General features: G+C 71.2%; 42 protein-coding genes. 18 read left to right on the forward strand and 24 right to left on the reverse strand.

The annotated features are described in order from the left end of the window. Positions 1-307: 307 nt before the first annotated feature. On the forward strand, positions 308-580 hold the full coding sequence (locus ACGFZS_RS11295; protein ID WP_359220055.1) for a hypothetical protein: 273 nt from the start codon (positions 308-310) through the stop codon (positions 578-580). Positions 581-616: 36 nt separating this feature from the next. Here ACGFZS_RS11295 and ACGFZS_RS11300 read toward each other — a convergent pair whose 3' ends face one another. After that, positions 617-1363: a ferritin-like fold-containing protein gene (locus ACGFZS_RS11300; RefSeq protein WP_359220052.1), complete on the reverse strand. Its 747-nt coding sequence runs from the start codon at positions 1361-1363 to the stop codon at positions 617-619. A gap of 552 nt (positions 1364-1915) precedes the next feature. On the opposite strand from ACGFZS_RS11300, the gene ACGFZS_RS11305 reads away from it, so the two are divergent. Both ACGFZS_RS11305 and ACGFZS_RS11310 read left to right on the forward strand, forming a co-directional pair. Then, on the forward strand, positions 1916-4558 hold the full coding sequence (locus tag ACGFZS_RS11305) for a DEAD/DEAH box helicase (protein ID WP_393794885.1): 2643 nt from the start codon (positions 1916-1918) through the stop codon (positions 4556-4558). A gap of 143 nt (positions 4559-4701) precedes the next feature. Then, positions 4702-5604 (forward strand): alpha/beta fold hydrolase, encoded by a 903-nt coding sequence (locus ACGFZS_RS11310; RefSeq protein ID WP_393794886.1) that lies wholly within the window; start codon positions 4702-4704, stop codon positions 5602-5604. Between the two features lie 13 nt (positions 5605-5617). Here the strand turns inward: ACGFZS_RS11310 and ACGFZS_RS11315 are convergent, their stop codons facing one another. Continuing rightward, positions 5618-6511 carry an NYN domain-containing protein gene (locus tag ACGFZS_RS11315; protein ID WP_393542601.1) on the reverse strand — a complete coding sequence of 298 codons (894 nt, stop codon included), beginning with the start codon at positions 6509-6511 and terminating at the stop codon, positions 5618-5620. Positions 6512-6681: 170 nt separating this feature from the next. Here ACGFZS_RS11315 and ACGFZS_RS11320 point away from each other — a divergent pair, with 170 nt between their 5' ends. Then, on the forward strand, positions 6682-6834 hold the full coding sequence (locus ACGFZS_RS11320; protein WP_351704745.1) for a hypothetical protein: 153 nt from the start codon (positions 6682-6684) through the stop codon (positions 6832-6834). Between the two features lie 111 nt (positions 6835-6945). Here ACGFZS_RS11320 and ACGFZS_RS11325 read toward each other — a convergent pair whose 3' ends face one another. From ACGFZS_RS11325 to ACGFZS_RS11335, 3 genes are all read right to left on the reverse strand, one after another. Further along, the gene (locus ACGFZS_RS11325; RefSeq protein WP_393794887.1) at positions 6946-7551 is read right to left on the reverse strand and encodes a MarC family protein; all 606 of its coding nucleotides are present in this window, start codon (positions 7549-7551) and stop codon (positions 6946-6948) included. A gap of 54 nt (positions 7552-7605) precedes the next feature. After that, on the reverse strand, positions 7606-8463 hold the full coding sequence (locus ACGFZS_RS11330) for a PHP domain-containing protein (protein ID WP_393794888.1): 858 nt from the start codon (positions 8461-8463) through the stop codon (positions 7606-7608). A gap of 125 nt (positions 8464-8588) precedes the next feature. Then, a complete protein-coding gene (locus ACGFZS_RS11335; RefSeq protein WP_189267666.1) occupies positions 8589-9230 on the reverse strand; it encodes a DUF6758 family protein in 642 nt (213 codons plus the stop codon). Positions 9231-9397: 167 nt separating this feature from the next. Here ACGFZS_RS11335 and ACGFZS_RS11340 point away from each other — a divergent pair, with 167 nt between their 5' ends. Further along, positions 9398-10624, forward strand: coding sequence for an MFS transporter (locus tag ACGFZS_RS11340; protein WP_393794889.1), 1227 nt, complete (start codon positions 9398-9400; stop codon positions 10622-10624). Positions 10625-10692: 68 nt separating this feature from the next. On the opposite strand, the gene ACGFZS_RS11345 is transcribed toward ACGFZS_RS11340, so the two are convergent. Next, a complete protein-coding gene (locus ACGFZS_RS11345; protein WP_393794890.1) occupies positions 10693-11289 on the reverse strand; it encodes a suppressor of fused domain protein in 597 nt (198 codons plus the stop codon). A gap of 484 nt (positions 11290-11773) precedes the next feature. Here ACGFZS_RS11345 and ACGFZS_RS11350 point away from each other — a divergent pair, with 484 nt between their 5' ends. Continuing rightward, a complete protein-coding gene (locus ACGFZS_RS11350; protein WP_393794891.1) occupies positions 11774-12904 on the forward strand; it encodes a magnesium and cobalt transport protein CorA in 1131 nt (376 codons plus the stop codon). Between the two features lie 10 nt (positions 12905-12914). Next, a complete protein-coding gene (locus ACGFZS_RS11355) occupies positions 12915-13427 on the forward strand; it encodes a hypothetical protein (protein ID WP_393794892.1) in 513 nt (170 codons plus the stop codon). A 248-nt stretch (positions 13428-13675) separates the two neighbouring features. Here the strand turns inward: ACGFZS_RS11355 and ACGFZS_RS11360 are convergent, their stop codons facing one another. After that, entirely contained in the window at positions 13676-14401 is a 726-nt protein-coding gene (locus tag ACGFZS_RS11360) for a hypothetical protein (protein ID WP_393794893.1), read from the reverse strand. Positions 14402-14600: 199 nt separating this feature from the next. On the opposite strand from ACGFZS_RS11360, the gene ACGFZS_RS11365 reads away from it, so the two are divergent. The 3 genes from ACGFZS_RS11365 to ACGFZS_RS11375 are packed head-to-tail and all read left to right on the forward strand — an operon-like array spanning position 14601 to position 17683. After that, positions 14601-15920, forward strand: coding sequence for a magnesium transporter MgtE N-terminal domain-containing protein (locus ACGFZS_RS11365; protein ID WP_393794894.1), 1320 nt, complete (start codon positions 14601-14603; stop codon positions 15918-15920). Next, entirely contained in the window at positions 15910-16506 is a 597-nt protein-coding gene (locus ACGFZS_RS11370) for a DUF1003 domain-containing protein (RefSeq protein ID WP_365686723.1), read from the forward strand. Before ACGFZS_RS11365 ends, ACGFZS_RS11370 begins: the two co-directional genes overlap by 11 nt. Positions 16507-16549: 43 nt before the next feature. Then, positions 16550-17683, forward strand: coding sequence for an Mrp/NBP35 family ATP-binding protein (locus ACGFZS_RS11375; RefSeq protein WP_393662649.1), 1134 nt, complete (start codon positions 16550-16552; stop codon positions 17681-17683). A gap of 61 nt (positions 17684-17744) precedes the next feature. Here the strand turns inward: ACGFZS_RS11375 and ACGFZS_RS11380 are convergent, their stop codons facing one another. Continuing rightward, positions 17745-18128 carry a hypothetical protein gene (locus ACGFZS_RS11380; protein WP_393794895.1) on the reverse strand — a complete coding sequence of 128 codons (384 nt, stop codon included), beginning with the start codon at positions 18126-18128 and terminating at the stop codon, positions 17745-17747. A 172-nt stretch (positions 18129-18300) separates the two neighbouring features. Between ACGFZS_RS11380 and ACGFZS_RS11385 the strand changes: the two genes are divergently transcribed. Further along, positions 18301-20874 carry a DUF6185 family protein gene (locus tag ACGFZS_RS11385; protein ID WP_393794896.1) on the forward strand — a complete coding sequence of 858 codons (2574 nt, stop codon included), beginning with the start codon at positions 18301-18303 and terminating at the stop codon, positions 20872-20874. Between the two features lie 67 nt (positions 20875-20941). Here ACGFZS_RS11385 and ACGFZS_RS11390 read toward each other — a convergent pair whose 3' ends face one another. The 5 genes from ACGFZS_RS11390 to sigE all read right to left on the reverse strand — a co-directional run bounded on the left by ACGFZS_RS11390 (position 20942) and on the right by sigE (position 25853). Then, on the reverse strand, positions 20942-21613 hold the full coding sequence (locus ACGFZS_RS11390; protein ID WP_393794897.1) for a hypothetical protein: 672 nt from the start codon (positions 21611-21613) through the stop codon (positions 20942-20944). 237 nt (positions 21614-21850) lie between these two features. Next, positions 21851-22285: a sec-independent translocase gene (locus tag ACGFZS_RS11395; RefSeq protein WP_393794898.1), complete on the reverse strand. Its 435-nt coding sequence runs from the start codon at positions 22283-22285 to the stop codon at positions 21851-21853. A gap of 201 nt (positions 22286-22486) precedes the next feature. Beyond that, positions 22487-24013, reverse strand: coding sequence for a S1C family serine protease (locus ACGFZS_RS11400; RefSeq protein WP_393794899.1), 1527 nt, complete (start codon positions 24011-24013; stop codon positions 22487-22489). A 155-nt stretch (positions 24014-24168) separates the two neighbouring features. Then, positions 24169-25140, reverse strand: a complete 972-nt coding sequence (locus ACGFZS_RS11405; protein ID WP_393794900.1) for a zf-HC2 domain-containing protein — start codon at positions 25138-25140, stop codon at positions 24169-24171. After that, the gene (sigE, locus tag ACGFZS_RS11410) at positions 25137-25853 is read right to left on the reverse strand and encodes an RNA polymerase sigma factor SigE (protein ID WP_355722805.1); all 717 of its coding nucleotides are present in this window, start codon (positions 25851-25853) and stop codon (positions 25137-25139) included. Before sigE ends, ACGFZS_RS11405 begins: the two co-directional genes overlap by 4 nt. 250 nt (positions 25854-26103) lie before the next feature. Between sigE and ACGFZS_RS11415 the strand changes: the two genes are divergently transcribed. After that, positions 26104-26787: an O-methyltransferase gene (locus ACGFZS_RS11415; protein ID WP_359226459.1), complete on the forward strand. Its 684-nt coding sequence runs from the start codon at positions 26104-26106 to the stop codon at positions 26785-26787. 111 nt (positions 26788-26898) lie between these two features. Here the strand turns inward: ACGFZS_RS11415 and ACGFZS_RS11420 are convergent, their stop codons facing one another. Beyond that, on the reverse strand, positions 26899-27066 hold the full coding sequence (locus tag ACGFZS_RS11420) for a DUF3117 domain-containing protein (RefSeq protein WP_069751535.1): 168 nt from the start codon (positions 27064-27066) through the stop codon (positions 26899-26901). A 379-nt stretch (positions 27067-27445) separates the two neighbouring features. On the opposite strand from ACGFZS_RS11420, the gene ACGFZS_RS11425 reads away from it, so the two are divergent. After that, the gene (locus ACGFZS_RS11425) at positions 27446-28249 is read left to right on the forward strand and encodes an enoyl-CoA hydratase-related protein (RefSeq protein ID WP_355722802.1); all 804 of its coding nucleotides are present in this window, start codon (positions 27446-27448) and stop codon (positions 28247-28249) included. Between the two features lie 81 nt (positions 28250-28330). Here ACGFZS_RS11425 and ACGFZS_RS11430 read toward each other — a convergent pair whose 3' ends face one another. After that, on the reverse strand, positions 28331-28918 hold the full coding sequence (locus ACGFZS_RS11430; RefSeq protein ID WP_393794901.1) for a DNA-3-methyladenine glycosylase I: 588 nt from the start codon (positions 28916-28918) through the stop codon (positions 28331-28333). Continuing rightward, positions 28915-29283 (reverse strand): DivIVA domain-containing protein, encoded by a 369-nt coding sequence (locus tag ACGFZS_RS11435; protein WP_393794902.1) that lies wholly within the window; start codon positions 29281-29283, stop codon positions 28915-28917. The genes ACGFZS_RS11430 and ACGFZS_RS11435 overlap by 4 nt, the downstream gene beginning before the upstream one ends. A 122-nt stretch (positions 29284-29405) precedes the next feature. Here ACGFZS_RS11435 and folP point away from each other — a divergent pair, with 122 nt between their 5' ends. Continuing rightward, entirely contained in the window at positions 29406-30266 is an 861-nt protein-coding gene (folP, locus tag ACGFZS_RS11440; RefSeq protein WP_393794903.1) for a dihydropteroate synthase, read from the forward strand. 43 nt (positions 30267-30309) lie between these two features. On the opposite strand, the gene ACGFZS_RS11445 is transcribed toward folP, so the two are convergent. Further along, positions 30310-31068 carry a TIGR00730 family Rossman fold protein gene (locus tag ACGFZS_RS11445; RefSeq protein ID WP_355722791.1) on the reverse strand — a complete coding sequence of 253 codons (759 nt, stop codon included), beginning with the start codon at positions 31066-31068 and terminating at the stop codon, positions 30310-30312. A gap of 104 nt (positions 31069-31172) precedes the next feature. Continuing rightward, complete coding sequence (dapE, locus tag ACGFZS_RS11450) at positions 31173-32252, reverse strand: succinyl-diaminopimelate desuccinylase (protein ID WP_393794904.1); 1080 nt, start codon at positions 32250-32252, stop codon at positions 31173-31175. Between the two features lie 93 nt (positions 32253-32345). Between dapE and ACGFZS_RS11455 the strand changes: the two genes are divergently transcribed. After that, a complete protein-coding gene (locus ACGFZS_RS11455; RefSeq protein WP_393794905.1) occupies positions 32346-33353 on the forward strand; it encodes a heavy metal transporter in 1008 nt (335 codons plus the stop codon). Between the two features lie 271 nt (positions 33354-33624). Then, positions 33625-34062, forward strand: a complete 438-nt coding sequence (locus tag ACGFZS_RS11460) for an ATP-binding protein (protein WP_393794906.1) — start codon at positions 33625-33627, stop codon at positions 34060-34062. Positions 34063-34230: 168 nt separating this feature from the next. Here ACGFZS_RS11460 and ACGFZS_RS11465 read toward each other — a convergent pair whose 3' ends face one another. Together ACGFZS_RS11465 and fdxA are read right to left on the reverse strand one after the other, a co-directional pair. Further along, positions 34231-35325, reverse strand: coding sequence for a bifunctional succinyldiaminopimelate transaminase/glutamate-prephenate aminotransferase (locus ACGFZS_RS11465; protein ID WP_393794907.1), 1095 nt, complete (start codon positions 35323-35325; stop codon positions 34231-34233). 129 nt (positions 35326-35454) lie between these two features. Beyond that, the gene (gene fdxA, locus ACGFZS_RS11470; protein ID WP_079659886.1) at positions 35455-35775 is read right to left on the reverse strand and encodes a ferredoxin; all 321 of its coding nucleotides are present in this window, start codon (positions 35773-35775) and stop codon (positions 35455-35457) included. 140 nt (positions 35776-35915) lie between these two features. On the opposite strand from fdxA, the gene ACGFZS_RS11475 reads away from it, so the two are divergent. Continuing rightward, positions 35916-36926, forward strand: a complete 1011-nt coding sequence (locus ACGFZS_RS11475) for a GNAT family N-acetyltransferase (RefSeq protein WP_393794908.1) — start codon at positions 35916-35918, stop codon at positions 36924-36926. Between the two features lie 50 nt (positions 36927-36976). After that, positions 36977-37840 (forward strand): transglutaminase-like domain-containing protein, encoded by an 864-nt coding sequence (locus ACGFZS_RS11480; RefSeq protein WP_393794909.1) that lies wholly within the window; start codon positions 36977-36979, stop codon positions 37838-37840. Between the two features lie 253 nt (positions 37841-38093). Here the strand turns inward: ACGFZS_RS11480 and ACGFZS_RS11485 are convergent, their stop codons facing one another. The 4 genes from ACGFZS_RS11485 to ACGFZS_RS11500 are packed head-to-tail and all read right to left on the reverse strand — an operon-like array spanning position 38094 to position 41594. Beyond that, positions 38094-38708: a response regulator transcription factor gene (locus tag ACGFZS_RS11485; RefSeq protein ID WP_359226437.1), complete on the reverse strand. Its 615-nt coding sequence runs from the start codon at positions 38706-38708 to the stop codon at positions 38094-38096. Beyond that, entirely contained in the window at positions 38705-39904 is a 1200-nt protein-coding gene (locus ACGFZS_RS11490; protein ID WP_393795453.1) for a sensor histidine kinase, read from the reverse strand. The genes ACGFZS_RS11485 and ACGFZS_RS11490 overlap by 4 nt, the downstream gene beginning before the upstream one ends. A 5-nt stretch (positions 39905-39909) precedes the next feature. Continuing rightward, entirely contained in the window at positions 39910-40650 is a 741-nt protein-coding gene (locus ACGFZS_RS11495) for an ABC transporter permease (RefSeq protein ID WP_393794910.1), read from the reverse strand. Continuing rightward, positions 40647-41594, reverse strand: a complete 948-nt coding sequence (locus tag ACGFZS_RS11500) for an ABC transporter ATP-binding protein (protein WP_393794911.1) — start codon at positions 41592-41594, stop codon at positions 40647-40649. Before ACGFZS_RS11500 ends, ACGFZS_RS11495 begins: the two co-directional genes overlap by 4 nt. Positions 41595-41769 lie beyond the last annotated feature (175 nt).

Genomic DNA, 41769 nt, shown 5'->3' on the forward strand with positions numbered 1-41769 from the left:
TGTGGGCCGGCCCCCCGGCGGCGGGGCCCCCTAACGTGCTGGGGGGGCCGCGCCGGGCCCGGGGGGGGGGGGCCCGGGGGGCCCCCCCCCCGGGGGGGGGGGGGGGGGGGCGCCCGGGGCCCCCCCCGGCCCCTCTGCCATGTCCGCGCGCTCGCCTGCCCGTAATCCCCCTGTCGGCGCACCGCTGTGTCGCCCCTCCACATTCGGCGCACAAGTCGCCCACAGAGGAGGATTGCATTCCGCAGGTCACGGGTATGACCGGCTACGACCGTGAAGCACGGGCCGGCCGTGGGAGGGACCCCTCGTGATGCTCCTGGAAGTCCTTGGATCCGCACTGCTCGGCGTGGTCCTGTCATGGGCCGCGAGCAGCCGTCTGGCCCACCGACTCCCGGCCCGCCCCCTGGTGTTCTGCACGGGCGTCGCGGGAGCCCTGTTCGGCGACTTCGTCACCCACAGCGCGCTCGGCCCCGGCACGGTCCTCGTGAGCCTGCTGGGCGCGGCGATCGTCTCGGCCGCCTCGCTCTCCCTGCTCCTGCGCCCGGCCGGCCGGCACCTGCGCCGACGATCGATCCCGGCGTAGCCGTCGTACGCCGGGACCTGACGCGCCCTCAGGCCGTCACGCGGCCAGCCCCAGCGCGGCCATCCGCTTGGTGTGCGCCTCGGTGATGCGCGAGAACATCCGCCCCACCTCGGCGAGATCGAACCCGTCGGCCACCCCGCCCACCAACATGGTCGACAGCGCGTCCCGGTCGGCGACGACGCGCTGCGACTGCGACAGCGCCTCCCCCATCAACCGCCGCGCCCACAGCGCGAGGCGGCCGCCAACCCGCGGGTCGGCGTCGATGGCGGCCCGTACCTTCTCCACCGCGAACCCGGCGTGCCCCGTGTCGTCGAGGACGGCCAGCACCAGCTCTCGCGTGTCGGAGTCGAGCCGCGCCGCGACCTCCCGGTAGAAGTCACTGGCGATCGAGTCGCCGACGTATGCCTTGACCAGGCCCTCCAGCCAGTCCGACGGCGCCGTCTGCCGGTGGAAGCCGTCGAGGGCCGCGACGAACGGCTCCATCGCCTGCGTCGCGTCCGAACCGATCTCCGTCAGCCGGTCGCGCAGCCGCTCGAAGTGGTGGAACTCCGCGGACGCCATCTTGGCCAGCTCGGCCTTGTCCACCAGCGTGGGCGCCAGCTTGGCGTCCTCGGCGAGCCGCTCGAACGCCGCGAGCTCGCCGTACGCGAGCGCGCCGAGCAGGTCCACGACCGCGGCCCGGTACTGCGGATCGGCGGCGGCCTGGGCCCAGTCCTGGGCGGCGACACCGGTCGGTTCGGCGGAGGCGTTCTCAGGCTTGTCAGAGCTCGTCATGAAGCGCACAATAGCTCGCCCGCCGCCTCAGGGAAGTCCCGGGGAAGCCCCGAGGAAACCCGGGCAGGCCCCGGAGAAGTCCCAGGGAAGGCCCTGGTCATCCACTGTGACTACCACGACGTGACCAAATCGGCCATCACATGTGCACGATTCCGGGGTATGGTGGTAATGCGCCTGCTGGTACGCCGACGTATTCGGACGTACCTCGACAGGCCGCACGTATGAGGATGCCCGGTCGGTGGCCCGATCGGCTCCGACCCGACAGCCCTCCCGGCTCGTACGGCACTGTGCGTACGACGACCGGAGGGACACACCCTCAGCGGTACGAGCGCTAGAGCGTCGGCAGAGGTCCCGTGCACTACGGCGTGCCCCCCACGGCCCGCCCGTAAGGCAGCCGACGTCCCCGGCACGGTCCGTCAAAGACCCCCGCGCTCGCCTCGCGCCGCGCCACACAGAAGAGGCAAAACCCTGACTACGACGTTTCGTGAACTCGGAATCCTTCCCGAGACCGCCGAGGCCCTGGAAGCCGTCGGCATCATCAACCCCTTCCCCATCCAGGAGATGACGCTCCCGGTCGCCCTGTCCGGCACCGACGTCATCGGCCAGGCCAAGACCGGCACGGGCAAGACCCTCGGCTTCGGTCTGCCGCTCCTTGAGCGCGTGACCGTCCCCGCCGACGTCGAGGCCGGCCGCGCCGCCCCCGAGGCCCTCACCAACGCCCCGCAGGCGCTCGTCGTCGTCCCCACGCGCGAGCTCTGCACCCAGGTCACCAACGACCTCCTGACGGCCGGCAAGGTCCGCAACGTACGCGTTCTCGCCATCTACGGCGGCCGCGCCTACGAGCCGCAGGTCGAGGCCCTGAAGAAGGGCGTCGACGTGGTCGTCGGCACCCCGGGCCGCCTCCTGGACCTCGCGGGCCAGCGCAAGCTCGACCTCAAGCACATCAAGTCGCTCGTCCTCGACGAGGCCGACGAGATGCTCGACCTGGGCTTCCTGCCCGACGTCGAGAAGATCATCGCCATGCTTCCGGCCAAGCGCCAGACCATGCTGTTCTCGGCCACCATGCCGGGCGCGGTCATCGGCCTCGCGCGCCGGTACATGAGCCAGCCCACCCACATCCGCGCCACCGCGCCGGACGACGAGGGCGCGACCGTCGCGAACATCGCGCAGTTCGTCTACCGCGCGCACTCCATGGACAAGCCGGAGATGATCGCGCGCATACTGCAGGCCGACGGCCGCGGGCTCGCGATGATCTTCTGCCGCACCAAGCGCACCGCCGCCGACATCGCCGAGCAGCTTGAGCGCCGCGGCTTCGCCTCCGGCGCCGTCCACGGCGACCTCGGCCAGGGCGCCCGCGAGCAGGCGCTGCGCGCGTTCCGCAACGGCAAGGTGGACGTCCTCGTCTGCACCGACGTCGCCGCGCGCGGTATCGACGTCGAGGGCGTCACCCACGTCATCAACTACCAGTCCCCCGAGGACGAGAAGACGTACCTGCACCGGGTCGGCCGGACCGGCCGCGCGGGCGCCTCGGGTACGGCGATCACGTTCGTCGACTGGGACGACATCCCGCGCTGGCAGCTCATCAACAAGGCGCTGGACCTCAAGTTCCCCGACCCGGTGGAGACGTACTCCACCTCCCCGCACTTCTTCGAGGACCTCAAGATCCCCGCGGGCACCAAGGGTGTCCTGCCGCGCGCGGAGCGCACCCGCGCCGGCCTCGACGCGGAGGAGCTGGAGGACCTGGGCGAGACCGGTGGCCGTGGTGGCCGCGGTCGCGGTGGCCGGGGCGGCCGTAACGAGGCCCCGCGCTCCGAGGAGCGCGAGCGCCCGGCCCGCACCCCGCGCCGCCGTCGCCGTACGCGTGGCGGTTCGACACTGGAATCGGCCGACGGTACGACGTCCACGGCGCCGGCCGCCGAGTCCGCCTCCCCCGCCGCCGATGCCGTCGCCGCGTCGGAGCCCGCGGCCGGCCGGACCCCGCGCCGCCGTCGCCGTACGCGCGCCGGGGCGTCGCAGGAGCCGGTGGCGGCCGCCGCCCCGGTGGCGGTGACGCCGGAGGCCGTCGTCGAGACGGTCGAGGCCGTGGTGGAGCCCGCCGAGCCGGAGAAGCCGCGCCGCCGCCGCACCCGCAGGTCCGCGGAGAGCGCGCCGGTGGCGGAGGCGACGCCGGTGACCGAGGCACCGGTCGCCGAGGAGGCACCGGCGGCCCCTGCCCGTCGTCGTACCCGCAAGGTGGCCGAGGTCGCGGAGGCCGCCCCGGTGGCAGCCGTCGAGGCGGTCGAGACCGTCGTCGCGGAACTCGCGGAACTCGCGGAGCCGAAGCCGCGCCGCACCCGCAAGACGGTGACCGCCGCCGAGACCGCCGTGGACACGGCCGAGGCCGTCGAGGCCAAGCCGCGCCGCCGCACCCGGAAGACCGCCGAGGCCGCCGAGACCGTGGCCGAGGTCGCGGAGGCCGCGCAGGAAGCCGTCGAGGCCCCGGTGGCGCCGGTCCGCCGTCGCACCCGCAAGGCCGCCGCGCCGGCCGAGCCGGTGGCGACCGCGCCGGAGCCGGAGGCCACCGAGGAGCCCAAACCGCGTCGCACGCGCAAGACGGCGGCCGCCGCCGAAGCCGCGGTGGACACGGTCGAGGCCGTCGAGGCCAAGCCCCGTCGCACCCGGAAGACGGCAGCCGCCGCCCCGGAGACCGCCGAGGCCGAAGCCGCGCCCAAGCCGCGCCGCACCCGCAAGACCGCAGAGGCAGCCGAGGCAGCCGTCGACACCGCCGAAGGCGCCGAGGCCAAGCCCCGCCGGACCCGCAAGACGGCAGCCGCGGCCGAGACCGCGGTGGACACGGTCGAGGCCGTCGAGGCCAAGCCCCGTCGCACCCGGAAGACGGCAGCCGCCGCCCCGGAGACCGCCGAGGCCGAAGCCGCGCCCAAGCCGCGCCGCACCCGCAAGACCGCCGAGGCCGCCGAGGCAGCCGTCGACACCGCCGAAGGCGCCGAGGCCAAGCCCCGCCGCACCCGCAAGACGGCAGCCGCCGCCCCCGCGGAGATTCCGGCGCAGGCCAGCGCGGAGCCGGAGGCCAAGCCGAGGCGTCGTACGACGCGCAAGGCCGCCGAGGCCACCGAGTCCGTCGCGACGGCGGCCGACGCCGACGCGGAGGCGAAGCCGAAGGTCCGCCGGACCCGGAAGGCCGCCGCCGCGGCTCCCGAGGCCTGATCGCGTCACGCGCCACGACGGCCCGGCCCACCTCGTGTGGGCCGGGCCGTCGGCGTTCGCGCCCCCAGGGCCACGGGGCCCCGGGCCACGGGGTTCACCCACCGTCCTCCGGGCCGTCGCCGGCCTCCGGATAACCTCTCCCCATGAGCAGGCCTCGTACTTTTGTCCCGCCCGCCGGTGCCCGCGCCTACGCGCTCGCCACCGCGCGAGGCGAGTTCGCCGTCTTCGACGCGCCCGTCGCCGCCGGGGCCGAGCCCAAGGGGATCGCGCTGCTGCTGCCCGGATTCACCGGCAGCAAGGAGGACTTCAGTCCGCTGCTCGGGGCACTGGGCGCGCGCGGGTACCGGACCGTCGCCGTGGACGGGCGCGGGCAGTTCGAGTCGGACGGTCCGGAGACCGACGAATCGGCGTACGCCCAGGAGGAGTTGGCGCGGGATGTGCTCGCGCAGGCGGCGGCGGTCGGCGACGGCCGGCCGGTGCATCTGCTGGGCCACTCCCTCGGCGGCCAGATCGCGCGCGCGGCCGTGCTGCTCGACCACACGCCGTTCGGCTCGCTGACCCTGATGGCCTCGGGCCCGGCGCAGATCTCGACCTCCCAGCAGCAGCGGGTGAAGCTGTTGCGGGACGCGCTCGCCGTGATGTCGATGGCCGAGGTGTGGGACGCCATGCAGGCCATGGAGGCGCCGGAGGCTCCCGAGGAGCTGGACGAGGACCTGGCGCGGGACCTGGAGGACGCCGAGGATCTGCGGCGCCGCTGGCTGGGCAACAAGCCGGCCCAGCTCATCGCCACCGGCCGCCAGTTGTGCGCCGAGCCGGACCGCGTCGCCGAACTCGCCGCCGTACCGCTGCCGTTCCACGTCCTGTCGGGCGCGCGGGACGACACCTGGCCGGTGCCCCTGCTGGACGAGATGGCGCTACGGCTGGGGGCGCGCAGGACGGTCGTCGAGGGGGCGGAGCACTCCCCCAACACCGAGCGGCCGGCTCCCACCGCCGAGGCGCTCGCCGCCTTCTGGGACGACACGGACACGGACACGGCCAAGGACTAGGGGCACTAGGGGGCTAGTACTGCGTCTGGAGGTGCTCCCAGAAGCCGTCCCGCAGGGCGCGGCGCAGGTCGGCCTGGCCGCGCAGGGAGTACTGGAGCATGCCCTCGGCCTCGACGAGGAGGTCCTGGTCGACGGAGCCGGGCAGGTAGGGATGGCCGGGCAGCAGCTCCATGAGGGCCTCACGGCCGCGCGCGGAGAGCCACTTCGCGGCGATCTGCGCGCCGACGAAGCGGACGTTCTCGCGGGTGGGTCTGGTCGCCCCCGCCTCGTAGGCGGGGGCGGTGCGTCTGGAGACGTACGGCTTGAAGAACTCCAGGTCCAGGGTGCGCTGGCTGTCGACCTCCCAGAGCAGCGGCTCGGCCTGGTTTCGGCCCTCGGGGGCCTCGATGCCCCACAGGTGGACGCGGGCGCCGTAGCCCTGGGCGGCCTCGACCGCGGAGACCAGGTCCTCGTCGCCGCCGAGCAGGGCCGCGTCGCTGATGGCGCGGTGCCGGGCGAGTGACTCCAGGTCGGTGCGGATCAGGGAGTCGACGCCCTTCTGCTGGTTGTTGGCGTTGAGGTTGCCGAGGCGGACCTTGACGTCGGGCAGCTCGGCGATGGCCTGCTGCTCGGCGGTGTGGATGCGGCGGCGGGCGCCGTCGTACCAGTAGACGCGCAGCAGCCGGCTGTCCGCGAAGATCTGGCGGGCCTTGTCGATGAGTGCCTCGATGAGTCCCTCGGCGTCGAGGTCGAAGGCGCGGCGGTCCTCCGTCCCGGCGACGAGCCGGCCCGTGGCCGCGTAGAGGTAGCCCGCGTCCACGAAGATGGCGTGCGTCGAGGGCGTCTTGGCCACTTCGGCGAGCATGCGGGTGAGCAGCTCGTTCGTGCGGTCGATACGGGCCTGGAGGGTGGCGAGGTCGTCGTTCATCGCCTCCATTGTCCCGGCGGTCACGCTGCGAACACAACCGGTCCCGGTCAGTCTCCTCAACGACTCTTACCGGTCGGTAATTAGGCGTTCGAAAAATTTCTTTAGCGTAGGGAATGTTTGTAACACGCAAGTCGTTGACTCAGACGGAACACAGACGAAGGGAGAGGCAGATGCGCTTCGAGATCAGGCGACTGGACGAAGTCGACGGCACCACCGTGGACTGCACCGTCGTGGACGCCGCCTCCGTCAACAGGATCGTGCAGCAGGCCGCCGCCATCGGGCAGCGCCTGTGGATCCGACCGGCCGAGAACCAGGCTTCGTAACGAGCGACGCCCCACCCACACACCGACGCGCGGAACACCGCACAGTCTTCGGAACCCCCGTACGGCATCGACGCCGTGCGGGGGTTCCGCGTTCCGCCGCGGCCGCCGGGCTCACGCCCCCTTGATCACCTGGGTGACGCCGTTGATGATCTGCTGGACGGCGATCGCGGAGAGCATCATGCCGGCCAGCCGGGTCACCAGGACCACGCCGCCGTCCTTGATGAGCCGGATGATCAGCAGCGAGTAGCGCATCACCAGCCACAGCACGACATGGATGGCGAGGATCGCGGTCCACACGGACACCTGTGTGGCGAAGCTGTCGGCCTTCTGCACGGCGAGGATCACCGACACGATCGCGCCGGGACCGGCCAGCAGCGGCATGCCCAGCGGCACCAGGGCCACATTGACGTCCTTGGTCTGCTTCGGCTCGTCGTTCTTGCCGGTGAGCAGGTCCAGGGCGATCAGCAGGAGCAGCAGTCCGCCCGCGATCATCAGCGCGGGCACCGAGACATGCAGGTAGTCGAGGATCTGGTGCCCCAGCAGCCCGAAGACGGTGATCACACCGCCCGCCACGCACACGGCCTGGAAGGCCATCCGCCGCTGCACCTTGCCGGGCCGGCCGGAGGTGAGGGCGAGGAAGATCGGGGTGATCCCGGGGGGATCCATGATGACAAAAAGGGTCAGGAAGAGAGAGCCGAAGACGGCGACGTCGAACATGGGTGTGCTGCAAGCCTTGCGGGAGAAAGGGACGTGGGGTGCGAGGGCCGAGCCTCAGGCTCCGCCGGTCCCCGGCACCGGGAACGCCCCGGTCGCGCGGCGCGTGATCTCGCCGTACACCTCGGGGTGGGTGGTGTACTCGCCCAGCGTCACCGTCTTGCGGCTGCCGTGGTAGTCGGACGACCCCGTGACCAGCAGCCCCAGCTCCGCGGCGAGCCCCCGCAGCCGTACGCGGGTGTCCTCGTCGTGGTCCATGTGGTCGACCTCGATGCCGTCGAGACCGGCCGCGGCCAGCTCGGCGATCGCGGACTCCGGCACGGTGCGGCCGCGCTTGGCGGCCGCCGGGTGCGCGAACACGCACACCCCGCCGGCCCCCTTGACCAGCCGGATCGCCTCGAAGGGGTCGGTCTCGTGCTTCTCCACGAAGGCCCGGCCGCCGTCGGCCAGCCACTCCTCGGTGAAGGCGTCGCTCACGGTCGGCACGACACCGAGCTCGACGAGCGCCGAGGCGACGTGCGGCCGCCCCACGGAACCGTCGCCGGCGATCCGCTTCACCTGCTCCCAGGTGACCGGCACGCCCAGCGCGTTCAGCTTGGCGATCATGCCCTGCGCGCGCGGCACCCGGTCGTCCCGGACCAGCTCGCGCTCGGCGAGCAGATCGGGCTCCTCGGGGTCGAAGAGGTAGGCCAGCATGTGCATGGAGACGCCGTCGATACGACAGGACAGCTCGGCCCCGGTCACCAGGGTGAGCCCGGCGGGCAGCGCGGCGATGGCCTCGGCGTACCCGCGGGTGGTGTCGTGATCGGTCAGCGCGACCACGTCAAGACCGGCAGCGGCGGCGTTGCGCACCAGCTCGGCCGGGGTGTCCGTACCGTCGGAGGCGGTGGAGTGGCAGTGCAGATCGATGCGCACGACGCGGACTCCAGCGGGACGGCACGGGTAGGGACACGTCAAGGATAGCCGTCGGCAGAGGGTGCCCTGTCACACCCGGGAGCGGGGAGCACCCCGTACAGCCGACGCACAGGAGAACGCGCCCCTCACGGCTCCAGCAAGCGCGGCGACAACGCCCCGCAGGGCACCAGGTCCACCTCCGCGCCCGCGTCCCGCAGATCCGTCAGCACCAGTTCGTCGTACATCAGCAGCCCGGTCTGCTCGGGCCAGACCACCGCCCACAGCCACAGCCCACGGGCCTCGCCGGCGAAGACGGCCCGGTCGTCCGGCGCCCCGGAGACATGCCACAGCGGTGTGGGCCGCCCGGCGGCCAGCACCTTCGCCTGCGGCGGCTTCTCCACGCTCATGTACGGTCCCGGATCCGGTCCGTCGATCCCGGCGTACCGCGCCCCGAGTCCGACCCCCAGTTCCTCGGCGACCAGGATCATCTCCCCTATCCCGCCGAGCGGCGCGGGTCCGGAGCAGGCGACGGCGGTGGCACGGCCGCCGCTGCGGTCGTCACCGGCGCACGCCACCCCCGTGAACAGCCAGCCGACCGGCAGCGGCCAGGGCATCCACACCGGGACCTGCGTGCGGTGCACCACCACACCGAGGGCCTCGACGCTGGGCGGGATCACGGGCTGCACCGGATGCACGGTCCCGTGCACATCGCACTGCCAGGTATCGGCGAAGAGTCCGGGAGCCCTGACCCGGCCACCACACTTCGGGCAACTGGGTTCGCCCCTCATAGGGCCCCACGGTCCTACCCCGGATCCCCCACGTCAAGGACGATCACCCGTCCGGACGGACCCGCTCACCGGGCGCAACTAGATGCATCTTGCATTAATTAGCCGCCCTAACTTACTATGTGTATACGCCAACCAAATCGGCACGCAGCGAGAAGCGGAGGAAGCGCATGGACGACCCATTCGACGCCGGAGCGGGCAGCATCCTGCGACAGCCGAAGGCCGTGTGGGCGACGGCCGGTGCGTCCGTCGTCGCCTTCATGGGCATCGGACTCGTCGACCCGATCCTGCCCTCCATAGCCAAGGGCCTGGACGCCACGACCAGCCAGGTCTCCCTGCTCTTCACCTCGTACTTCCTGATCACCGCCGTGGCGATGCTGCTCACCGGCTTCGTCTCCAGCCGGATCGGCGGCCGCCGGACCCTGCTGCTCGGCCTCGCCCTCGTGGTCGTCTTCGCCGGACTCGCCGGCACCTCCGACACGGTCGGCCAGCTGGTCGGCTTCCGGGCCGGCTGGGGCCTGGGCAACGCCCTGTTCGTGTCGACGGCCCTCGCGGTCATCGTCGGCGCGGCGGCCGGCGGCAGCGCCTCCGCGATCCTGCTCTACGAGTCCGCGCTCGGCCTCGGCATGGCCTGCGGCCCCCTGCTCGGCGCGGTGCTCGGCAACCTCAGCTGGCGCTACCCCTTCTTCGGCACCGCCACCCTGATGGCGGTCGGCTTCCTGTGCATCACCGCGTTCCTGAAGGAACAGCCGAAGCCCGCCCGCAAGACGTCGATCCTGGACCCGCTCCGGGCGCTGGGCCACGGCGGCCTCGCCTCCGCCGCCGTCTCCGCGTTCTTCTACAACTACACGTTCTTCACCGTGCTGGCCTTCACCCCGTTCGTGCTGAACATGACCCCGTACCGGTCGGGCGCGGTCTTCTTCGCCTGGGGCGTCCTGCTGGCGGTCTTCTCCGTGCTCGTGGCCCCGCGCATGCAGCGGCGCTTCGGCTCGCTCAAGGTGCTGGGCGGCTCGCTCGTGCTGCTCGCCGCCGACGTCCTCGTCCTCGGCTACGGCGGCCACAGCGCCGCGATCGTCTGCACGATCCTGTCCGGCGCGTTCATCGGCGTGAACAACACCGTCTACACCGAGCTGGCCCTCGGCGTGTCGGACGCGCCGCGCCCGGTGGCGAGCGCGGGCTACAACTTCGTCCGCTGGTTCGCCGCCGCGGCCGCTCCCTACTTCGCGCCGAAGATCGAGGAGTGGAGCGACATCCACATCCCGTTCGTGGTGGCGGCGGCCACCGCCGTCCTGGGCGCGGTCGTGGTGTTCGTACGACGGAACGCCCTCGCGCACGATGCCGAGGAACTGGAACCCCGGCACGCCACGGAGGACGGTGTCACGGTCTTCGCCAACTGACGTCGGCCGGCGCTTTGCCAACTGACGTCTTCGGGGCGGCGCTTGGTGAGCTTGCTCACCCCGCCCCGTCAGTCCAGCGGGACGGACTTCCGGTTCGGGTGCCGGAGGTCCGTCCCGCCGGCGAGCCAGCGCTCCTGGAGGGCCTGCGCGCCGTGCACCCGCTTCCAGGCGGCCTCGTTCGGCGTCATCGGCAGCAGCGGCAGGAACCGTACGGGATCGAGCGGCTCGTCCAGCTCCAGATCCTCGACGAGACCACCCGGCTCGCCGACCAGGACCGAGGTGAAGGGCGCCCCCGGCCACAGCGGCTCACCGACGTCGAGCGACGCGCCCGGCGCCACGACCAGGCCCTCGACCTGCGGAGACGCGGCCAGGACGGCGAGCGCGCGGAGCACCTTGTCGGTCTCGGCGAGCCCGGCGCGGACCGAGAGGACCAGCTCGGCACGGGGTCCCTTGACGGGGTCCGCGACCATCGCGGTGGGGTCCGTCATGGGGTGCGCGGACATGCCGAGCGTGGCGTAGCGGACGACGTCCTCGCCCTGGAGATCCTCGTGGAAACGGAGCACCTCGATGGGGTCCGTACCCAGGAAAGTGACCGCCGCGCGTGCGTCCGGTTCGCCCAGAGTGGTGGTCAACCGGGCCTCGACCAGAGGAAGAACATCAGCCATGTCGCGAGCATAGAACTCGTCAGTACCGGGCAAAGCGGCGCCTTGACACTGAGGGCTGCTGCTAGTCTGGCCGCGGTGGTCGGGGCAGCACGCAGAGCGTCGCGGTAAGCCCCCGACGCCGACAGGACTCCCTTACGAGGGACCGGCTGGAGGAGGTGGGGCTGTCATGGATCGAAGTCACCCGTGCAGTACCACTCGCTCTTCCGGCCTCTGATTTCTTCTCTGGCTGGCTGCCGCCTTCTTGTGCGCGTTGTCGTTCGGAAGAGCACTTCGTTTCGCTTGCCTGATCCCTCTGACCGGTCCGCTCCGGGCCTGTCTGGATCCGTTCGTCTGATCCGAATCAGTAGCGATGTCGCCACCGCAACGGTGCGGTGCTCCCCGCTTTGTGGACGTGCCAAACATCCGCAGTCAGGACGTCCCCATTCCGGGTAGTTCCACCCGTTCGCCGGCGAACTCTCGCTGCCTGTCGCGAAGGAGCCTGCCCATGTCGATGATCCGCGACCTGCGCGCCGTGGTCCGCCCGTCCCGTCCCTCGCTCCGCAAGAGCCTGCGGCCGGACACCGGCGCGTACGACACCACCCGCGACCCCGGTACGCCGTCGGCCGTCGTCGACTGCGCCGTGTACCGCGACGGCGCGCGCGTCGAGACGACGAAGCCGCTGACCCCGCACGAGGCGATGCGCCTGGTGCGCCGGGACGGCGGGTTCGTGTGGATCGGCCTGCACGAGCCGACCGAGGCCGAATTCGCCGGTATCGCGAGCGAGTTCGGGCTGCACCCGCTGGCCGTGGAGGACGCCGTCCAGGCCCACCAGCGCCCGAAGCTGGAGCGCTACGACGACTCCCTCTTCACCGTCTTCAAGACCATCCACTACGTCGAGCACGACCAGCTCACCGCCAACAGCGAGGTCGTGGAGACCGGCGAGGTGATGTGCTTCACCGGCCGGGACTTCTTCATCACCGTCCGGCACGGCGGCCAGGGCTCGCTGCGGGCGCTGCGGCACCGGCTCCAGGACGACCCCGAACTGCTCGCCAAGGGCCCCTCGGCCGTGCTGCACGCCATCGCCGACCATGTGGTCGACGGCTATGTCGCGGTCGCCGACGCCGTGCAGGACGACATCGACGAGGTGGAGACCGAGGTCTTCACGCCCGGCCGCAGGGGCGGGGTCTCCCGAGGCGTCGACTCGGCGCGCATCTACCAACTCAAGCGCGAGGTCCTTGAGTTCAAGCGCGCGGTGTCGCCCCTGCTCCGCCCGATGCAGCTGCTCAGCGAACGCCCCATGCGACTGGTCGACCCCGACATCCAGAAGTACTTCCGGGACGTGGCCGACCACCTCGCCCGCGTCCAGGAGCAGGTCGTCGGCTTCGACGAACTCCTCAACTCCATCCTCCAGGCCAACCTCGCGCAGGCGTCCGTCGCGCAGAACGAGGACATGCGCAAGATCACGTCCTGGGCCGCGATCATCGCCGTACCGACGATGGTGTGCGGGGTGTACGGCATGAACTTCAAGTACATGCCCGAGACGCACTGGCGGTACGGCTACCCGGTGATCATGGGCATCACCATGGTCATCTGCCTCGGCATCCACCGCACCCTGAAGCGCAACGGCTGGCTCTAGGGTGGGCGCCATGACAAGCGAGCTGCTCGACCAGGCCCTCGTCGAGGAGGCCACGAAGAAGTCCGGCCTCATCTGGGTCCGGGGCGCCGGGGCGCCGGCCGCGCGTGCCGTGTGGCACGCGTGGGCCGACGGCGGCGTGTGCCTGGTCGGCGACGGCGCCGAGCAGCCGCTGGCCGGGCTGGCCGACGGGGGCACGGCGGAGGTCACCGTCCGCAGCAAGGACAAGGGCGGCCGGCTGGTCACCTGGACGGCGACGGTCACGGAACTGTCCGCCGGCACCCCGGAGTGGGACGCCGCGGTCGCGGAACTCAAGGGCAAACGCCTCAACGCACCCGACGGCGAGGCGATGACGCAGCGGTGGGCCCGGGAGTCCCGGGTGCTCCGCCTGACCCCGACGGGAGCGCTCCTGCCCGTACCGCCGGGCGACCTCGCCGAAGCCCCCGTCCCGTCCCCCGCGACCACCCGCCGCCCGATCCCGGCGAGCCTCCCGCGCCTGCTCGCCAAACGGAGAAAGAGCAAATAGCCGAGGGTCGCGCCCAGTTCGGCACCGCCGATCGTCACCGTCATGACTGATCACCGTCGCGGCGGGCTCAGGGCGACCGGCACACCACCGCGCACCGCAGGCCCCCACACACAAACCTGCCGGTCCCGGAATCCGGTCGGCCCATCCGCCCGTCGGCCCCATCGGTCCGCCGCAGTGGCGCTGAGCCCCCGCGGTGGTGACCGGCGGTGCCGAAACCACCGTCGGCCCCCGGAACCGCTCCGTCGCCCCTACGACGTCGGCAGCTGCTTCCCGTAGTCCACCGTGTCGCCTTTTTCCGGCTCGGCCACGCTGAAGTCCTTGCCCCAGTCGGAGAAGGTGAGGGTGCCGGCGCCGCCGCCGCGTTCCAGGCGGAGCGGGTACGGCTTGCCGTGCAGGGAGACGTCGAGGGTGCCGCCCGATCCCTTGTCGCCGGTGATGCGGATGGTGGGGGTGCCGGACTGCTCGTGGTGGCCGTCGGTCGCGAGGGAACCGTGCAGGGTCAGCAGGCCCGAGAGGAGAACGTCCTTGTCCGTGAAGCCGCTGAACTTCTTGTACGCGGGGTCGCTCCGCGGCACCTTGACGTACTTGCCGTCGAGTTTGCCCGCGGCGGCCGTGTCACTGCCGTCGGCGTGGTTCCAGAACCCGGCGTCGGCCTGCAGATACAGCGTCTTGCCGACCCGCACCAGCTGGAAGGTCGCCCCCTTCGAGGTGACCGACCCGGTCCCCCCGTCCGCGTTCAGGCGCATGTCCAGCTCGTACGTACGCCCGCTCGTGACCACCGTCCCCGCCATCCGCACCGTCGCCACGGACGTCGCCGCCGCGCGGGTCTTCGACTGGATGACGTCCGCGGACAGCTTGCCCACCCCGTTCGTCCCCGCGTCCGGATCCTCGCTGCATCCCGTGAGGACGGCCAGTGCGCACACCGCCGTCACCAGCACGGCGCGAGGGGTTCGGCCCGGAGCAATCGCGGTCACGGACAGGGCCACCTTTCTGTCGGGTCCGGCTCGGCGTACCGCAGCGTACCGGTGTGTCGCCCACCCGGCGGAGCCGGTCCGTCCGGACCGCCCACCAGGGCGTATCCGATCGGTACGGGCTAGCCTGAAGCCCACCGAGCGGGCAGAAAGGGCAGGAAATCCAGCAAGTGGAACTTCAGTAGGCAAAGGAAGCGAACCCATGGCAGCCGGCGCTCCCCGGATCTTCGTCTCGCACCTCGCCGGCATCGCCGTCTTCGATCCCAACGGCGACCAGGTGGGCCGCGTCAGGGACCTTGTCGTGATGCTGCGCGTGGGCCGCAAGGCGCCGCGGCTGCTCGGCCTGGTCGTCGAACTGTCCACCCGGCGCCGCATCTTCCTGCCCATGACCCGGGTGACGAGCATCGAGTCGGGCCAGGTCATCACCACCGGCGTGCTCAACGTCCGCCGCTTCGAGCAGCGCCCCACCGAGCGCCTGGTCTTCGGTGAACTCCTCGACCGCCGGGTCCGGCTGACCGACACCGGCGAGGAGGTCACCGTCCTCGACCTGGGCGTGCAGCAGCGGCCGGCCCGCCGGGAGTGGGAGGTCGACCGGGTCTTCGTCCGCAAGGGACGGAAGGGAACGTTCCGGCGGACCAGGGGAGAGTCGCTCACCGTCGAGTGGTCGCAGGTCACCGGGTTCTCCCTGGAGGAGCACGGGCAGGGCGCCGAGAGCCTGCTCGCCACCTTCGAGCAGCTGCGCCCCGCCGACCTCGCCAACGTGCTGCACCACCTCTCCGCGAAGCGCCGCGCGGAGGTGGCCGCCGCGCTGGACGACGACCGGCTGGCCGACGTCCTCGAAGAGCTGCCCGAGGACGACCAGATCGAGATCCTCGGCAAGCTGAAGGAGGAGCGGGCGGCGGACATCCTGGAGGCCATGGACCCGGACGACGCGGCCGACCTGCTCTCCGAGCTCCCCGAGCCGGACAAGGAACGGCTGCTGAGCCTGATGCAGCCGGCGGACGCGGCCGAGATGCGGCGCCTGATGTCGTACGAGGAACACACGGCCGGCGGTCTGATGACCACCGAGCCGATCGTGCTGCGGCCGGACGCCACCGTCGCCGACGCCCTCGCCCGGGTCCGCAACCCCGACCTCTCCCCGGCCCTCGCCGCCCAGGTCTACGTCTGCCGTCCGCCCGACGAGACCCCGACCGGCAAGTACCTGGGCACCGTCCACTTCCAGCGGCTGCTGCGGGACCCCCCGTACACCCTGGTCAGTTCGCTGGTCGCCGACGACGACCTGCAGCCGCTCGACCCCGAGGCCACGCTCCCGGTCATCGCCGGGTTCTTCGCCACGTACGACATGGTCGCGGCGCCCGTGGTGGACGAGACGGGGTCGCTGCTGGGCGCGGTGACGGTGGACGACGTCCTCGACCACATGCTGCCGGACGACTGGCGGGAGACCGAGTTCCACCTCGACGAGGAGGAGCAGGCGACGCGGGAGCCGGCGGCGGAGAAGGGGGCGGGGAGCCATGGCGCCTGAACGCGAGAGCGGCCGCGAGCGCACGCCGTCCGGTGCCACCGCCGCCACCCGGCCGCGCGGGGTGCGGCTGGACCAGCCGCGCCCGCCGCGGCGCAGGCTGCTGCCCGAGTGGGACCCGGAGGCCTTCGGGCGGCTGTCCGAGCGCATCGCGCGGTTCCTGGGCACCGGGCGGTTCATCGTCTGGATGACGATCGTGGTCGTCGTCTGGGTGGTGTGGAACATCGCGGCGCCCGGCAGGCTGCGCTTCGACGAGTACCCGTTCATCTTCCTGACCCTGGCGCTGTCCCTGCAGGCGTCCTACGCGGCCCCGCTGATCCTGCTCGCGCAGAACCGGCAGGACGACCGGGACCGGGTCAACCTCGAACAGGACCGCAAGCAGAACGAACGGTCCATCGCCGACACCGAGTACCTGACCCGGGAGATCGCCGCCCTTCGGATGGGTCTGGGCGAGGTGGCGACCCGGGACTGGATCCGTTCCGAGCTGCAGGACCTGTTGAAAGAGATGGACGAACACCGGAACGGGCATCACGAACATGCCGTATTCCCGGCAGAACGGTCGGCGGGGCGTGACGTAGAAGACCGCTGAGGGGCGTTATAGGGGGCCTGTGCCTCGCCGTACCATCGTCTGTATGGCTAGCGAAGACGCGGTGCGCGAGGCACTGGCGACGGTGAACGACCCGGAGATCAACCGACCCATCACCGAACTGGGGATGGTCAAATCGGTGGAGATCGGGGAGGACGGCGCGGTCGCGGTCACCGTGTACCTGACGGTCTCCGGCTGCCCGATGCGGGACACGATCACCCAGCGGGTGACCGAGGCGGTCTCGCGGGTGGACGGCGTCACCCGCGTCGACGTCACCCTGGACGTGATGAGCGACGAGCAGCGCAAGGAGCTGGCCTCCGCGCTGCGCGGCGGGCAGACCGAGCGCGAGGTCCCCTTCGCCAAGCCGGGCAACCTCACCCGGGTCTACGCGGTCGCCTCCGGCAAGGGCGGTGTCGGCAAGTCCTCCGTCACGGTCAACCTCGCCGCGGCGATGGCCGCCGACGGCCTCAAGGTCGGTGTCGTCGACGCCGACATCTACGGCCACAGCGTCCCGCGGATGCTCGGCGCGGACGGCCGCCCCACCCAGGTCGAGAACATGATCATGCCGCCGTCGGCGAACGGCGTGAAGGTCATCTCCATCGGCATGTTCACCCCGGGCAACGCCCCGGTGGTCTGGCGCGGCCCGATGCTGCACCGTGCCCTCCAGCAGTTCCTGGCGGACGTCTACTGGGGCGACCTCGACGTCCTGCTCCTGGACCTGCCGCCGGGCACCGGTGACATCGCCATCTCGGTCGCCCAGCTGGTCCCGAACGCGGAGATCCTGGTCGTCACGACCCCGCAGCAGGCGGCGGCCGAGGTCGCCGAGCGGGCCGGCTCCATCGCGGTCCAGACCCACCAGAAGATCGTCGGCGTGGTCGAGAACATGTCCGGCCTGCCCTGCCCGCACTGCGGCGAGATGGTCGACGTCTTCGGCACCGGCGGCGGGCAGACGGTCGCCGACGGCCTCACCCGCACCACCGGCGCGACGGTCCCGGTCCTCGGCAGCATCCCGATCGACGTGCGCCTGCGCGAAGGCGGCGACGAGGGCAAGCCGGTCGTCCTCACCGACCCCGACAGCCCGGCCGGCACGGCCCTGCGCGCCATCGCCGGAAAACTGGGCGGCCGCCAGCGCGGCCTCTCGGGCCTCTCCCTGGGAATCACACCGAAGAACAAGTTCTGAGCCTCGGGTTCTGAGCCACTAGGACTGAAGGGGGCGCCGTCTCTCGCGGACGGTGCCCTCTTCAGTCGTTCCCCGGGCACAGGTCCTGCGTGAGGCACAGCATGAGCGCCTGGAAGGTGCCTCCTTCGGGCTCCCCGCCCCGCACGCCTTCGGCATGCGGCAGGAAACGCCACTGCGAGGCCTTGATGTGCTGTGTACCGGCCGCCTTCTCCACATGCGCCTGCAGTGTGCGGGCCCTGGAGTCGTTCGTCTCCACCAGCACCTCGTCCGCGGCGATCGGGAAGTGATCGTGCAGAAGGCAGAGCCCGAACCGGTTCAGGTTGCCGTGCTTGGCCAGCACCACGGCCAGATCCCGGACGAACTCCGCGTCCTGGGGACCCAGCGGCTCGGCTTCCTCGAAGGCGGGAAGCGACGCCCTAGGAGCGGAAACGTTTATGTCCGTCATAATTCCTCCGTCAACCACTTGACGGTCATCGGATTCCATTATCAGCCACCGACTGCTTTCCCTCAATTCCGCAGACTGGGACGAAGGAGTGGGCGCAACGCCTACCCTGTGTGTCTGCGCATGTCGCATCGGACACCTTCACTAAATTCTTCGGTGAGGAGGTGTCGACACAATGACGAGTGTCCGGTGGTTGCGACTGTTGCCGTTGGTGATCCTGGCGCTTACGTGGTGGGCGTGTGCTCCCGCGGAGGCTCGAGAGAATAATAATGACGACTGCCAGGAGGGACAACTCGACACCAGCAAGGTGAACGCAAAAATCAGCTTCCGCCAACACCACAAGAATTTCATCCAGGTCTCCTCCGAAATGAAAATCGAGATTCCTGCACCGAAGTGGGAGATGGCGAACCAGCTGACATTCAGCGAGGAATCGGCCGGCTACCAGAAGGCTATGCACTGTCTCCTACGCGGACCGGACAACAATCTTCGCTTCACTGAATGGCGTCAAAAAAATCCAGTCGCCGTCGCCGACGGGGACAAAGTTGCGGTGACGTACAATTCCATCGCCTGGATCAGGGACCGTCGTAGTTACATGCTCGGCCCCTGGAAGATCGCGAGATCCAGGGAAAAGGGAGATAAATGGATCGTCTTTCTCCAGCCTTCGACGCTGAAAAATGCTCACTGGAAAGTAGAGGCCGAACTAGACGACCTCGAGTTTGAGCATTACGGGCAGACAGCGTCTGCCGACAATACCAAGGTGACGTGGGCCGATCAGCGGCCCGCGCAACTCTGCTCCAAGCACGAACATCGCTGCCTCGCACTCGATCTGCCCTGGAAACGCTCAATCGTCCTGAGTTGGGACCAGTCGCTCTGGAAACCGGCAGGCATTGCCACGTGGTGGATGTTCGCCTCGGGCGTGCTCGCGCTGACCGCACTTCGCGCCCGCCGGATGTACACGTCTCCCGCGTTCAGGAGAACGGAAACCCGGTGGCGACTCAGCGACTTCGGAGCAGGACGGGCCCTCGCCGGACCAGTTCTGCAATGGGCTCTGCTCAGTGGGGCAGTGGCCCTGACGTTGCTTCAGCTCAACCGGCAGAAAACCGTCGGACTCCCATGGCACATCATCTGCATCGCTGCCGGCCTAACCTTGATCCTCGTCGCCCGCCCCTGGCATGCCCGCGCTGATGAGCCCGGCTGCTTCGCGGGCCACCGGCGGCGCCAGGCACGCGCCGTCATCGGTTTCGCTTCCGCGATGGCGGCGATCGGCATGCTGGTGATCCTCGGCCACAGACTTTTCGGCCTGCCTTGGAGCCTGGCAATGCCCGTGGCGCCACTGTCCGGCAGGGTCGGGTACGTACTCATCGGCGTGGCGACCGTGTGGCTGTGGCTGGCCGCGATGACCGCGTGGGCGTGGCGCTTCGCACGCGAGGGAGGACTGGTCCCCATTGGCTGGACCCGCGTATGGAACGAAGCGCCTGTTCTCTGTGTCGCAGCCGTCTCCACTCTGCTGCTGGTGATCGTCGGCGGCTTCTTCTGGTGCCTCCTATGGGCAGCTGGAAACCAATGGGAACGGGTCACATGGCTCATCGAGCTAAACAGCTCCGCAAAGCATGACGAGTACGTAAACAAGTATCTGTTGAATTTCTCCTTCTATGACCTCACATGGATCTTCACCTACAGTTGGCTCCTCACGGGTGTCGCACTCCTCGCCCTGTTGCACTCGCACTTCGTGACGCAACGCGCTCTGGCCAGTCGAAAAATGGAGAACATCCCCCTGGGGCCTGAAAAATCTGACCTCCTGATCATTGCCGTACTATTTTCCTTGACCGTGGGAATGAGAGGCGCCAAATTTGCATCCAATAATGCACAGTATGGTGTCTGGCTCGTGTTGAATATCATCTCGCTCTTCGCGATCATTGCCGCCGGACGACGTTGGTCGGTGCTGAGCCGAATGGGATATCTCTTCCGCATGCACAAGCCAGGCGTCGACAGGATGGGCGAACTGATGGAAAAGGCTCATCAGTATCGCAATCTCAACCATCAACTCCAGCTACTGGATCAGGGACGCCTGAGCGGTGTCACTTGCGACCAACTGGAGGGAGAATTGCGCGAGCTGCGACAGTGGCTGGTATCGCGCTGTCTGGCGAAAAACCCACCCAACCAGATTTCCATTCTGGACGTCGCTCTGGCTTGGGGGCCGGAAGTCCACTGGTGGTTCAACGCCCGACGGGCGGCCCTCCTGGCTTTCTGCTTCGGGATTCCGGCGAGCTTCGGCCTTCTCTACCTGGAGTCGACCGATCTGTATGACGGGCTGCAACTCACGCTCGAACCCACCGCGATTCCGAATCTCATCGCGGGGTTCATTGCCTATCAGTTGGCATGGGGTGGTGTCGGCTTCACCCTGGGCGCCCTGTGGCGCCAGCTGCCCGGCCGCCGCAGCGCCACCCGGGCGTGGAGCGTCACGCTCGCCTACGCCATGCCCGCACTGTTGCTCGGCCTGTTGACCCGGTACGCCGACTCGAACGTCAGTGTGCTGCTCCTGTATTCCGTCCTCACGCTCTTCATCCTGACACTCACCGGCCTCTGGATGGACACGACGACGCTGAAGGAAGAACGGCAGTACTGGCCCAGCCGTTTCGCCCTGCTGCTGTCGATCCACCGGCTACGCGGCCTTTCCGGGCAGATTGCCTGGCTTCTCGCCCAGATCGCGGCGGTCGCGGCAATCCTGAAGACGTTGATCAAGCCCTGATCGATTGCGCCACAGCTCCGGCCACCGCCCCGCGTTCTCAGCACGCGGGGCGGTAGCCGGAGGACCGTCAGGCGTACGCCTCGATGTCCTTGATCATCGCGAAGCCGAGCCCGTATGCGCTCATCCCGCGCCCGTACGCGCCCAGGTGGACCCCTTCCGAGGTGGAGCCGGCGAGGACCCAGCCGAACTCGGACTCCCGGTAGTGGAAGGGGGTGGGGACGCCGTCGACGGGCAGGGACAGGGTGGACCAGGCGTCGCCCGCCAGGTCGTCGGCGAGTTCCCAGGCCGTCTCGGTCTGCTGCTCCAGCCAGTCGTCACGGAGGCTGTGGTCCATCTGGCCGGGCCAGGTGAAGGAGAGCAGGCCGACGCCCGCCAGCCAGGCGGCGGACGACACCGTCGTGGCCTCCAGCAGGCCCGTGCCGTCGGCGCTCCGCCGGGACGGGCTGGCCGCCACCGTCACGACCACCGCGAACTTCTCCCTCGGCTCGCCGACCGACGAGGCGAGGTGCTCATTGCGTACGGACGGCTCGTCGCCGTGTCCGATCGAACCGTGTTCCACCGCGCCGTCGGCCGCCGCACCCACCTGCATCAGCCAGCGCGGCCCCGTGAACGCCTCGTCGAGGCCGTACCAGGGAAAGGTCGCCAGCAGGTAGCCGTCGACCGTACGACGGACGGAGGGGACCTGCTGTCCGTTCTCCGCGACCGGTGTCTGTCCGCCCACCCGACTTGTCGTCTCCATCTGCCCGGACGCCTCCTTGCTCCAGTCGGTCCGGGGCGGCCCGCCCCCCTTCGGGCGCACTCGTCCGGTCCGCACAACAACTCGGCAGCATATCCACCTTGCCGGGACCAGCAGCGAAACCGCCCGGTGCGTGGGTCGCGCGGGCGGCGGGTTCAAGCCGTCGGAGACGCCTGAGCGGCGCACATGCGCTATGAAACGCGTCACGTACGCCGCTCAGGTCCAGGTGGGTGAGGAGGCTCAGGTGGCGTCCGCGTCGAACGGCGGACGGTCGTCCTTGCCGGGCTCCTCGGGCTTCTTGGTCATGTCGATCCGGCCACTCCCCGAAGAGGGCGAGGAGGGCGAGTCGGTCTCGCGGCTGTGCACCGCGTCCGTGACCTCGGCCATCTCCTTCTTCAGGTCGAAGCCGTTGCGGATCTCCTTGAGCCCCAGTTCGTCACCGTCGATGTGCTTGCGGATGAACGTCTTGGGGTTGAGGTCCTCGAATTCGAAATCCTTGAACTCCGGGCCCAGTTCCTGGCGGATGTCCGCCTTGGCGCTCTCGGAGAACTCCCGGATCTTGCGGATGGTCCGCATGACGTCCTGGATGACCTTCGGGAGCTTGTCCGGACCGAAGACGAGCACGGCGAGCACAATGATCGTCACCAGCTCGAGTGGTCCTATGTCATTGAACACCTGAAGCTCCTTGCGATGTCCTCGGTCCTCGGCCCTCCGGTCGCTGTTGCGGCTGTTCCGTGGTCCGGGCCGGGTCCACGGTACCCGGCGGACCTGTCCGACCGGTACCGTCCCGAGGTGTCCGACTGCGTGTGTACGACCGGTTTTCCGGGTTGTTTGCCTAGTCGGGGCACGGACGGGGTCTCGCCTGTGAGGTTTCTGTCAGTTCCTGTCCGAAGACCCGAGGACCAGCGTGAGCCGTTTCTCGGCGCCGGCGCGTTCGACGGTCAGGCTCAGCCGGTCGCCGGGGCGGTGCGACCGGGTGCGGACGATCAGTTCCTCGCCGGAGTGGACGGGCTGCCCGTCGAGCGCGGTGATGACGTCGCCCGCCGCCAGTCCGGCGCGGGCGCCGGGGCCGTCCACGGTGACCGCGGGTCCGCCGTCGGCGGCCTTGGCGTCGATCCGGGCGCCGTCGCCGGTGTAGCCCATGTCCAGGGTGATCCCGATGACCGGGTGGGTCGCCTTCCCCGTGGCGATGAGCTCCTCGGCGACCCGCTTGGCCTGGTTGATCGGTATGGCGAACCCGAGTCCTGTCGAACCCGCCCCTCCGTCGCCGGGGCCGTCCTGGTCGTCGGCGGACCGGATCGCGGAGTTCACCCCGACGGCCCGGGCGTGGACGTCCAGCAGGGGGCCGCCGGAGTTGCCCGGGTTGATCGGGGCGTCGGTCTGCAGGGCGTCGACGTAGGACACGTCACTGCCGTCGCCGCTCCCGCCGCCCGAGGTGATGGGCCGTTCCTTGGCGCTGATGATCCCGGCGGTGACGGTGCCCGGCAGGTCGAAGGGGGCGCCGATGGCGACGACCGGGTCGCCGACGCGGACGGCGTCGGAGTCGCCGAGCGGCAGCGGGGTGAGGTCGCGCACGCCGTGCACCTGGACCACGGCGAGGTCGTAGCCGGTGTCGCGGCCGACGACCGTCGCCCTGGCGGCGGTTCCGCCGCTGAAGGTGACGGTGATCCGGCCGCCGGCGGACACCGCGGGCGCGACGACGTGGTTGTTGGTCAGGATGTGCCCGCGCGCGTCGAGGACGAAGCCGGTGCCGGTGGCCTGTTCGCCGGCGCCGGAGACCCGCAGGGTGACGACGCTGGGCAGGGCCCGTGCGGCGATCGCGGCGACGCTGCCCGGAGGCCGCCCGGGCGGCGGCGGGCCGGGCTGGGGCAGCTGTACGGACTCCAGCCCGCCGGTGCGCTCCAGATAGGCGCCGATCAGCCCGCCGACGGCGCCGGAGACCACCGCGAGCAGCAACGCGCCCGCCACGAAGGTCCGCCGGCTCCTCGTCCGGCGCCGCTCCCACGGCGCGACCGCATCGGCCTGCTGGAGGGACGCCCGCCCGCCGCGGGGTTCGTCGAGCGGCAGGGGCAGGGGCGGCAGCGGTGACGGTGGCTGCCGGGCGGCTTCGGGCGAGGCGGCGGCCGCCCGCGCCGGTTCGCCGTCGCCCCCGGAGCCGCCGCGCTCACCGCCTGCGGAGCCCGTAAAGCCCTCGGCCTCGGAACCCTCGGAGACCTCTCGGACGTTCCTCGCGCCCGGGGTCGCCCCCGGTCGCGCGAGTTCGCGATGGCCGAGGCCGAAGTCGCGGTCGGTGTCCACGGCCGCCTCGCTCGGCGCGGCGGCTGTCACCTCCTTCGCCCGCTCCCCCGTGGCAGGCACCGCGTCGCCGGGTGTCTCCGGTGACGTCGGTATCCCCTCGTCCATGTTCTCCTCGTGGGCTGACCACGGCCCCCTGCACGGGCGGGCTCGCGGAAGGTCGAATCCGTGCCCGGGACAGCGCCACGGGCATGGCTGGTTCACAGGATTCAACCAGGTTCACGGGCCACCCGGCAGGAGCGTTCAGCAGGTGGTACGGCCGGTCAGTGGGCCGTGCGCGAGGAGCGGGAGTGAGCGGGGGACGGGGAGGAGGGGGCGGAGGTCGTGTCGGGGACGGGTGCGGCGAACAGGCCGGTGCCGGTCGCCTCGGGGGCGTTCCACGAGGTGAGGGCGAACGGCGGGGTGGCGGTCAGCGGTCGTATCAGCGGGGAGACCGCGGCCGCACCGGCCATGACCGGCGCGGTGAGTGCGCGCAGCGCCCTCTGCCCGGCGGCCGGGGAGGGGACCCCGGGCAGCAGCGGTGCGGAGACCGAGGTGGGGACCGCGGTCGTGCCGCCGAGCAGGGTGCCGGAGGCCAGCAGCGGGCTGAGCGAGCGGCGGCGCTGCGAGTCGGCGGCGCCGGAGGTGCCGGTGCCCGCCGTACCGGCCGGGGCGACGCTGCCGCCGCCGGTGGAACGGGCGTCGGCGGCCGGGTAGCCGGGCATGCCCGCGGTGACCCCGCCGAGGGCGACGGCGGCCAGCGAGACGGCCCCGGCGGCGACGAACGCGAACCGCATGCCGCGCGAGGCGGAGCGGTCGCCGTCCGGGCGGCCGACGGGGTGGATGCGGAAGCCCCGGTCGGCGACCGCGGCCGGGTCGTGCGGGCGGGCGGGGACGTAGCCGAACTCGAAGCGGTCCTCCCGGCTCACGCCGAAGATCCCGTCGGCGGCTCCGCGCCCCGTGGGGCCTCCCCCGGCGAACGGCGAGCCGCCGCCGTCCGGGTCGCCCCCGGGCAGGCCCTGGAGACGGGCCAGGAAGCTCTCGGAGGGCGGCGGCGGGGCCGCCTCCGCGAAGACGCTCTTCAGCGCGCGCTGGGCGTCCGCCTCGGCCTTGCACCGGGCACAGGTGGCCAGGTGGGCGAGGACGCGCTCGCGCGACTCATGACCGAGCTCTCCGTCCACCAGGGCGGAGAGTCGATCTCCCAGATGCTGTTCGGCGAGCGCACGCTCGGCGGGTTTCGGTCGTGATCCACTCACGCGGTCGCGCCCCCTCCTCCCAGTGCGGGAACACGGGGCACGAAGGAGCGGCGCTCGGCCTTGCGGACCCCCGGGTCGCGGTGCGCGAGGGCCTTGCGCAGCTGGGAGCGGCCGCGGTGGATCCGGGAGCGGACCGTGCCGAGCTTGACGCCCAGGGTCGCGGCGATCTCCTCGTACGACAGGCCCTCGATGTCGCACAGGACGACGGCGGCGCGGAACTCGGGCGCGAGGGTGTCCAGGGCCTGCTGGACGTCGGCGTCGAAGTGCGCGTCGTTGAAGGCCTGCGAGGGGGTGGGCTCGCGGCTGGGCAGGCGCTCGGCCGCGTCGTCGCCGAGGGCGTCGAAGCGGATGCGCTGCTTGCGCCGGACCATGTCGAGGAACAGGTTGGTGGTGATGCGGTGCAGCCAGCCCTCGAAGGTGCCCGGCGAGTAGGTCGACAGCGAGCGGAACACGCGGACGAAGACCTCCTGGGTGAGGTCCTCGGCGTCGTGCTGGTTACCGGTGAGGCGGTAGGCCAGGCGGTAGACGCGGCCGCTGTGTGTGCTGACGATCTCCTCCCACGTGGGCGGAGTCCATGCCTGCCCGTCCGCGTCGGTGGAGAAGGTCGCGGTCCGGTCCTCGCCCATGGCGAGCGCGTCGGCGTGGCTGGGGTCAGCAGCGGTGTCGTTCACGGATTTCGGCCTGCCTGCCGACCCGAGGAAGCGCCGCAGCACTCCTCCCCGATCCCCAGGCGCGGCCGCACCTCCCCTGTCGGCTCTGGTGGTGTCCAGTGGAGCCCCTACCATAGCCACCTCGCCCGTTAGCACCGGATAAGCGGTTTTACAAGAACTTGATCTGTGCTGACCCGGCTCGTCCGTCCGCATCAGCGGTTGCTCGACCGCCCGCTCGTCATCGTGATCCATTCGTGTCCCCCCGCCTTCTCTTCCACCCCCATAAACGCCTGGTCCCATCTGCGGGTTCCCGGTGCCAACGGATACAGTCACGCCCAGGCAACCACGGGGACAGGAGAGGGTCATTACCGGCAACCGGCAGACGAGCTGGGCGTTCGCCGACGCCTTTGTCGCCGAGGACGAAGCACTGCGCTGGGCCCGGGACCGGGCCCGCGAGGCGGGGCTGCGCTCGGTGTCGCCCGGCACGGGCGCCGCGCTGCGTCTGCTCGCCGCCTCCGTGGACGCCAAGGCCGTCGCCGAGATCGGTACGGGCTGCGGGGTGTCCGGCATGTACCTGCTGCACGGCATGCGCCCGGACGGCGTCCTGACGACCGTCGACCCCGAGCCGGAGCACCAGCAGTTCGCCCGGCACGCCTTCCGCGCGTGCGGCTTCGCCAGCAACCGGGCCCGCTTCATCCCCGGCCGCGCCCTCGACGTACTCCCCCGCCTCGCGGACGCCGGCTACGACCTGGTCTTCTGCGACGGCGACCGGCAGGAGTACTCCGACTACCTCGCTGAATCGTTGCGCCTGCTCCGGCCGGGCGGACTGGTCGTCTTCGAGGGCGTCTTCGCCAACGGCCGCACGGTCGACTCCGGTCCGCAGCCCACCGAGGTGCTGCGGCTGCGCGAACTGCTGCGCACGGTCCGGGAGAGCCAGGAGCTGATGCCGTCGCTGCTGCCGGTGGGCGACGGGCTGCTCTGCGCGGTCAAGCGCTGAACCCGGCGGACGCCTCGCCCCGGCAACGGCCGGGCACCTCCCCCAGACACGGCTGCGCCCCGGCACCGCGTGCGGTACCGGGGCGGCCGAAAGGGTTTGGGCGCTGACGCCTCAGCCGACGACGTTCTTGAGGGCGTCGGCGAGCGCCGCGGCCTCGTCAGGGGTCAGCTCGACGACGAGCCGACCGCCGCCTTCGAGCGGAACGCGCATGACGATGCCCCGCCCCTCCTTGGTCACCTCGAGCGGGCCATCACCCGTCCGCGGCTTCATGGCCGCCATGCTCGTTCCCCTTCCTGACAACAGCTCATCGTCTACCGACGGCCCTGGAGGGCACGCGTGATCCTCAGCGGACACGCGACACCGGCATCGAACACATTGCTTCCAAGCCATTATCCCGCATCTCAGGACCCGATGACCAACATCAGTCGGCATCGCTTGGGCAACGCACGCGAGCAAAACCACTCAATTCGGCGATGTGACTGCGATACTGCGCCGACGCACGTCCTTACGCCGACCGAGTCGCCCCCGGTTTTCTTTGACGCAGGTCACACGTCGGGTCCGGTCCCCGGACGGCGATCTCCGCCATGCTGTCCCTCGGGCATCGACGTACTGAGCGGTACGTCAGCCGCGACGACGATGACGACGGAGGGGACGCACCATGGCCGACACCGTGCTCTACGAAGTGAGCGACGGGCTCGCGACGATCACGCTCAACCGCCCCGAGGCGATGAACGCGCTCAGCATCGCGACGAAGGTCGCCCTCCGGGACGCCGCGCAGGAGGCGGCGGCCGACCCGGCGGTCCGGGCGATCCTGCTGACCGCGGCCGGGGACCGGGCGTTCTGTGTGGGGCAGGACCTCAAGGAACACATCACGCTGCTGGCGTCCGACCGGGAGACCGGGGGCGGGCAGACGATGACGACGGTCCGGGAGCACTACAACCCGATCGTGCGGGCGCTGGTGTCGGCGCCGAAGCCGGTGGTGGCCGGGGTGAACGGGGTCGCCGCCGGGGCCGGGTTCGGGTTCGCGCTCGCCGCGGACTACCGGGTGGTCGCCGATACGGCCGCGTTCAACACGTCGTTCGCGGGGGTGGCGCTGACCGCGGACTCCGGGGTCTCCTGGACGCTGCCTCGGGTGGTGGGGCCGAGCAGGGCCGCTGACCTGCTGTTCTTCCCTCGGAGCATCAGCGCGCAGGATGCGTACGAGCTGGGCATCGCGAACAAGGTGGTGCCGTCCGGCGAGCTGCGGGCCGAGGCGGAGAAGGTCGCGCGGGCGCTGGCCGCCGGTCCGACGGTGGCCTATGCGGCGCTGAAGGAGGCGGTGGCCTTCGGGCTCGACCACTCCCTGGACGAGACGCTGGACAAGGAGGACGAGCTGCAGACCCGGGCCGGGGCCTCCGAGGACCACGCCATTGCCGTGCAGGCTTTCGTGAACAAGGAGAAGCCCAAATATTTGGGGCGGTGACTCGTCGTGGGGAACTGCGGGTGTGGTGTGGCTGGTCGCGCCCACGCGGCGGCAGCCGCACATCGACTCAGCCCCGCGCCCCTATGGGGCGCTCCTCGCCACGCATGTTTCCAGGTGGTCGTTGACCAGGCCGCAGGCCTGCATCAGGGCGTAGGCCGTGGTCGGGCCGATGAAGCGGAGGCCGCGCTTCTTGAGGGCCTTCGAGAGGGCCGTGGACTCCGGGGTGACCGCCTGCACGTCGGACAGGGTCCTGGGGGCCGGGTAGACGCCCGGGGCGGGGGCGAAGGACCAGATCAGAGTGTCCAGCTCGCCCGGCTCCCAGTCCGCGAGGACCTTCGCGTTGGCCATCGTCGCGTCGATCTTCGAGCGGTTGCGGATGATGCCGGCGTCGGCGAGGAGGCGCTCGCGGTCCTCGTCGGTGAACGTGGCCACCTTCTCGATGCGGAAGCCGGCGAAGGCGGCGCGGAAGCCGGGGCGGCGGCGCAGGATCGTGATCCAGGAGAGGCCCGACTGGAAGGCCTCCAGGCTGAGGCGTTCGTAGAGGGCGTCGTCGCCGTGGACCGGGCGGCCCCACTCCTCGTCGTGGTAGGCCACGTAGTCCTCGGTGGACAGGGCCCAGGGGCAGCGCAGTCCGCCGTCCGGGCCGGCCAGGGCCGCGCCGTCGGTCACGGCCGGTCCTCCGGCTGGGGCTTGTCCAGCGAGGTGTGGGAGGTGTGCGCGGTGTGCGGCGCGGTCTGGGCGCCGGCCAGCGCGGACTCAAGGTCGGCGATCCGGGCGTCCCGCTCCGCGAGCTCGGCGCCGAGGCGGCTGAGCGCGTCGTCGACGTCCGCCATGCGATAGCCGCGCGGGGCGAGCGGGAAGCGGATGCTCTCCACGTCCGCGCGGTTCACCGGGCGGTCCGGGGGCAGCGGGTCCTGGAGCCGCTCCGGCGCCACCTCGGGCAGCGGGCCGCTCTCGCCGCCGCTCACCACGGAGAGCGTGACCGCGGCGACCACGACCGCGAGCGCGACGACCAGGAACAGGAACATAACCATCGCGGTGGCTCCCAGGGCTTGCTCAGTGTCGAATGTGTCTGTGTCCGATCGTGCCATGCGAGTCTGACAGTTAGGGTCGCAGGCGGCCGTACCGAGGGACTTACTACGAGAGGTCACAGGCGATGCTCAGGCTGGGCAGGCGGGAATTCGCACCCCACGAACCGGTGATCATGGCCATCGTGAACCGGACCCCGGACTCGTTCTACGACCAGGGGGCGACCTTCCGCGACGAGCCGGCCCTCGCGCGCGTGGAGCAGGCGGTCGCCGAGGGGGCCGCCATCATCGACATCGGCGGGGTGAAGGCCGGGCCGGGCGAGGAGGTCACCGCGGCCGAGGAGGCGCGGCGCACCGTCGGGTTCGTCGCGGAGGTGCGCAGGCGCTTCCCGGACGTCGTGATCAGCGTGGACACCTGGCGGGCGTCGGTCGGGGAGGCCGTCTGCGAGGCCGGGGCGGATCTGCTGAACGACGCCTGGGGCGGGGTCGATCCGGGGCTGGCCGAGGTCGCGGCCCGGTACCGGGTGGGGCTGGTCTGCACGCACGCGGGAGGGGCCGAGCCCCGGACCCGGCCGCACCGGGTGACGTACGACGACGTCATGGCCGACATCCTGCGGGTGACCCTCGGGCTGGCCGAGCGGGCCGTCGCGCTGGGGGTGCCCCGGGAGTCGGTGATGATCGATCCCGGGCACGACTTCGGGAAGAGCACGCGGCACAGCCTGGAGGCGACGCGGCGGCTGGGCGAGATGGCGGAGACGGGCTGGCCGGTCCTGGTCTCGCTGTCCAACAAGGACTTCGTGGGCGAGACCCTGGACCGGCCGGTGAAGGAACGGGTGATCGGTACGTTGGCGACCACGGCCGTCTCCGCGTGGCTGGGGGCGCAGGTGTACCGGGTGCACGAGGTGGCGGAGACCCGGCAGGTGCTGGACATGGTGGCGTCGATCGCCGGGCACCGCCCGCCGGCGGTGGCCCGGCGGGGCCTGGCGTAGTCCGTCGTCCGCGCCGGGCCCCCGGCCGCCTTCCCCGGCGCCCCTAGCGGGCCGCCTCCTTGGAGACCAGGGCCACCGCCTCGTCCACGTCGTCCGTGACGTGGAACAGGAGGAGGTCCTTCTCGGACGCCTTGCCCTGGGCGATCAGCGTGTTCTTCAGCCAGTCGACCAGGCCGCCCCAGTACGCGCTGCCGAACAGGACGATCGGGAAGCGGGTGACCTTCTGGGTCTGGACGAGGGTGAGGGCCTCGAAGAGCTCGTCGAGGGTGCCGAGGCCGCCGGGCAGGACCACGAAGCCCTGCGCGTACTTGACGAACATCATCTTCCGCACGAAGAAGTAGCGGAAGTTGAGGCCGATGTCGACGTACTGGTTCAGGCCCTGTTCGAAGGGCAGCTCGATGCCGAGGCCGACGGAGACGCCGCCCGCCTCCAGGGCGCCCTTGTTGGCCGCCTCCATCGCGCCCGGGCCGCCGCCCGTGATCACGGCCCAGCCGGCCTCGACCAGGCCGCGGCCGAGCTTCACGCCCGCCTCGTACTCCGGCGAGTCCACCGGCGTCCGCGCGGAGCCGAAGACGCTGATCGCGGCCGGGAGTTCGGCGAGCGTGCCGAAGCCCTCGATGAACTCCGACTGGATGCGCAGCACCCGCCAGGGGTCGGTGTGGACCCAGTCGGAGGGTCCGCCCGCGTCGAGCAGGCGCTGGTCCGTCGTGCTCGCGGTCACCTGACCGCGCCGTCGGAGGACCGGTCCCAGGCGCTGCTCGTCCGGCGGCACCTTCTTCCCCTCAGGGTTACCGGTAGGCATATAAGCGCTCCCTCCGCTTGCAGGTGTTTCCACCTCAGCGTAGATCCGCGCGGGTTACAGGCGCGGGACGTCGGCATGTCCGGTGCGAAGCCGCGCCGTGTGACTCAGCTGGTCAGCCAGGTGCGCAGCCGCTCCTCGCCGGCCAGGATCTTGGCGATTTCCACCCTTTCGTCCCGCTTGTGCGCCAAGTGCGGGTTGCCGGGGCCGTAGTTGACCGCGGGGACACCGAGCGAAGAGAAACGGGAGACGTCGGTCCAGCCGTACTTGGGCATCGGGGTGCCGCCGACCGCCTCGATGAAGGCGGCCGCGGCCGGGTGCGAGAGGCCGGGCAGGGCGCCGGGGCTGTGGTCGTCGACCACGAACTCCTCGACCCCGCAGTCGGCGAAGACCTCGTGGACATGGGCGAGGGCCTCGGCCTCCGACCGGTCCGGCGCGTACCGGAAGTTGACGGTCACCACGCACTCGTCGGGGATGACGTTGCCCGCCACCCCGCCGGAGATGCCGACCGCGTTGAGGCCCTCGCGGTACTCCAGGCCGTCGATGACCGGGTAGCGCGGCTCGTACGCGGCGAGGCGGGCGAGGATCGGGGCGGCCGCGTGGATCGCGTTGGAGCCCATCCAGGAGCGCGCCGAGTGCGCGCGCTCCCCCTTCGTCCTCAGCAGCACGCGCAGGGTGCCCTGGCAGCCGCCCTCGACCTCGCCGTCCGAGGGCTCCAGGAGGACCGCGAAGTCGCCCTCCAGCCACTCCGGACGGTCCTCGGCGACATGCTTGAGGCCGTTGAGGTCGGCGGCGACCTCCTCGTTGTCGTAGAAGACGAAGGTCAGGTCGCGGTTGGGGGCCGGGACGGTGGCCGCGATGCGCAGCTGGACCGCGACGCCGGACTTCATGTCGCAGGTGCCGCAGCCCCACAGCACGCCGTCCTCGTCCAGCCGGGACGGCACGTTGTCGGCGATCGGGACGGTGTCGATGTGGCCGGCCAGGATCACGCGCTCGGCCCGGCCCAGGTTCGTCCGGGCGATCACGTTGTTGCCGTACCGGTCGACCGTCAGGTGCGGCAGCGCGCGCAGTGCGCTCTCGATCGCGTCCGCGAGCGGCTTCTCGGTGCCGCTCTCCGAGGCGAAGTCGACGAGCTGCGCGGTGAGCACGGCGGCGTCCGAGGCGAGGTCCAGCGAGGTGTCGGCCATGGCCTCGACCCTAGCGCTCCGCGTCCTCCGGGCTGATTCACAGGCTTCCGGACCCGGCGGTGGACGGCTCGTACTCTCCAGTATGTTGTACGCGTGCCAGAGCCGTCCCCCAACCGTCCCAAGCGCCGCGGTCGCCTCCTGCGTTTCGTGTCCGGCGTGCTCATCCTGTGTGCCGTCGCGGCCTATCTGGTCGTCCAGTACGTGACCGGAGGCGGCGGAGCCGAGGGCTGCAAGGTCGTCTCGGGCCGCAGCGACGGCGAGTCGTACCAGTTCACGCCCGAACAGGCGGTGAACGCGGCGACGATCGCCGCCGTCGGCACCGGACGCGGTATGCCCGAGCGGGCGGTGGCCATCGCGCTGGCGACCGCGATCCAGGAGTCGGGGCTGCGCAACATCGAGCACGGCGACCGGGATTCGCTGGGCCTGTTCCAGCAGCGGTCCTCGCAGGGCTGGGGCACCCCGAAGCAGATCCTGGACCCGGCGTACGCGGCGGGGATGTTCTACGCGCACCTGGCCAAGGTGGCCGACTACGAGAGCCTGCCGCTGACGGTGGCCGCGCAGCGCGTGCAGCGCAGCGGTTACCCGGAGGCGTACGCCAAGCACGAGACCGACGCCACGCTGCTCGCGGCGGCGCTGACCGGGCAGGCGGCGGCCACACTGACCTGTGACGGGCGGCCGGCGGCCACGACCGAGGCGGCGGCCACGGCGACCGGTCCGGACGCGGTGCGCACCGCCCTCGTACGGGACTTCGGGCGGGACGCGGTCGAGGAGGCCGGCGCCGAGGTCAACGGCAGTTCGGCGAAGTCGCCGACGCCCACGCCGAGCGTGACCGCCACGGCGCACGGGCGGACCGTGACCGTGCCGGTGCCGGAGGGGAAGAAGACCGACAAGGCGGGCCGTACCGAGAGCGAGCGCGGCTGGCAGCTCGCGCACTGGGCGGTCGCCAACGCCTCGGCGCTGCACATCCAGCGGGTGTCGTACGCGGGCCGGGAGTGGGCCGCCGGGAGCACGGACAGCCGGTGGCAGGCGGCGGCCGGTGCGCAGAGCACGGGCGGCGCGGAGAAGTCCGCGGGTTCCGTACGGATCGTCACCGGGCAGTAGTTCGGGGTTTCACTCCGGCGGGTCGGCCCGGGCGGAACGCACAGGTGGCGTGCTCAGGTTTTCGCACGGTCACTCCCGCACGCCCGAAATCCCTTGGGAACGCTCAGCCGTAAGGATTCTGCAGAGGCACCGGCGGGGCACTGTTTGCCCGTTTTTCTCCACACCCGATAATGCGATGCGTTATCAATTCTTTACCTTGGGCCTCCGCAACCTTCGCGGGCTTCGAGCGGTAGTCACGGCGATCACGTTCCCTCCCGTCGAATGGAGCATCATGTCCCTCCCTCTGACCCGCCGGATCGCCCGTGCCGCGCTGCTCGTCGCAGCGGGAGCGGCTGCCGGGGTCGGTGCGGCCGGCTCCGCCAGTGCGGCCCCGAGTCTGCCGGCCACCCCCGACCTGGGCGGTCTGACCGCGCTGGACGGGGCGAGCGTCGGCAACACCGCCGACGGTACGGCGCAGCACGTCACCGGGGTCGTCGGCCACACCGGGGGCAAGGCCGTCGAGTCGGCGGTGCCGGCCGCGGGCAAGACCGGTGGCAAGACCGTCAAGAAGGCGGCACCGGTGGTGCAGCACACCGCGGGTGACGCGGCCGGCTCCGCCGGTGGGCTGCTGGGTGACACGGCGTCCACCGCGACGAAGGGCGGCGGGCTGCCGACGGACGGGCTCGCGAAGGGCGGGCTGCCGGTGAAGGGGCTGCCGCTGGGCGGCTGACGCCGACGCGGTCACGCCGGTGAGTTGAGAAGGGGCCCGGGGTTTTCCCTGGGTCCCTTCTCGTTGTGCGTCGGGTGCGGGTGGGTGGGGCTGGTCGCGCCCACGCGGCGGAGCCGCACATCGATACAGCCCCGCGCCCCCAAAGGGGCGCTCTGGCTGGGGCGCGTATTAAGAAAGCCGCTCCACTGCCGCTCGCACGCGCTCGTCCGTCGCCGTCAGGGCCACGCGTACGAAGTTCTCGCCTGCCTCGCCGTAGAAGTCGCCCGGTGCGACCAGGATGCCCATCTCGGCCAGGTGGGCCACGGTGGCCCAGCAGGACTCGTCCCTGGTGGCCCAGAGGTAGAGGCTGGCCTCGCTGTGCTCGATGCGGAAGCCGTGGGACAGGAGGGCCTCTCGGAGGACCGTACGACGGGAGGCGTAGCGCTCGCGCTGCTCCTGGACGTGGGTGTCGTCGGAGAGGGCCGCCACGACCGCCGCCTGGGTGGGGGCGGAGGTCATCATGCCGCCGTGCTTGCGGATCTCCAGGAGGGGGCCGAGGACCGCGGGGTCGCCGGCGAGGAAGGCCGCGCGGTAGCCGGCGAGGTTGGAGCGCTTGGAGAGCGAGTGGACGGCGACGATGCCGTCGTAGGAGCCGCCGTTGACGTCCGGGTGCAGGACGGAGACCGGGTCGGCCTCCCAGCCCAGTTCGAGGTAGCACTCGTCGGAGAAGAGCAGGATGCCGTGGGCGCGGGCCCAGGCGACGATCTCGGTGAGTTCCCGCTTCGAGAGGACCTTGCCGGTCGGGTTGGACGGGGAGTTCAGCCAGAGGAGCTTCAGGTTCGCCGGGTCCAGGTCGCGCGGGTCGTCGTAGACCTCGTGGTCGGCGCGGGCGAGGCGGGCGCCGACCTCGTAGGTGGGGTACGCGAGGCGCGGGTAGGCCACCTTGTCGCCGGGGCCGAGGCCCAGCTGGGTGGGGAGCCAGGCGACGAGTTCCTTGGAGCCGACGATCGGCAGGACGTGGCGGTGGGTGACCTCGCGGGCGCCGAGGCGGCGCTCGACCCAGCCGGTGATCGCGTCGCGCAGCGCCGGGGTGCCCCAGACCGTGGGGTAGCCGGGCGAGTCGGCCGCGTCGATCAGGGCCTTCTGGATCAGGTCGGGGACCGGGTCCACCGGGGTGCCGACCGACAGGTCGACGATGCCGTCCGGGTGCGCCGCTGCCGTCTTCTTGTACGGCTCCAGCTTGTCCCAGGGGAAGGTGGGCAGACGGTCGGAGACTGCGGACACGGTGGGTGGCTCACTTTCTTCGGTACGGCCGGTACGGCAAACGCCTCGGTCCCGTACGGCGCCGATCGGGCGTGATCAGGGCGTACGGGACCGAGGCGGCACGATGATGCGGCGGGCCGCCGGTGCGGACTACTCGGCCTGCGGGGGCAGCGCGGCGACGAACGGGTGGTCGCGCTCGATCAGGCCCAGCTTGCTGGCGCCGCCCGGGGAACCGAGGTCGTCGAAGAACTCGACGTTCGCCTTGTAGTAGTCCTTCCACTCCTCCGGAGTGTCGTCCTCGTAGAAGATCGCCTCGACCGGGCAGACCGGCTCACAGGCACCACAGTCGACGCATTCGTCCGGGTGGATGTACAAGGACCGCTGGCCCTCGTAGATGCAGTCGACCGGGCACTCCTCGATGCACGCCTTGTCCTTCACGTCGACACAAGGCTGCGCGATGACGTAGGTCACGCTGTCGTTCCTCCTCGATTGGGCGCTGGCGGGCCTCCGTAGGCTCCGCCGCCTGGCGCGCGGGAGCGCGGCGTCGTCGATGCCCGCCCCTAGTATCTCCGTTCCTGGGCATGATCCGAACAGGAGGGGTGAACTGACCAGTGGAAATCTCTGCCGCGGGACGCTTCGAGGTCCGCATCACCGCTGCTGACGTGGGTAAACGGGTCTCCGTGCGACGTTTGACCGGGAATGACGTCCCCGAGGAGAAGTTCACCGACACGGTGGGTGTTCTCACATCATGGGACGACGACGGCGTGCTGACGATCACACGGCGGGACGGGGCGACCGTCCGGATACCGGAGTCCGCGCTGGTGGCGGGCAAGGTGGTGCCGGCCGCCCCGGCGCGCCGACGGGGGCCCGCGGCGACGTACGAGGAACTCGCGCGGGTCGCCGCGCGCGGCTGGCGGCCGGTGGAGAGCGAGCGGCTCGGCGCGTGGGAGCTGCGCGCCTCCGGAGGGTTCACCCGGCGGGCCAACAGCGTGCTGCCGCTCGGCGATCCCGGGCTGCCGCTCGACGCGGCCCTGGAGGCCGTACTGCGGTGGTACGGCGTACGGGGGCTGCCCGCGTACGTGCAGACCGCGACCGGCGCCGAGGGCACGCAGGAGCTGCTCTGCGCGGAGCTGGAGCGGCGCGGGTGGACGCGTGAGGTCAGCGCCGAGCTGTGGGTCGGGGGGCTGGCGCCGGTGGCGGACCGGGCGGAGGGGGCCGGGGTGCTGCTCGCCCGGGCGGCCGACGAGGCCTGGCTGGCGCGCTACCAGCGCAAGGGCGTGAGCGAGGTCGCGTTGCGGGTGCTCGGGAGCGGGCCCTCGGTGTGGTTCGCGACCGTGCCGGGGGCGCAGGGGGGTGCCCCGGCCGCCATCGGGCGGTTGGTGGTGGACGGCCGGTGGGCCGGGTTCGCCGCCGTCGAGGTGGATCCGGCGCTACGACGGCGGGGGCTGGCCGGCGAGGTGATGGCCGCGCTCGCCCGGCGCGCGCTGGAGGAGGGCGCGTCGGCCGCCTGGCTCCAGGTGGAGACGGACAACGAGGCGGCGCGGGCGATGTACGCGCGGCTGGGCTTCGCGGCGCACCACGCGTACCACCACTACCGCGGGCCGGAGGCGGACGGGCGCTGAGTCCGGGCGGCACAGCGGTACGGATCATTCCGAAGGGGCACGAGACAGCTATGCACTCCCGTCGACCACACCCATGCCCGCCGTCGTCCGAGCGGGCCGCCGAGGTACGGGGGCGGTTCGCCCAGGAGGCGCGGTCCGAGCGGCCCGATCTGGCGACGCTGTGCCTGCTGCTGGGCGCGGCGGCCGACGGCTCGCTCGACGAGGACGGGATCGACGCCGCGCAGATGGAACTGGACCGGCTGGCCGGGCAGCTGCCGTACCGGCCGGGCGGACCGCACGACTGGGCCACGGCGGCGCACCGGGTGCTGGGCGAACGGTTCGGTTTCCATGGCGCCGCCGCGGACTACCGCCGGCTGGAGTCCTCGCTGCTGCACGAGGTGCTGCGGCGGCGGCGCGGGCTGCCGATCCTGCTGTCCGTGGTGTGGCTGGAGGTCACCCGGCGGGCCGGGGCGCCGGTGTCCGGGGTCGCGCTGCCGGGGCACTTCGTGGTCGGCTTCGGGGCGGCGGAGGAGCAGGTGCTGGCCGATCCGTTCGACGGGGGGCGGGTGCTGACCGGGGCGGACGCCGAGATGCTGGTGGTGGGGGCGGCGGGGGTGCCGCTGGAACCGGCGATGCTGGAGCCGGCCGATCCCCTGGACGTCGTACGCCGGATCCTCAACAACGTACGGGCCTGGGCGGCGGCCCGTCCCGAGCGGTCGGACGTGGGGCTGTGGGCGGTGGACCTCTCGCTGCTGCTGCCGTCGCATCCCGCGCGACTGCGGTACGAGCGGGCGCGGTTGCTGGTCGAGCGGGGTGACTTCGTCGACGGGGCCGAGGAGTTGGACCAGTACGCGGGGTTGATCGACGTCGTCGACGAGGGCGCGGCGGAGAAGGTGCGCGGGGAGGCGCGGGCTGCTCGGGCCCGTCTCAACTGAGGGGGTTTGTGGGCCTGTTCGCCGTAGGGGTGGCGGCGCGTGGGCGGCTGCGGCTGTGTGGGGGGCTGGTCGCGCAGTTCCCCGCGCCCCTTGGTTGGCTGCGCTGCCCGGCGCCGACATGTCACCGCTGCCTGTCAGGCTCACTCGCGTCCATCACCATGGCCTCCGCCGGTCTCTTCGATCCGCCGCGATGGCGCTCGGCCACGACGGCGTGGTCGGCGGTGCCCGGTCGGCCGCAACCCTCTGAACCGGCCTACAGCCAGCCCTTCTCGCGTGCGATGCGGACTGCTTCCGCTCTGTTGCGGACGGCCAGTTTCTGGATGGCTGTCGAGAGGTAGTTGCGTACCGTGCCCTGGGAGAGGTGGAGCGCGGCTGCCAGCTCCGCGTTGGTGGAGCCGTCGGCCGCCGCGCGGAGGACCTCTCGTTCGCGGTCGGTCAAGGGGTTGGCGCCCTCGGCGAGGGCCGCTGCCGCGAGGGTGGGGTCGATGACGCGTTCGCCGGCGAGGACCTTGCGGACGGCCTGGGCGAGTTGGGCGGCGGGGGCGTCCTTGACGAGGAACGCGTCGGCGCCCGCTTCCATCGCGCTGCGCAGATAGCCGGGGCGGCCGAAGGTGGTGAGGACGACCAGCTTCACCGCGGGCAGCGCCTCGTGGAGCCGGGCGGCCGCCTCGATGCCGGTGCAGCCCGGCATCTCGATGTCGAGCAGGGCGACGTCGATGTCGTTCGCCCGGGCCGCGGCCAGCACCTCGTCGCCGCGCGCGACCTGGGCCACGACCTCGATGTCGTCCTCGAGTCCCAGCAGGGCCGCCAGTGCCTCGCGGACCATCGACTGGTCCTCGGCGAGGAGAACCTTGATCGTGCTGCTCATGCACCGGATCCTACGGCCAGGCCGGAGCCGAGGGGCACCCGGGCGACCAGCCGGAAACCGCGCTTCACCCGGCCCGCCTCCAGCGTGCCGCCCGTCTTCTCCAGGCGTTCGGTGAGCCCGGTGAGACCGTTGCCGGGGCCCTTGCCCGAGCCGCCGGATCCGTTGTCCTCGACGGCGAGTTCGAGGACCGGCCCGTCCAGGGTCTGACGGCGCAGCAGCTCGACCGTGCAGAGGCTCGCGCCGCTGTGCCGTACGACGTTGGTGATCGCCTCGCGCAACGCCCAGGCGAGCGCCGCCTCACACTCCTCGGGTACACCCATGAGGTCGGGGTCGACCGGGACCTCGGCGGTGACCGCCGCGGCGGTCAGGGCGACCTGGGCACCGGCCAGTTCGGCGGCGAGCCGGGGCCGCCGGTAGCCGGTGACGGCCTCCCGGACGTCCACCAGGGCCTGGCGGCTGACCTGTTCGATGTCGGAGACCTGCTGGGCCGCCTTGTCGGGGTGGTCGGGGAGCATCCGGCCGGCCAGCTCGCTCTTCAGGGTGATGAGGGAGAGCGAGTGGCCGAGCAGGTCGTGCAGGTCGCGGGCGAGGCGCAACCGCTCCTCGTTGGCGGCCAGTTGGGCGACCCGGGCGCGGGCCTTGCGCAACTCGATGGTGGTGGCCACGAGTTGCCGTACCCCGGTCATGGAGAAGCCGACCAGGAGCACCACCAGGAACAGGCCCCAGGCATCGTCCATGTCGTGGGCGTGCCAGCCCGCCAGCATCATGGCGGCGGTGGTCAGCGGGATCGTCCAGTACGCGACGCGGAGCGGAAAGGTCACTCCGCACATCACGGAGACGTACACGAACAGGCCCAGCCAGTGGCTGCCGAGGCTGAAGGCCAGGACGACCGCGAGCGTCCACTCCCCGGCGATCGCGGCGGCGACGATCCCGCCGCGGAAGGGCCGGCCCATGGAGCGGAAGACGATGGACAGGTAGATGCCGACGAAGGCCGTCAGCCCCACCCAGCCGGCCACCGTGGCGCCGGTGCCGTGGCGGCCGGAGGACAGGTCGTCCACCGGGGAGGCCAGGAAGACCAGCCACGGCAGGACCCACACCAGCTTGCGCAGCGCCTCGGGCCGGTTGCGCGGCGGCAGGCCGATCCGCACCAGCCGGTCCGCCCGGGCTTCCTCACCGGATCGCAGGTCTTCCGTCATCGTGCTCACGCCTTCAGCGTGTCCTTCCGGTACAGCCAGGCCGCGCCGCCGACGAACAGGGCGAAGAAGACGACGAGGATGGCGATGTCCTGGGCTTTCGGGGCCTGGCTCTGTTCGATGGCCCGTCCCAGGGCAGCGTACGCGTGCGTGGGCAGCCACTTCGCGATGTCCTGGAGCCAGGTCGGGAAGGAGGAGGACGGCCACCACAGGCCGCCGAGGATCGACAGGCCGAAGTAGGTGATCATCGTGATCGGGCGGACCGCGTCGCCGCTCGCCAGGTATCCGATGGCGACGCCGAGCGCGGCGAAGACCAGGCTGCCGGCCCAGATCGCGCCGGTGAGCGCCAGCCACTGCCAGGCGTCCAGTCGTACGTCCTTCACGGTCGCGGCGACCAGGAAGACGACGACGATCGACGGCAGGCTGACCACGGCCGCGCTCGCCGTCTTCGCCAGCACATAGCCGCGGCCGGGCAGGGTCGTCAGCCGCAGCTGTCGTACCCAGCCGCTCTCGCGTTCCTTGGCGATGCGCTCGCTGTTGCCCATCAGGACGGCGGTGAGGGCGCCGAAGGAGGCCATGGAGACCATGACGTAGGCGGCGACGGACAGGCCCGAGTCGTCGACGGTGTCGCCGGTGCCGCCCTGGCTGGCGACCAGCAGGAAGATGATCGACGGGTAGATCACCGAGAAGAACAGGAACTTGCGGTTGCGCAGGGCGCGGGCGAGTTCCAGCTTGATGAGCGCGTTCATGACTGCGGGGCCTCCTTGGCCTCTTCGGCCTCCGTGATGGCGACGAACGCCTGCTCCAGGCCGAGCCCGGCGACTTCGAGGTTGCGGGGGTAGACGCCGAGGCCGTACAGCGCGTGGACGGTGGCGTCGGCGTCGGACGACTGCATGCGGACGGTCTGGCCGGAGACGTCCATGCCGGTGAGGAAGGGCAGTGCCCGCAGCGGCGCCTCGTCGATCCCGCCCTCCAGGTCGAAGGAGATCCGGCGGGCGCCCGCCTTGGCCTTGATCTCGGCGGCCGTCCCGTCGGCGAGCAGCCGGCCCCGGTGCAGCACCAGCACCCGGTCGGCGATGGCGTCGGCCTCTTCGAGGTAGTGGGTGGCGAAGAGGACCGTACGGCCCTGGTCGGCCTGCTCGCGCATGGTCGCCCAGAAGGCCTGACGGGCGGAGACGTCCATGCCGGTGGTCGGCTCGTCCAGGATGATCAGGTCGCTGTCGCCGGCGGTGGCGAGGGCGAAGCGGACGCGCTGGGACTGGCCGCCGGAGAGCTTGTTGACCTTGCGGTCGGCGATCTGCGAGATGCCCGCGCGGGCGAGGACGTCGGTGACCTTGTACGGCTTCGGGTGCAGGTCGCAGGCGAGCTTGACCAGTTCGCGCACGGTGACCTCGTCCATCAGGCCGCCGCTCTGCAGCATCGCGCCCACCCGTCCGGCGACGATGGCCTCGCGCGGGCTGGTGCCGAAGACGCTGACCGTGCCGGTGTCGGCCTGCTTGAGGCCGAGCAGCAGGTCGAGCGTGGTCGACTTGCCCGCGCCGTTGGGCCCGAGCAGGGCCACGGTCTCCCCCGGGTGCAGCCGCAGCGAGAGCCCGTCGACGGCCCGCACGTTCCCGTAGGTCTTGCTCACTCGCTCGAACCCGACCACCACCGGGGTACCGGTGCCCGTCGTCGTCGCCGCTGTCGTCGTCATGCGTCCATGCTGGCGGCGACCGCCTGACCGGGGGCAGTGCCGACCGTCCGGAGAGCGGCATGACAGATGTCATGGGCAGGGGGTGACACGACGAGAGGGGGGGCCCCGCGGGGGGCCCCCCCTACTCTTCCGGGGTGGGGATCAGCTGACGTCGGAGGCGTCCAGGCGGTACAGG

It is taken from the genome of Streptomyces sp. NPDC048288, assembly GCF_043201555.1.
Taxonomy (GTDB): domain Bacteria; phylum Actinomycetota; class Actinomycetes; order Streptomycetales; family Streptomycetaceae; genus Streptomyces.

Excerpts from the sequence above, each read along its gene's own strand:
- ACGFZS_RS11435 (WP_393794902.1), bottom strand. The coding sequence starts at position 29,283 with ATGGTTATGTTCCTGTTCCTGGTCGTCGCGCTCGCGGTCGTGGTCGCC.
- ACGFZS_RS11390 (WP_393794897.1), bottom strand. The coding sequence starts at position 21,613 with ATGGAGACGACAAGTCGGGTGGGCGGACAGACACCGGTCGCGGAGAAC.
- ACGFZS_RS11480 (WP_393794909.1), top strand. The coding sequence starts at position 36,977 with ATGCACTCCCGTCGACCACACCCATGCCCGCCGTCGTCCGAGCGGGCC.
- ACGFZS_RS11310 (WP_393794886.1), top strand. The coding sequence starts at position 4,702 with ATGAGCAGGCCTCGTACTTTTGTCCCGCCCGCCGGTGCCCGCGCCTAC.
- ACGFZS_RS11495 (WP_393794910.1), bottom strand. The coding sequence starts at position 40,650 with ATGAACGCGCTCATCAAGCTGGAACTCGCCCGCGCCCTGCGCAACCGC.
- ACGFZS_RS11340 (WP_393794889.1), top strand. The coding sequence starts at position 9,398 with ATGGACGACCCATTCGACGCCGGAGCGGGCAGCATCCTGCGACAGCCG.
- ACGFZS_RS11490 (WP_393795453.1), bottom strand. The coding sequence starts at position 39,904 with ATGACGGAAGACCTGCGATCCGGTGAGGAAGCCCGGGCGGACCGGCTG.
- ACGFZS_RS11335 (WP_189267666.1), bottom strand. The coding sequence starts at position 9,230 with ATGAGGGGCGAACCCAGTTGCCCGAAGTGTGGTGGCCGGGTCAGGGCT.
- ACGFZS_RS11320 (WP_351704745.1), top strand. The coding sequence starts at position 6,682 with ATGCGCTTCGAGATCAGGCGACTGGACGAAGTCGACGGCACCACCGTG.
- ACGFZS_RS11355 (WP_393794892.1), top strand. The coding sequence starts at position 12,915 with ATGACAAGCGAGCTGCTCGACCAGGCCCTCGTCGAGGAGGCCACGAAG.
- ACGFZS_RS11420 (WP_069751535.1), bottom strand. The coding sequence starts at position 27,066 with ATGGCGGCCATGAAGCCGCGGACGGGTGATGGCCCGCTCGAGGTGACC.
- ACGFZS_RS11350 (WP_393794891.1), top strand. The coding sequence starts at position 11,774 with ATGTCGATGATCCGCGACCTGCGCGCCGTGGTCCGCCCGTCCCGTCCC.
- ACGFZS_RS11345 (WP_393794890.1), bottom strand. The coding sequence starts at position 11,289 with ATGGCTGATGTTCTTCCTCTGGTCGAGGCCCGGTTGACCACCACTCTG.
- ACGFZS_RS11370 (WP_365686723.1), top strand. The coding sequence starts at position 15,910 with ATGGCGCCTGAACGCGAGAGCGGCCGCGAGCGCACGCCGTCCGGTGCC.
- folP (WP_393794903.1), top strand. The coding sequence starts at position 29,406 with ATGCTCAGGCTGGGCAGGCGGGAATTCGCACCCCACGAACCGGTGATC.
- ACGFZS_RS11315 (WP_393542601.1), bottom strand. The coding sequence starts at position 6,511 with ATGAACGACGACCTCGCCACCCTCCAGGCCCGTATCGACCGCACGAAC.
- ACGFZS_RS11500 (WP_393794911.1), bottom strand. The coding sequence starts at position 41,594 with ATGACGACGACAGCGGCGACGACGACGGGCACCGGTACCCCGGTGGTG.
- ACGFZS_RS11485 (WP_359226437.1), bottom strand. The coding sequence starts at position 38,708 with ATGAGCAGCACGATCAAGGTTCTCCTCGCCGAGGACCAGTCGATGGTC.
- dapE (WP_393794904.1), bottom strand. The coding sequence starts at position 32,252 with ATGGCCGACACCTCGCTGGACCTCGCCTCGGACGCCGCCGTGCTCACC.
- ACGFZS_RS11385 (WP_393794896.1), top strand. The coding sequence starts at position 18,301 with ATGACGAGTGTCCGGTGGTTGCGACTGTTGCCGTTGGTGATCCTGGCG.
- ACGFZS_RS11325 (WP_393794887.1), bottom strand. The coding sequence starts at position 7,551 with ATGTTCGACGTCGCCGTCTTCGGCTCTCTCTTCCTGACCCTTTTTGTC.
- ACGFZS_RS11460 (WP_393794906.1), top strand. The coding sequence starts at position 33,625 with ATGTCCCTCCCTCTGACCCGCCGGATCGCCCGTGCCGCGCTGCTCGTC.
- ACGFZS_RS11295 (WP_359220055.1), top strand. The coding sequence starts at position 308 with ATGCTCCTGGAAGTCCTTGGATCCGCACTGCTCGGCGTGGTCCTGTCA.
- ACGFZS_RS11305 (WP_393794885.1), top strand. The coding sequence starts at position 1,916 with ATGACGCTCCCGGTCGCCCTGTCCGGCACCGACGTCATCGGCCAGGCC.
- ACGFZS_RS11380 (WP_393794895.1), bottom strand. The coding sequence starts at position 18,128 with ATGACGGACATAAACGTTTCCGCTCCTAGGGCGTCGCTTCCCGCCTTC.
- ACGFZS_RS11400 (WP_393794899.1), bottom strand. The coding sequence starts at position 24,013 with ATGGACGAGGGGATACCGACGTCACCGGAGACACCCGGCGACGCGGTG.
- ACGFZS_RS11425 (WP_355722802.1), top strand. The coding sequence starts at position 27,446 with ATGGCCGACACCGTGCTCTACGAAGTGAGCGACGGGCTCGCGACGATC.
- ACGFZS_RS11445 (WP_355722791.1), bottom strand. The coding sequence starts at position 31,068 with ATGCCTACCGGTAACCCTGAGGGGAAGAAGGTGCCGCCGGACGAGCAG.
- ACGFZS_RS11365 (WP_393794894.1), top strand. The coding sequence starts at position 14,601 with ATGGCAGCCGGCGCTCCCCGGATCTTCGTCTCGCACCTCGCCGGCATC.
- ACGFZS_RS11375 (WP_393662649.1), top strand. The coding sequence starts at position 16,550 with ATGGCTAGCGAAGACGCGGTGCGCGAGGCACTGGCGACGGTGAACGAC.